We start from the raw sequence: 56801 nt of genomic DNA on the forward strand, positions 1-56801 counted from the left end.
AGGGTAAGCGCTATATTCGAGGTGGACGACATCGTGTACGCACGGTTTTGTTTGTTTCTATGATGTCGGCAATACAATGCCACCCTAAATTAAAGCCAATGTATGAGCGCCTGGTCGCTGCTGGTAAACCAAAGAAAGTAGCCCTTATCGCATGTATGAGGAAGCAACTTACCATTCTAAATACGATGGTAAAAAACAACACTTACTGGGATGAGAAAATGGCTTAAATACTTGACAAAGGACCATAGTCACTTGTTAAATGCCACGCTCTACTACCTTGTTACTGACTATGAGTTCTTGTGCCTTTTTGAGCGCCTTTACTACTTTTACGCGCTTGGTTTCCTCGCGAAGATAAAGGGGGAGACGCTCATTCCACCGCTGAACCTCCCAGTGGTCTGCGGCGCCTATTTCTTCTCTTGTGCTACCAGGGTACTTTGTTTCGTAGTATGCCAGACACTCTGAAAGCTGGGCGACATTAAGAAATTGAAAAGTGAAGCCACATGCTTCAACGAAATACACCCAATTATCTCGGATGTTGTCGTAATCCGATCTAGGTTCGAAGCCCGGTGCTTCGCAGCCATACATGGCAGTACCATGATGCCCGTTAATATATTTTTCCTTCCAGATTGCCATAGCATTTAACGCCCCAATAATCGGCAGCCGAAGTGTAGCGTAGGCTGTCCGGTGGAAGCCCGAAGGGCTGAAGCGAAGTTCATTGGCTGGTTATGAGTGCACTGACCAGCAGCAACATCACAAATATTACAATACATAAAATAGATGCCTTATATTTTTTAGCCACGCTAGAACGTAACCGCAGAATTTCATCAGAGAAATTTTCTTGGCCAAACTTCGCCTTACTGAAAATGAAGATCCAATAGTAGTACGAACCATTTAATGCTGAAAAATATTTCCCATACACTTTCGGCCGCTCTTTTTTTATCAAAGTAATAAGTGCTTTACCAGAAGCTGTTGCCCAGAAGAAAAGTGCCACGCCCAACAGAAAAAACAATAATGCAATGATTAACATCGACCCACTCAATACTCATAACGCCCGCAACAAGGGCGGTCAATGCTAGGCACATTTTTTTCGAAACTGGGAGCGCAGCGACCCGCACAAAATGTGCATAGTGTTGGACGTCCCGCGGAGGTCCGAAGGACCGGAGCGTCCTGCTTGCGTTTGTTATACATAATTAGCTAACAGCTCCGGGAAGAAACTCAACAGCACAGCCGCCTCTCTCAAGAATATAGCCATCCAAATAGTAACCGACACCAGACTCTTCAAAGTAATAGACCTTGTCTCCGAACTCTATTTTTTCCTTGAATTCTTTAAGCGATTCATTTTCTCCGCCAACTGCTAGACCTAACTTTTTCTGTCTTTTTATCATATCCTCTTCAATCTCTGAAGCTAATATAGGGCCTATAATTTTTACTCCATCTTTTGCATATAAGTCTTCTAGCGATGGTTCAATTTCATTACATGCGCATGCTAGGTTGGTAGCCATAGCAAAAAAAGTAAGCGCTATCGATCTGACAAGAATCTTCATGATGTATAACGCCGCAAACATGGGCCGAAATGTAGCAGCGAAGCTGCGGAATGTAGGTCCAGCCAGCTATGCTTGCGAACGTGCTTTGCTTTGTTAGGCACCAGGGAATGACTCGCTAGCTGCCGACAGGAGCACTGCCCAGAGCTTGCTACGCAGATCGTCTAATGGCAGTGATTGTGAATAAACCACGAAGATTTCTCGATCTGCGTGCTCAGCACCGGATACGCCATCAATTGCGGAAAACCTTTCTTCTAGTCCATCAAATGACTCAGAGCCAAGATAATATTCAAGACCTTCATAAACAGAAAGGATGTAGACACCTTCTTCTCCTGCACCCTGCAAATTAAAGTGCAAGCTTTCTATAGAGGGTGGGTGATCGATTTCAGATCGGACGTCCAGATCTGCGCCCTCGGGTATTGACTCTGCCATAACTGTACTCGACACAAAAACCAATATTAAGATTAATACTTCTTTCATGCTTTATTCTGACTAACGCCCACGGCAGGGGCGGCTTACCTTATGTGCGGTTTGCGCGAAAATGGGAGCGCAGCGACCCGCGAAAAACGTGCATAAGGTAAGCCGTCCCGCGGAGGCCCGGAGGGCCAGCTTCACTGCCCGTGATTGTTATGTACACTTGGCACCCAGCTCGATCGGATGCTCCTTCAACCACTGTGCGTCATTTGCTTTGGTTGTGAAGTTCCACTGCGTTTCATGAGTAATACTACTATCTATGAGCAATTTCAGTGAGGCTACCCTTCTGCACTTAACACGATAGTAGCTGAGCACGTGAACGACATTGTCCAGATGTTCTCTGTTTAGAAGTTCTGGAGCGGCCCTGATTCCAATGCCGTTCTCATACACCAGTGGCTGATATTGACTCATTTCATCAGCAATAGCTGTTACCGAAATTGCTAGAAGTAGTGACAGTGCTAAGAATTTCATTTCAGTACATAACGTCTTACTAAACGGCAGCCGGAACATAGTGTAGGCTGTCCGGTGGAGGGCGCGATTTGTGCGCCCGGAAGGGACTTAACCCGCTTTTGCACACACCTAGTTGTTAGCATTTGATTTTATACTCAAATTCTTGAGGTGAAACATACCCAATTGACGAGTGCGATCTCTGATTGTTGTAGTAGCGCATATATTCAGTCACTGTCGTTCTTAGTTGTTGTGCAGAATCGAATACCTGGCGCTTAATACGCTCCGTTTTAAATTGGTGAAAGAATGACTCAATGAATGCATTGTCATTCATATTCTTCACGCGATTCATACTCTGACAGATCCCATATCGACGCAATCGCTCGCGATATTGGCCCGATAAGTACTCGCTGCCACGGTCAGAGTGAAAAATCAGCTCCGGATGATGTCCACGGTTTCGTACCGCCCTATCGATACTAGCCAGTGTCAAAGAGACATCCCTTCTATCACTCAGGGACCAAGAGACAACCCTCCTGCTGAAGCGATCCATGACTACTGACAAGTACTGCCAGCTGCCATCTCGGAGCTTTATATAAGTAACATCACCCACCCACAGCTGGTTCGGGCGAGTTAGCTTGATTCCCTCTATCTTACATGTGATCCCGTAAACATGTCTGTAAGTACCCGGCCTCGCCGTGTAGAGCCTCGATTTTACAGCCCTAAGACCATGATTTCGCATGATCCTTGCCACCCGTTTTTGACCAACTTTTATACCCCTCTTTTTCAGCTCCTGGGTGATCTTGGGACTACCATAGCAGCCATCATGTCGGTTGAAAATTGATCTTATATGTGCAAACAGCTCACTATCTTCTTGTCGACGTTCACACACGCCACGGCGGCGCCAAGAATTGTATCCATCACGGGTGACGTCATAGATCCGGCACATCATTGCGATACTGTGCTTCTCCCGGTTTTGATCTATGAACTCGAAGATTTCCCTTTTTGTTGTAAAGAGAATCGGATGGCTTTTTTTAAAAGGGCGTGCTCTTCCTGAAGCAGATTATGCTCCCGCTCCAGTTTCCTGAGACGCTTCAGCTCGGACTTTACCTCAGGATCTATGTTGATGCTTTTCTTCTTTGCCATGATCTGCCCCCGTCGCATTTCCATGCGCCAACGATAAAGCATCACTTCATGGATATCGAGAGCATCAGCCACGTGTTTTGCTAGTACACCGGGGATATCGGTTAGCGAAACCGCTGTTGCTTTAAAATCGTCATCGTAACGATTGTAGTGCTTTCTTCGTGCCATAAGACACCTCCTTACCAGTTAGGTGGAGGTGTGTGCAAAAGCGGGTTAGGTTCCGAGTGTAGTTAAGCGTTTTGTTATGTGCTTTTGGCATTTTTCCTGTTCAGAACCCTGTAGAGTAATGCTGTTGAAAATATTAGAGCAAATGATAAGGCTATACCCCATGGAAACCAGAACGCTACGTATTGGAACCCGTGATTATTAGCATACAAGTCAGGTGACGGATTCTTAGTCAATACTTCCATCATTCTTGACGCGTGTACCTCGCCGAGAAAATGGATGCCAACGGCCCCAAGAATAAAATATGTTGCGATAAAAATACGCCTGGCTTTCTTGCTCATTCGGGTCTCGATTTACACATAACGCCTGCCAGCAGGGGCGACTTAGTTTGTGCGCTTTTGCGCGAAAATGGGCGCGGAGCGACCGCGCAAAAAGTGCACAAACTGAGGCGTCCCGCGAAAGGCCGGAGGCCCGGAGCTTTACTGACTGGCCTGGTTATGGCTGGCGCGCTCAGAACCACCTACTTGCACTTTGCCAACCACAGCGTGGCTGGCCACTGCCCAAAATTTACGGGGAAAGAATACCGCACTTTCCCAAACCAATCTCTATCTTACTGGCACTCCGCAAAACTGCAGCGGACTACCCTTTTCTGGCAAACCCAAGCGAACACGCTAGGAACGAAACTATTTGCCTATCAGTTGGCAATTAGCAAAAAGCTGAATGCCATTTTGGGTACTAAAGTTTTAGTTACCACAAAAATTTAATAAAGTCGATCGGCACCATAACGCCGCCAACAGCTGCGGCTTTGTAGTTGATTGGTATTGCGCTAGCGTAGTGGAAAGCGCATAAGCCAGGCAACGGAAAAGCCGTCAGATGCTTGGCTTTGTTATGAGTTTTTAATACCGCGTATTGTTTTAACTATATGATGTATTAACCCACCAGCTATGAACAACCATAACCCTATACCCACAAGCATGTTCATCCAATATCCACCAGGATTGTCTGCTAATGTATATTGCTCTCTGCCCCCCCTTCCTATACTGCCCATCTCGCCAGAAAAGTATCCATTTGCGAGCATCACTGCACCCAGCACTAAAACTATCAACATTAGTAATATTGCAGTAATTAACTGCAATATTTTCATTGTTTTTGGTTCTTCCACTCCGTACTACCCATTACTCATAACGCCGTGATAAGCGGCTAATTTTTGTTGGTTTGAATGTGTGCTATTAAAGTACACATTTGAAGCGACGAAAGTTAGTCCGGCTTGATCGCCTTGTTATGTGACATAGCACTAACGAAACCTTTTAGTTAAATACTTTGCTAGTACTATTGAACTAACGCCAAGTATTAAAAAAATAAAACCTTTGAGAATAATATTATTTCCGTGTTCAGCAGGCACAATTTTATAATAGCCATGCTCGCCATTAGATAGAAACCTTATTCCTTCTACTGGGAGAAAATCACTCCCAAATGCAAGAATAGAAAGTATTAATAAAAACGTCCCTAACAGTTTTAATGAGATTACAATCCATTTCATACTAACTTCTTTAAACCTTAGTCTTTACTCAACTGGCACATAACGCCCTTAGCACGTGAAAATTTGGAGCGCATCGGAAAATTTTTCCCGTGCCTAGGCTTGTTATGTTTTTTCACTTGCTTAAGGCCAAAGCTATTATGCAAACAAAGAACACGGCACAAAAAATACCTGGTATAAAACGCCGCAGCACTACACTGTACGATACTTCTCTTTGTACCGATAGAGCTTCATACATTCCACTGCCAACAGATAGTAAGAATGCTGCTAAATAAAACGCCATCGGCAAGCCGAAAAGCATGCCTTCCCAGCCTTGCCTGAGTGACAATAACAACCAGACAAGTAGAAACAGCCAGCTAAATACCTCACTTATATTTACTACTTTATTCATGACTCTCTGAAACATAACGCCTCGGTAATGGGCCGGAGCACGCAGTGCGGAGGTCCAGCCGCAGGCGTTCATTGACCGACTTGTTAGGCTTGCGATGCATCATAAGACATTATTGCTACAAGTTTAGAGTTGGGTTGGGTAGAAAGAGTTATAACCCATTGCTCCATTAATTTGGCTCCACGAAATATCTTGTATGAAGTGGTTTCCAATGGGCCAGATTTAGAAACGATTTCTTTTTTATAGCTGAAGCCTGACCCTTCAGGCGGTAACCATGCCTCCATGCTGGCCATAAGTTTCTCTGGGCTACCTTGATGAATAAAGACTGAACACAACTCTCTATCTTGAGCAGCAATAGCGAAATTGCCATGCTCATTTTTGGAAACCCAAGCTTTTCCTTTGTGGCCTTGTAGATATTGGTTAGCGAGCTCCCTTTTAGCTTCGGTGAACCCCATTTCTTTGGCTTGGCTTTCTACTTTGGCAGGCTGAGCACGAGTAACGACACAGGCACCCATATAAAGTTGAATTGGATATGACTTTCGAAGAGCCAATGATTCAGCACTATCTTGAGATGCTTGCGATACGAACGAGATAATAGCGATCAAAAGGGCTGCAAAATATTTCATCATCTCTCTCATGTTTTAGAGCCTAACGCCCGAAACACCGGCGCAGCGTAGCTGTGTCCAGATATTTTTATCTTGTTATGAGTATTTGTGTTCATAGCCACGAATTATGCCTCGCTCTTTAAGGTCTTGGAGAAAACCTTCGCTCAAGCCTTTATATGCAACAGTGCACTCTTTATCGAAATTATCATAACCACCAAATACTAGCTCTCCCTCTATAGCTATCTGCACATGAATGATGCCTTCTCTAACCAGATGATCCTTTTCTGCTAGTTCTTTCCACATGCCTTTGGAACTTTCTTCATCTAAGGGGAGAATCACGAAATCTAGTTTTGGGGATATAGTTTGTCGTTTAAGCACTGGCGTTTCTTCATAGGAAGCATTCGGCCATTTATAAAATGACAAATGCTCCAATGAGCCCTCAAATGAAATAAGGGAGGCTCCTGTGCATTGCTCCATAACTGCATGGAGCAGGCCCGGTTTATCCCTAGGATCAATCCACGTTACTCTTTTCATATCCCTGATACTCATAACGCTCACCGCACAGGCGAGCAACTTGTTGCGCGTCCAGCGCACGAAGTGCGCGCTTGTGCCGGTGCTTGTTATGTTTCACGCCACTACGACCTCACTTCAAGATCTGATGGCAATATATACAAGCTATTTGGAGAGGGATTGTGACAGTGCAACCCCATTTCACTTAAATTTCTTTCGAACCTCACAAGAACTCGCCCACGAGAGTTTTCTAACTCTTCGATTGTTCCGTGCGCTCCTATCAATCTCCAGTAGTTCTCAGCAGGATCACAGTCTTGCGGTGATAAAGAATCACCATTAAAGGATACAAGCTTTACTTTCGACCCAAGATTCATCGTTTATTTCTCATTCGAAACATAACGTTGCCAGCTGGGGCGGCCTACGCTGTTTATGCGCTCAGCGCATAGCGTGGGCCGTCCCGCGGAGGCGCGTAGCGCCGGAGCGTACAGCCTGGCCTTGTTAAAAATGATTACCTTCTGAGCTATTTCAAAGGCCATATTTTGACTCCAGCACACACCAATGCTGCCACAAGTACCCCTTGGAGCGCGGCTATTACGGGGACCAGGGCCAAGAGCAAAATGAGAGGTTTTCCTAGCTCTGGACCAAAAAAGTATCCAAGTAAAATAGCTATGAATGCCAGAATACTTACGCTAGTAAACCAGCCGCGCCAAACAATTTTGAAGAGATATCCTGTGTTCATAGACCGATTTTTAACATTTATATAGTGATCATCACGACCACTATTATCTTGATTACTATTTCCGTTGCAAATTCCCGCCATGGCTCTGACTTCCCCTCAAAAATCAACTAGATACAATCAAGTGGCACCATCTTCACAAATTGAAAAATGGTCATCATGACCACTATCACAGATTTCTTGCCGTATCCAACCCATTGATTTCATTAGGCTTTCATCACCAATCTACAAATACTCAGAAATAACGGTCACGACGACCGAAATCTCTGGTCTGTTTGGGTCACGAAATGGATGTAGGTTTCAAATTTGAAGTTATTGAACGCTGGAACTACTAACTGGCACTCAAGCTGGGGGCCATTTCTTAGCTCCCGGCTTTGAACTCTCAGCTTTATTTCCAGTAAAGAAAAACCCCTTGCCCAATTAACGATCTCAGAGCAAGGGGTTTTAATGTATTAGTATTTAAATTAAGCCGTTAGGCAATTCGCCCAGCACGCAGCCATTCAGATACGCAGAAAGCCAGCTCCAGCACTTGGTCGGCATTCAGTCTTGGGTCGCATTGGGTGCGATAGCAGCTGGCAAGATCCGCTTCGGAAATTTTCCAGGCGCCACCAGTGCACTCTGTAACATGTTCACCGGTCATTTCCAGGTGGATACCTCCGGGGTGGCTGCCTTCGGACCAGTGTACCGAGAAGAAGTCGCGGATCTCTCGTAAAACTTTATCAAAATCGCGGGTTTTGTAGCCATTGCCAGCTTTTACCGTATTGCCATGCATGGGGTCGGTACTCCAGACCACAGAGCGCCCCTCTGCCTGCACTGCACGTACCAGTGAGGGCAGCTTATCGGCGAGGATATCGGCTCCCATACGGGTAATTAAGGTAAGGCGGCCAGCTTCGTTCTCAGGATTGAGCTTATCGATCAAGCGCAGCAGCTCATCAGGCTGCATATTGGGGCCGACTTTTACGCCGATAGGATTGCAAACCCCGGAGAGGAATTCCACATGGGCACCATCCAGCTGGCGAGTTCGCTCACCAATCCAGAGCATATGTGCAGAACAGTCATACCATTTACCGGTGAGGCTATCGGTGCGAGTGAGCGCCTGCTCGTATTCCAGTAATAGTGCTTCGTGCGAGGTGTAAAGCACCGTCTCTCGAATTGCGGGAGTATTTTCTGAGGTAACGCCGCACACCGCCATAAATTCCAGCGCTTCTTGCAGACGCTCGGCCAAGAGTGCATATTTTTCGCGTTGGGGATTGTTTTTCAGGAAGCTCAGATTCCAGCCATGTACCTGATGCAAATCTGCCAGGCCGCCCTGGGCGAAGGCGCGCAGCAGGTTGAGAGTGGCCGCCGACTGGTTATAAGCGGTGACCATACGCTGAGGATCTGGCTGGCGAGCTTCCGCAGTAAAGTCGATACCGTTGATAATATCTCCACGGTAACTTGGCAGCTCAACACCATTAATCGTTTCAGTATCGGCAGATCGGGGCTTAGCATACTGGCCGGCCATCCGTGCCACTTTTACTACGGGTAAATTACCTGCAAATGTCAGTACTACAGCCATTTGCAGCAGCACTTTAAATGTATCGCGAATGCGGTTTGCGTTGAAATCGGCAAAAGATTCGGCACAGTCGCCGCCCTGTAACAAAAACGCCTTACCCTCCGCTACCTGGGCCAATTGACGGCGCAGCTCACGCGCTTCAGCAGCAAATACCAAAGGTGGGTGGCCAGCTAACTGTTTGGCAACCTGGGCAACATCGTCGGTGGAGGTGTATTTAGGCTGTTGGTGTGCGGTGAAGTTTCGCCAGCTCTGCGGGGTCCAGATTTGGGTGGGGGATTCAGACACTGGGACTCCTAGCTCAACTTCCATCTTTCACTCTTACATCTTTAGGTAAAACTTAAGGGTGAGCAATACGCTCACCCCCAAATGTGCCGAATTTACAGCACGCTGGCAACTGCCTTGCAGAAGTATTCCATATTGTTGGAGCTCAAACCGGCAATACTGATGCGGCTGGAGTCCACCATATAGATGGAATAGTCCTTCTGCAGCTGCTGCACCTGCTCTGGACTAATGCCCAGGAAGGAGAACATGCCTTTCTGCTGGCGGATAAAGCCGAAATCACCAGCAGCTCCGGCAGCGGCCAGGCCTTCTACCAAACCGGCGCGTAGCCCGTTGATACGTTCACGCATCTCGGTCAATTCCGCTTCCCAGTTCGCTTTAAGGCCTGCATCTGTAAGGATAGATTCCACAATCGCTGCACCGTGGGAAGGTGGCATGGAATAGTTCCCACGAATGGCACTCAGCATCTGGCTATGGCCTTTATCGGCGCTCTCACCGTTGGCATAGATCACCATCGCCAGGCCTACACGCTCACGGTAGAGGCCGAAGTTTTTAGAACAGGAGGCTGCCACTAACATCTCGGGCACAGATTCAGCCATCAGGCGTAGACCATAGGCATCGTCTTCCAAGCTTTCGCCAAAGCCCTGGTAGGCCATATCAATAAACGGGGTGAAGCCCTGTTTTTGCGCCATTTCTGCCAGTACTTTCCACTGCTCGCGAGAAAGATCCGCACCGCAGGGGTTGTGGCAGCAGGCGTGGAACAGAACCACATCACCCTCACCCACGTTCTTTAGGCTCTCCACCATTTTGTCGAACTGCAAGCTGCTGGTAGCGCGATCGTAATAAGGGTAACTCTTGATGTTGAGGCCAGCGTTACCAAGAAGGGGAACATGGTTTGCCCAGGTAGGATCGCTCACCCAAACCGTGGCCCCGGCCTTGGCGCGATTGATCAGCTCTGCCAGAGCGCGCAGGGCTCCACATCCACCGGGGGTTTGCGCTGAGCGCACTCGGCCTCCAATCATGGCCGGATGGCCAGCGCCCAGTATCAGCTCCTGCATCACGGAATTGAACCCTGGGGTACCCGCAGGGCCAATATAGGCTTTGGTTTCTTCGCTTTGCAGTAAGCGAGTCTCTGCCTCTTTTACCGCCTGTAAAACGGCAGTGTGGCCGGCCTCATCCTTGTAGACGCCTACCCCAAGGTCAATTTTGCTGGGGTTTTCATCCGCACGATAGCTGGCCAGCAGGCCGAGAATTGGGTCTGGCGGTAGGCTGCTTAAATGCTCAAACATTTGAAAACTCCTTTATTTATCCTATTTATTGGTCTATCAAGCCGCGCTCGGACCACTCCTTAGCGCGAACCATCAGTTTTTCGATAATGCCATCCAGTTGCTCCCGCTCCTCAGAGGAGAGCGAGGCGATCAAATCATTTTCATACTGCTGCGCGAGCGGCACTATGCGCGCATACACCTCACTCCCCAGCTCAGACAGGTTCAACACCTGACGACGGCGATCCGCAGGGTCTTCACTGCGAGTGATGTAATCATTCTTCAGTAGAGAGGAAACAGCGCGGCTAATGGCCACTTTATCCATGGCTGTCTGCTCCACCAGCTCAGCGGCGGAAAGATCGGGAAAGCGCCCGAGAATGGCCATCACCCGCCAGGCGGGAATGGTGAGATGGAAGCGCGCACCATACGCTTGAGAGATGGCGTTACTCACGCGGTTCGAGAGCACCGAAAGGCGATATGGCAAGAACTTCTCCAGGCGCAACTCATCCTGCTTTACCGCCGCATCCGGCGAATTGTGGTCATTGGTCATGGCTGCTCTCACACCTGCCTATCTTCGAACCCCGGTTGTACCAGATGTCCAATTTAACTAACATTGGTTTCAATTGTAACCACTGCGCGCGCGAATGTTGCGCAGCAACATCCTGGAGCACCGGACAAAATTGGTCGCACAGTATAGGGTTTTCAGCGCCATTTTTGTTACCAGTCTGCCGGTTAAACGCAAAAAACATGCGTGGCATGTCCATCGAGTTGATCAATGTTCCGCCAGCCGCCCTGCGAGCAAGATGCGAGGCCGCCCATGAACAAGTGGATTCGCTTTCCCCGCGTTGAAGGGAAGACCAGCCGACAGGCCCATGCAGATTTCCCGGCCAATACCTTTGAGAGGGAAATGGGCAAGGAGGGCTTTTTTGGCCCCTGTACGCATTTCTACCATAGCCACCCCCCCACAGGCTGGAGCCAATTCACAGGCCCACTGCGACCACACGCCTTCGACAGCACCAAACTGCAACATTCAGGCGATAGCCCCTGGGACCAGAAACCCCTTCTGCGCAATGAAAATAGCCTGGTGGGCCTGTGGATTTGCCGGGAACCCATGGACCATTTAATACGCAATGCCGATGGCGACCAACTTCTCTTCGTCCACAACGGCAGTGGGAAGCTGTTCTGTGATTTTGGCCGGCTGAGTATCCGCGATGGTGACTATATACTCCTACCGCGCGGGACCATGTGGAGACTCTCCCCCACTGAAAACGAGCCCCTGGAATTACTGCTGATCGAGGCAAGCGGTGGGCATTTCCAGCTCCCAGAGAAGGGGATTCTCGGCCCCAATGCTATCTTTGACGAGGCAATCCTGGATGTGCCGAGCATCGACGAAGCCTTTCTCGCCCAACAGGGAGACACCCAGTGGCAGGTAGTGGTGAAGGCACGCCAACAACTCTCCAAGATCACCTACCCATTTAACCCACTAGATGCCACTGGTTGGACCGGTGACAACCTCGCAGTAAGAATCAATTGGAGAGATATTCGCCCAGTAATGAGTCATCGCTACCATCTGCCCCCCTCTGCCCACACCACTTTTGTGGGCCCGGGCTTTGTCGTAGCCACTTTTGTGCCGCGCCCCATTGAGAGTGATCCCGGCGCTCTAAAAGTGCCGTTTTTTCACAGCAATGACGATTACGATGAGCTTATTTTTTACCACCGCGGCAATTTTTTCAGCCGGGATAATATTCACCCCGGTATGCTCACATTGCACCCCATGGGATTCACCCACGGGCCCCACCCAAAGGCATTTGCTACCGGCGTAAAACATGCTCGCAAGGCAACCGATGAAGTGGCGGTCATGATCGATAGCCGCACCCCATGGGATATACTGCCGGATGCAGAGGCGATAGAGTTTGAGGATTACGTGAACTCCTGGAAAACGCCACAGTAACAGGGGAAAGAATTAATAAATTAATCGGCAGCTTTCCCAGCCGCCACCATAATGACTGACAATAAAGGAAAGAGAATGGACCTTTACGGATACTTCCGCTCCTCCGCAAGCTACCGAGTGCGAATTGGGCTTAATTTAAAAGGCCTGAGCTATAACTATCTCCCAGTCAATCTAGTGAAAGGCGATCAACACAGCGAGCAGTATCGCCAGCTAAACCCCCAGGGGCTTCTGCCAACGCTCAATGACGGGGACATCAGCCTCACTCAATCTATGGCTATTTTGGAGTGGTTGGAAGAAACTCACCCAGAGCCAGCGCTCTTACCCAGAGATGCCGAGGCCCGCGCCCATGTTCGAGCCCTGGCACAAAGCATTGCCAGTGATATCCAACCCCTGCAAAACCTCCGCGTGCTCAAATATCTGATTTCTGAATTCAAAGTGACTGAAGAGCAGAAAATTCAGTGGATTCAGCACTGGATTCACTTGGGATTTGCCGCCCTGGAGAAGCAGCTAGAACCCGCGCCTTTTGCCGCTGGTGACACCCCCGGGCTTTTTGAGTGCTGCTTACTACCGCAGGTGTATAACGCCGAACGTTTTGGTATGGATATGAATCAGTACCCCAAAATACAAAAGATCACCCAGGCCTGTAACGAATTAGCGGCCTTTATTGATGCTCACCCCGAAAAACAGCCCGATAGCACTGTATAGTCTATTTAAATAAGCCAGAGCCCGGCTTCTCCGGGCTCTGGCTTACATGAATATCCAGTCATAACATTCTTAACAAAACTCGACTGTTATCCCAGCCTTTACACTTGCCCACCACAGCGCGCAGTGGTTAATATTCTGCACATAAGCAATAAAATATAACACCGCAGTATCTATCACTGAGATCAAAAAATGCAGCCTGAGCAAGCAACTTCTGCAAGAGAGAAGGAAGCCATCGAGCATGTAAGAAAGCTCAAAGGCTTTTACCAGCACCTAATTACTTATTTGATAGTGATTGCTGGACTTTTAATAGCTAATTTGATCCTCACCCCAGAGTACCTTTGGTCTCTCTGGGCAGTCCTTGGTTGGGGCATCGGAATCGCCTCCCACGCTGTGCGAACTTTTAAACCTTTTACATTGTTTGGGCCTGAGTGGGAGAAAAAGCAGGTAGAGAAAAGATTAAAAAAGAAGCCTTAAGTCAAGACACAGCCTTACCGCTTCAAGCCTGGTTACACTCTTCTCCGTGTACACCTTTGTAAAAGATCTACAAACCATTTTAATCAGTGCAGGCGCTCTTTATTTATTAACGCCTCGAAAGAGCAGGCTTGCTAAATTTAACCCACTAGTCGCTGAAGAATCCAAACGCACAGTCTGTGCTCTAGAATAATGCTTTTAAATAAAAATCGAAAATCATGGTCAACCTCATAAAAACATAACACCTTATTAGATGTCATATCATTTTCACACACCCATACTAATATTGCCGCCCTATCAATTAGGGTAGCCTTATAATAACAGTCGAAATGGATATCCTTATGCCAAATAAAGTCAGTTTTTCATTTTTATTTTCCCTACTCCTCTTTTTTTGTGCAAACCCACAAGCAAGCATCGCTTCTACACCAAAATTAATAGCGGAACCCCCTCAAGATGATCACCGTATCGACCAACTCTACTACCTCCAACCTCACAACAGTTATGAACGCCTTGCAACTGAAGAATCTCTTACGGATTGGCTGGATAAGGGCTTTCGCTCGTTGGAACTGGATATCGTTGACCACGGTCCCTGGCAGGGTAGTAATCATGGGCCCTATGTAGCCCACGGCCAGAGTGATATCGGCAATCATATGTGTCGTAGTAATGGTGACAATGATCGACTGGTTCATTGCCTTGACGACATCAAGGCATGGCTTGACAACAACGAACTCAATGCACCGCTAATGCTATATATTGATATGAAGCCAGACAGTAATTGGTTCGCTGCCTGGTATGCCGATGAGATATATGTGTTGGATCAATATATCAAGCAACAGTTGGGAGATTTGCAATTCAGCTACCAGGACTTACTAGCACATCTACAGGCAAGCTCCCCCTCCTCCGACTATCGAAACACCCTAAAGAATATAGGTTGGCCTACTTTGGGCGAGCTGCAATCGCAGAATAAGAAAGTCCTCGTCATGTTTACCGGTGGCCAGAGTGGCAACGTCAATGATCGTATGGAATCTGCACTGGATAACTACCCATTACATGCCTTCCTCTGCCCTGATGTAGATACTGCCGATCCTGAAGAGTTTTCTGGAAATATAGATTCCATGGATTCCAGCAGCTCCCAGAAGATATTTTGCGGTAATGTAAGAGCCGGTGATCACTACCAAATAACAGCCAATGAAGCGGCGAACAGTAAACAATTGATGCATTTGTGGAGCAGCTCTGGCGATTTTAGCAATACAGATTTTGGCTATTCCTTTATCGCGGTTGCACACGGCGCTAGCGCTATTGGCATGGACCCAAATACCGTCAATGACACGCCCAGCTATACCGGCCAAGCTATTCCCTTGGTCGGTGTGCGAAAAAGCCTACCTGGTTATTTTCGTATCCAGTCCATTCAAAACCCAAATCTCTGTATGAATGTTTCTCAAGGCTATGGCAATGGCTCCAACCTGACTTTGGCCAACTGCAACTCGAGCAACGAACAGCAGTTTGTCTACACCGCAGAGGGACAGTTAAGACCTAAAGGCAACAATAAATACTGTGTCGACTACAACTCAGGCTCTGCAGATAATGGTGACAAAATGCACCTGTGGGATTGCGATGGTGGCAATTCAGAAAAATGGCAGGTACAGGAAAGCGGTATTATTCAAAATCGCGACAAAGATTGGCAATACTGTATTGATACACCAGGGGTAAGTGCCGACAATGGAGAACAACTTCAAATTTATAGGTGCAACAGTAGTGACACTGGTCAGAAATTTTTCCTGAATGCTGTGAATGAATGGAAACAAACAAGCTTTTAAGTATTACTTTTTATTCAGACTCTCAGGAATCAAGTATAAAGAAGAGTATTGTTGCAGTTAGTAAAGGCGTCGGTCTTAAGATTGATCAAAGATCGACACCCTTACCGTATAAATGCCTATTAACCTGGGCATGTAGAAATCTCTTAACATGCCCAGTTAAATCAGTAATTAATTCAGTTCGCCAGCTTCACACTGCCCCCAGTCACCGAAGGTGCCGTCAACTGCGACTAGGTTTCATAGATAAAGGTAGTTATATAATGAAGTAATGTAGGGCACAAAAGTTAAATACTAATATACAAAGGACATGATGTCTCAGCACTATTAGTTATCAAGCTCTTACTACATAATCCAACTTACTTTCTTGATTAACATCAATTTCCACCTCATTTTCCACATAAAACAATCCCACTAACGATACCTCAACAATATTCATTATTGTCCACCCAAGAAATTAGTGGGCACCCATTGCATTTATAGATATAGTGCTTAAAAGGACCAAAAAAGGGATAAAGATGTACGAGGCAGTACTTTTTTTGCATTTGCTAGGTGCAACTATTTGGACTGGGGGGCACCTGGTGCTGGCATGTACAATCCTCCCTTCCGCCCTAAGAAGTCAGGATATAGAATTCATCTCAAGGTTCGAAAGCAGCTATGAAAAAATTGGTATCCCTGCCCTTCTTGTACAGATTATTTCTGGCATCTATCTAGCTTTCAATCTCTTGCCCGATATATCCCAGTGGTTTAACTTCTCGAATCCGGTTTCGAGACTTATTTCATATAAGCTAATCATATTGGGCTGTACATTCCTTCTTGCTATTGACGCAAGACTCAGGATTATTCCGCATCTTTCCTCCAGAAACCTAAAACCTCTCGCTTATCATATAATTCCAGTAACACTTCTCTCCGTTCTATTCGTATACGTAGGGATTTCCTTCAGAACAGGCTGGCTATATTAAACTATCATTTATTGGCTCAGCAACTGACCAACTACCCGGCGTAAGTACAGTTAATCACTTACTTATTAGAACTCCACAGAAAAAAGCTTAACTAGTTAATGAGGGCTGCTTAACAGCAGCCCTCACACTCAATCAATTAGACATGCAAATATTGAATTTTAGATTAATTAAAATCAAGGTAACGAATTAAAAAACTTCTTCCAAATGCTTTAAAAAGGGTACCACGGTTTGATCTCTCACAGCTGGGTACATATCTCGATCAATAGTAATATGATCCAAATTGACCCAACTTTGAGCATACCAACCTAGATTGATATCTTCTGCTGCATAGACAAAAGAGTGCACCCCTGTAAATTCGATAACTTCGTCACCGCCTGCCAGTTGACGGATATATAAATTGTCTTTATAGGGGAACTGAGCATTGAGATCAGTATAGTAGCTCAAATAAGTTGAGTTTTCGGGGTTGCGGAAAAAAGAAGAAGTTACTCCCATTTCATTCTGATCCCATTTACAGACTCCATCAAAACTATGAACAATAGTTCGAATGCTACGAAAGTCCGGATCATTACGCAGAGCCTTTGCCAAGCGCATTGCTAAACAGCCCCCTCTGGATGATCCCGCCAAGTAGATGGTTTCTAGGTTTGATACATAAGCTTTTGACTTTAACCAATTAAGGTAGGCACTTTCTATACGCGATTTCTCACTACTATTCACCATATAGTTAAATTGTGCATCAAAAGCTACGGCAAAGAAGGTGTCATCTGCTGGAAAATACTCTGAATCTAAAACCTGCCGGGCAAGCGAGCGGCCATCTATGCTTCTGGAACAGGATTCTTCTGAGATACCACAGTTTCTTTTAAAGTTATCCCCTTGGCCTGTTACCGCACTTTCAGAACCGTATCCCGGAGGCTGTTGCCCAGCTGCAATAAACACCAAATTTCGAACATCTTCTCGTTCTGGCTGCCGCACTCTTGCAATCTGAGTGTATAATTGATAAGTATTACTGACACCTTCTTGCTCCCAAGCTAGATACTCAGATTGAGTAGCTTGCTGGGTACACCAAAAGTTTTGACAGTAGCGGACACGCTCCAAGCTCACCGATAAATCTGATTTAGGCTCAAATGCCTTAGCCTGAATAGAGCCCAAAAGGAACACCCAGCAAGCTAAAAGCCTTATTATTTGATTTTTCATTTTTCACCATTTTCAATATGATCATTCTTATATTTAGAAGGTAAAACCCTCCATCCAATCAAATAAACTAACCCCTTATCTGACCGCAGATGATTTTAACAGACGAAATGTCGCCAAACAGAGAAACCAATAAAAAAACAAATCTTAAATTTTCAAATAAGAAAAGATCAAATCCAAGACAAAAAAATACAACAACAGGAAAGGCCTAAACAACAAATTGATAAGCAGCCAACAGTAATTTCCAACACTTAAAGCGCCCTTAAATTAGCCGAAACATCCATAAAATCATCTACTCCTTTAGGAAACCATGAATTCCTAGGAAAACATGATCGCCGACCAACCCTTCAGAACACCTGAACATCATGTAAATAATTATATTTTTTACCCAATCTCAAGAAGAAAGCAGAAGCAGTGGACCGCGCCCGACAGATAACGCCACACGACCTTTCATGCCTTAATTTCGATCGTAACATACAGCACGAACATCTTAATTGATAGCAAGGTAGTGTAATGGGCGTTAACTCGTACATCATTACTGAAAACTGAATCTAGTTGCACTATGCCCAAGTAACCCCAGCTGGCAACTCATAGCAACTATATTCCAAGTGTATCACTCTGCGACGCCTAGGAAATAAAGCTCTATCTGAAGCATGAAGCATATGAGGATACATAATTAGTGCAGAACCGGATTTTGCCTCACAGGCAACTGGATCATGCTCTTTAACATATTGATATATTTCATCTTTCTTCAAAATTCCATGTTGATGGCTGCCAGGAATAAGCTTTAAGCAACCATTATTAGCATCAGTATCATCCAGATGAATACGGATCGTAATCATTTGCTTAAGAACATGTAGTGGAGGCTGCACATGGTGAACGCCATCCTTAACACTCCAGGGGCCCCATCCAGACTTAGTAAATTTTGAAGAGACCGCTACAGTCTTATCCTGATGCCAAGTAACAAACCAGTTACATTTTTCATTTTTATCAAATAGGATACTCCTTACCAATCGAGGGCGCTGAATTAAGTACTTCTGCGCTAAATTTACAATCAAGTCCGATATAGCCAAGACTGCTATAGAGCTATACTTTTTCTCTACATTGCGCATGCCTCCCGTCCCCCTAGCGAGCTTTAAATCTGCAAACTCATTTTGAAGAACCTCAAGCTGGCCTTCCGGAAAGATGTCATTAATTAAGGAATAACCTTTTTCCAAATCGATCATTATTTAATAACCACAAAAAAGAGTCCGGATTTTATGTACAGCGCACCCAACGAGCGAAATATTACCGGCCAGAAAGTGCTTTCTAGCTGGAATTTTTATTTCCGGAAACTTTCGTTTAGGCTTTCCCCATTTACGCATAGACACTATCCTTATTTTGTGGTTTAGACTCTAAAGTTCATCTTTGCCAGCTCATAATACATGAGGAATTGTTCCACGTTTCATATTACCTACCCAGCAACACACTCCTTAATAGCATATGGCACTGACACTGCTGCACTTGGAACACCAAAGCAACTGCGAGCCAAGTCAGGGCTGGAAAAAAGTGCTCCATGTCACACTTTTAACGTGGAATCCGTGCTAAATTCAGCCCATTCAAGTCGAGGTCAGCTTGATTGATTGCCGAGCCGTTTTACGGTGGCTTTCGCGCTGTAAGGTAGTAACAACTCAATCTATATTGATGTATGCCCAGTAGAACTCAATACCCATCAGCAGATAATAAGCAGTATGCCCTCCACAACAAAAAGTAAATATTTACTTACAAATTACACCTTAATGTAAAAGTAAGAATGTGACGTTATGTCGAGCAATCCCAGCAATTCATCGTCACTAGAATTAGGTAGTAGGACTATTTTTGTACAGTTAAAGGTTGCGGGTTCAGTTTTGTAAATTGCTTGGTGTGCTCACTGTTGTCATGCTCCCATACTGGCCTAAATTAATTTTCTAGCCTGGCACAAACCGCCTGTGAAAAAGTTGAAGCTACTAAGAGGCGGTATGAAAAATCTACCAGAGATTTATGTACAGGTGAAACCATAAGTACGTAAATTTTCTTGCTGAATAAAATGTGTATTCAGCCAAATTCTCCAATGCCGAGAGCATGGATAAGAGATAAAGATGGTTTAATAGTAGAAAATATTTGCGTAATGATATCCATGTTTCTGTGAAAAAATGAACATATATCTTTTGCCATCGAGAGATTACGGTTCACGCATTGAGCTTTTGTGATTTTTCGACTCAATGTATTACCTAGCTTACGGATAAGACTTCAGCCGAGGGCCTGGCTACAAGAGTTTTAACGCTGACTTTTTCCACAACGAAGAGATTTATTTAGATGAGCACTGACAAAAGTAATGACTCCACACCTTTTCTAGCAGGCATGAGCGCTGGTGAACAGCAATCATCTCTCTCGAATTCAGGCGCCAAATCAGTGCTTGGTGAGGGTATCAATTTTCGCGGTGAGCTGATTGGCACCGAAGATCTTCATGTAGAAGGCACCGTAGACGGTACTGTAATTATGGTTGGTCACAACCTTTCTGTTGGTACCGGCGGTGCAGTAACTGCAAACATCCATGCAAAAAATATTGTTGTTGAAGGCACACTGGACGGCGACGCACTTGCCGATGAGTTAATTGAGATCAGAAATACTGCCCAGGTAAACGGCAACCTGATTGCCCCTCGAATCAAACTCGACGACGGTGGTAAGTTCCGTGGCTCTATGGATATGGTAGATACCGACTCCGAAATGAAAGAACGCCACAAGGAATTCTCAGACCGATTGGTGCACCCAGATCTGCCGGCAACGGAAGACAAGCCAGCAAACCGCTCCCAGAACAACGCCTCCTACACTTCTAGCAGCTCAACTGCGAGTGATTCATCCCGTCTATCCGATACCAGCGACTATCTGTTCGGTACCAAGGAGACTGAAGAGGAAACAGTGGAGAGCTGAGTTAACTTCCTCAGTTAATCCTCCATACGAGCCCCGGCTATTGCCGGGGCTCTAGCTTTTGGTGTGAAAGTATGTTGCAGCATCATTCGTTTGGTATTGCCGCCTTGGTGGACGAGGTGGTTCAACCAGGTGGTAAAGTATTGGATTTGGGGTGCCTCTCATTTGGCACTACACAAACCTTTTTGGAACTGTCCTGCCAGACATTTATTGAGGATTTACGTAGCCTGCTACTTGAAATCCACTCATTTGACCTGCAGACACGAACTATAAAGTTAACTGAACACCTGACCAGAAAGCCGCAACGGGTAAAACTTGATGTCGTGCTCTGCTGGGACCTGTTCAACTTTATGGAACCCGAGCTTATTGCCCAATTAATTGAGGAAATCCGACCTCACTTAAAAGCTGGAACTGTCTTCCACACAATGCTGTACACCGGCACAATGCCTAAAGCCCCCGCTGACTTCAAGCGTTTGTCCGGCTTCACTTTTAACTCATCCCCCCTAGCACTGCCGGAGCCATTACCTACATACCGATACTCTTCGCTCAATCTGATGAAAACCATGGGTAACTTTTCTCTGCGCTCCTCTCTCCTGCATAGAAAAGGCATGCGTAAAGACCTTATTGAGCTGATGTTTGAATACGGTAATGTAAAGTCACAAAACGCTATACGTGCGGGGGGAACCTCAGCTGCAATTTCCGCTTTTAGACAAACAAGCCTTACCGAAATCCCTTTGACAGCACTTGATAAAGCATTAATGCACGCCAAGCGCTCTCCCGTCAGTAAAGCTCTGGATGTAGGGAAAAAAGCTGGAAGGAATATGCAGCACCTCCAGCGAGAAGTGGGTGAACTATTTATTTCCGATCTCTATTCTGCAATTCTCTGGCAATGTAGCCGCAAAGTACCCTTTGATAGCGCGGTACAGGCAGCATTACGACAGGCCACCCTGCCTGAAAACCTGGATTGTATTTTACTCTGGGATCTTCTGAATTTTTTTTCCACTGAACAAATTCAGTTAATCACGCATGCGCTATATCAGTATCTCAGCAATGGCGCTGTGATGCATTTTCTGTTGTTCAAGCAAGAGCGACTTCCGGTTAATTGTGGTGTTTTCGAGATTCAGCCATCAGGCCTTGTTGGAACCTATATCCAAGCAGCTGGAAATAAGCAGGCAAAGTTCCGCACTATTACCGATGTAGTGAAAGCACTACCACAAATGAAAGTTCTAAGTCAGGGCACTGGAAGAATACCCAACGGGCCCTTTTATCACGAAATAACAATGCAGAAAGTTGTAAAGGATCAATAATGACCCAGTTTTTCTACCACTGGTTGACTAAGTTATCTCCTGAGCAGGTAACAGACACCTTTCTTATAGTTATGCTTGCCCTTGGCACTATAGCCTTGACCCTTTACCCATTTGGCAAGTTTCCACGCTTCGTAAAAGAAACGCCTTCTCTACTGACCGCTCTTGGAATTCTGGGTACCTTTATCGGTATTATTCTTGGTATCTATGGTTTTGACCTTGCTGATATCGACACCTCAATTTCAGAACTTATGCAAGGTCTGGAAACCGCCTTTATGACTAGCATCTTAGGCCTTTTCCTCTCATTGGTCTTGCGCACTATCTTCCAAATATTCAGCAAAGATCAGCCAGCCAAAGCCACTGCAGATGATATTTTGCAAGCGATCAATCACCAGCGCCAGGATTTGGAAAAGTTTCAACACAGTATTAGTGAAGAGGTTCTGCAGTCACTAACTTCAGTTGTGGAGAAGTTTAATCAAGGGCTGAACGCACAAATGGGTGATAACTTACAGCAGTTTATTCAGCAGCTGGAGGCCGTATCCCCTGCCTTGCAAGCATTAATCGATCAGCATGAGCAACACGCCGAGCTTGCTGCAATCTACCGTGAGCAAACTACATCTCTACTGATTGAAATTAACGGTGCGCAGGAGAATCTTCTGCAGTTACATCAACGTATTACTGAATTACCGAAAATCTTTAACGTTATTCCTTCGCTGGTTGAACAGCAGCGCACTCACTCCGAACAAATCTCTGTCATGCTTAATGAACAGCAGGCATCCATTGAAATACTACAAAAATCTATTCCGGATATCGCGCCCAAGTTTGAGTCGATTACCCAGGGAATCGAAAAAGCGAATCAGCAGTTAGGCACTCAAGTTCAACATCTAATCTCCCTGAGTGAAACCCAGGCGAAAGTCTTTGAACAGAGGACGAATAAGGTCGTTGCTCTTGCCGATGTCCTGAATAATATCGACCCCAACCACTTTTCCAACATTATACAAGAGACTGCAAACAGCCATCGTGAATCAATGGTTGAGCTTGCGCAGCTTATTGCCAAGACCCATCAACAGATGATTACTGAGTTATCCCAAGTGATCACTCGTGATTTGACCAATGCAGACGTAAGCATCAAGCGCCAGTATGAGTTACTGGATCAACGCTTACATAGCGAAGTCGAGAGTGTAATGGCTGCGATGGGTGATGCCCTAGGTACCTTGAGCGGTGAGTTTTCACGGGATTTTCGCCAGTTAATCCAGCAAATGAAAAGAATTGACAATCAAGTGAAGCAGGCCGCTGGAGAGGAGCATGTTTGAGAGCGCTCACTCCAACAGTGAATCCAGTGAAAGCCAATGGATCAGCCTATCTGATATGATGGCCGGCCTAATGATGGTCTTTCTCTGTATTGCCGTCTTCGTGATGCGTTCCCTAATAGATGAACGAGCCAAAATTCGAGAACTTGCCGAGTCCTATCGCGATACACAGCTGGCAATTTATCAAACTTTACAACAGGAATTCTCCCGCGACCTTACTCGCTGGGGAGCCTCTCTGGATAAACAGACCCTAGCTATCTCTTTTAACAATAGCGATGCGCTGTTCAAGACTGGTGATTTTACTTTGAGTGACAATGCGCGTGAAATTATGTCCTCATTTGTGCCCCGCTATATTGCTGCACTCACCCCCTATATGGATTCCATTGCTGCAATACAAATTGAAGGTCACACAAGTTCTGAGTGGGGTGAGCAGTCGGCGCCAGAGGAGGGGTATTTTCATAACTTACGTCTTTCTCAGCAGAGGTCACGGGCGGTAATGCAATATGCCCACTCGCTACTACCCCCAAATCAAACCGTTTTAGTACGCGCAAAAGTTGCAGCCGTAGGTTATTCATCCGCCCGCCCGGTCCTCAACAACAATGGTATTGAGGATCCAGATCGCTCTCGTCGCGTTGCATTCCGAGTAGTGCGAGACTCTGAAAGCCACATTTTGCAGATTCTTGAGGAGGCCCTGTGAAACTAACCGACTTGCGGCCTATTCATAAGCGTCAAAGGCAAAGCTCTCAAAATCTTCTCAATCCCGAACAGAAGCCTTTAACTATTTGCAAGCCGAGTCGAAATAGCTTGGCGAGCGCCATTCGTTTAGGTATTCAGCTGGACTATTCAGACCTCGATATACTTTCTTGCGGTTGGCGCTACCGGGGCATCCCAGTATTTGTATTTGGTCTTGAGTATTCACCCTCAACACAGGAAGATTCTTTTGGGCAGGTCCATATTTCTCCCAAATGCCCTTCGGTAAGTCATTACCAAGGGCCCCTCTGGGCGAGCAGCGACTTCGCCGCCGTACAAAAATCCTTTCCTCGAGACAACCTAAAGCCTTGTCCGCACTGCTTGCGCCACCTTTATAGTTTGGATATTCCAGATTTACTGCACAAAGACCGCTTTGGTAATGTTACCGCTATCGATTGGTTAATTTACGCACGATACTTTGCCGGTGCAATTTTTGAAAAATACCCACTCTTCTGGCGCAACGGTGAACGCCCACAAAAAGTGACTGCACTATTCACCACTGAACCCCCGAGGTATTCCTGCTCAATTTGTCAGTGCCATATTAATGCCAACGGCTGGGCGATTAACCCTAAGCTGGCTGAACTCAGTAGTCTCCCCAGAGAAATTTGCCTTCTTTGCGCCGAGCGGAGAGCTCGTACTGTATTAGTGGCACCCCCTCAAGCAGCGCTGCGTGCAGCAACCCTGCGCTACGAATCCCTTACCAAACAGTTGGGTAGTGAACCCCAAGCATCCTGGGCAATCGCCGAGCAAGTAGTTCCCGCCTCTTGGCTTCCGCTGATCCAGAAACTGAAAACTCTGATGGGGCCGCCCAAGGTCTTTCAGGTGATCGCTCCGAAAATTTTAGCCGTTTTATCCTGGCCCAGTATGAAACGTGCCATCATTGCTGATAACACCAAAGAAGCAAAACTCCCTTCTCACTATTCCGTTTGGCGCAAAGCCCAAATTGAGCAAGAACTGGGCTTAGGCTGAGCAATTATTTCATAGTGCTGCCTTCGGGCAGCTGGCTTTTACAAACATCCGGCTTCCTCACTCTCAAAATCTATCAAGAAGAAAAACTCTAGAAGATTCTTAAAGTTGTACGCAGGTATTTCCTACTGCGGCTTATTTGATTTAGATATAGCAGACCATCACAACTTACCATTTCTAATAATCTTATAAACGCATGAATTAAATAAATTATTTGATTTTATTTTTAATAGACACTCTATTAAATGCTTTTTATCCTATTTATACTCTCAACTTCTTTTATAAGCTTTGCACAAGCAGCTTCTTGGTATTAGAAGGTTATTAACATCATCATTTCTGTATAAATTACCCCAAAAATTTTCTGCATAGGATTTCCCCCTCACAATTACATGCTTTTTAGGAACTTAAACAAAACGATCTAGTCAGAAATCGAAGTAGTACGCCAATAACCTCGAAATTTCGTACCACTTTTAGCGGTAACTAAGATCTGACTCAGTTTTCAAGTTACTTTTAATACAGGCTTATCATGATGCATAGTCGGCACACAAAAATTCTGTCAAAGATTTTTCTTACAATCGCACTCTTAGCAGTAACCGTTGCTGTACGTGCGGACGAAGCACTGCAGACATTTCTCGAACAGACACTTACCACAGCACGTGACAAAAACGATCTTCCTGCCGTCGCCGCGCTGATTCAAATCGATGGCAAGACCGCTGCTATAGCTGCAGACGGTTTTCGTGCGCATGGCCATATGGAACCAGCCACTATCGATGATCGTTGGCATATTGGATCGAATACCAAGGCGCTAACTGCAACAATGATCGCACGCTTAGTTGAGCAAGGTATCATGCGATTTGAGGATACACTCGCTGATTCTTTTCCGGCTTTCGCAAAAAATATGGACCCCGCTTACCGCAACATTACGATCACGCAATTGCTCAGTCATACCGCAGGCTTACCATCTCTGACCGACGATAATGAACTTCCTCAATTTGAAGACTTAATCGAGTCAGTACCCAGCATTCGGGCGCAACGTATTGCGATTGCACGCAGTTACCTTGCAATGCCACCTACATCCGCAACTGGTTCATTTAAATACTCCAATCTCGGTTACATTATCGCGGGAGCCATCGCCGAGGCACGAACAGGCAAGACTTGGGAGGATCTCATCAAGGAACAGATCTTTACTCCGCTCGGCATAAAGAATGCAGGATTTGCAGCGCCCGGATCCTCTGGCAAGTTGGACCAACCGCGTGGTCATAAAAAAACCTGGTGGGGCAAGCTCGTACCACTCGATCCCGCTGACATACAAAGTGATAATCCTCAAGCGCTCGGCCCTGCCGGCACAATCAATATTTCTCTTAAAGATTGGATTCTCTTCGCAGAGGACCAACTCAATGGCGTACATCGCCGCGGTAAATTATTGAAGTCCGAAACTTATCGCAAACTACACTCACCCGTAAATGGTCATTACGCACTGGGCTGGGGGGCATTGTACGATCCGGAGTTATTGCTGCTTACACACACCGGTAGTAACGGCTATTGGCTCACCGACGCACGTATCATGCCAAAGCACAACATAATTTTTCTAATCGCGATGAACTCTGCTGGTGATACTGCAGAAAAATCAATGAAAGATATCCGCAAGCTTCTTATGGAGCGCCTAAAACCATTTGAGTGAATCTAAAAGCGGACTTGTCTTGACAAGTCCGCAATCCAGCGGCTACTGGAATATATACTTGATAATTAATTAAAGTCAGCAGCGCTAATCGGATAACTATCAGAGCCCGCCTCCAAGATCCAAGCCCATGGCTCTGCAAATAAAGCGAGTCAATTATATTCCTGACAGAATAATCTCACGGAAAACGCATACCGTCACCCGCCACAAGAATCCTATTTATCATACATAGTACTGAGCAATTTATTTAAATATAAAGACTCAGAAATACACTGAAACTTGATGAAGCTATAGCCTTCAATAGAGAGAATCCTTAAAGATGTAATCTAGCATTTCCATTCAGAGAAAAATCATAGCTTTCTCTTGCCGCCTTTTAAGAGCCACAAGTTCCAACCTAATTCATCCATGCCAGCCAACATAAAATTTAAGAAAAATGGCCAGTAAAGCCTATGGAGAGCTTTGATGAATGGCAGCCACCTTTTAAGGCTCCATCACTGTTTGAATTAGAAGAATTGAATATTACCGCAGAGCGTTAAACAGGCTTTGCCCACTGCCATATTAAGTGTGGTGGCACTCTTCTCGATGGCAAGGAAGTTCGTGATACTGTTCGAGCGATTTTCTGCTTTATCAAATTGGAAGAATCGTGACATGTGGCGCACCGCCATATCTCCACACCAGCCAACCAAGGTGCATAGAAAATATAGCGCTCAAGTCAACTCAATGCTGAATGCATTAGCGCTGCTCAGTAAATCGGGGCCTTAAGTTATAAAAGACATCGGGCTTTTGAAGAGAGGAATCTCCAAGCCCATAGAAGCCTGGGGGTATAAGGTATAATAGTCCGCCTCTAATTCATCATTAGAGGCGGCACAGATTTTGTGTGGTGTGCTTCCCCGCTACAAGATGATCAGCGACGAGCGGCAAAGATACCGCCGGCCATCACTACCAGCGAGGAGAGCATTCCCACACCAACCAAACTATAAAGACTGATAGACTGGCGCGCGGCTTCGTTAAGCACTTCGCCAAAAGGAAATTGCCAAGCAACAATACCCGAAGCTGCCAGCACAGCGATGTATTGAACGCGACTGGCGCGACGTTCGTTCTTCTTGGAGGGCATTGGCAATTTTGCCATGACGCTCTCGCAGAAACCGTCATCGTCCAGGTAGGGCTCATCGAACTGCAGCTGCTCTGCCAGCCAAGCATCAAATTGTGGGTCTTTGCCCTCTATAGTTAAATCGCCCAAGGCGCCACCCTTTGTGTTGCGCTGTTCAAAGTTAACCATTGACCACCTCCTCGCGCCACGGCTGCAACAAGCTCTGTAGCTTTGCTCGCGCGCGGTTGACATGGGATTTTACCGTACCTAGCGGCAACTTCATAATACTTGCCGCTTCCTCATGGGAGAAGCCCCGCTGCATGCACAAGTGTATCGCCTGGCGTTGGGCATCGCTTAAAGAGTCCATTGCGGAGTTCAGGTCCCGGGCCATCCCCAGGCGCTGAGACTCTTCAACCGACTCTTCCGCCTGGGCCCGATCGACCGCCTCCTGATCCACTTCTGGGGCGTTCTTGCGTTTGTGGCTCATGACGAGATTGTAGGCGATCCGGTACAACCAGGTGCTAAAGCGGGCATCTCCCCGAAATGCCGGCAGCGCCTTATAGGCCTTAATAAAGGCCTCTTGCGCCATATCATCGGCCAGGCCCTGATCGCCATCACACAGCTTGCGGAGCGAGAATCGCAGCTGGGATTGATAGCGACGCACCAGCTGGGCATATGCCCGCTGGTCCCTGTCTTTGACGGTGCGCCTGATCAAATCCTCATCATTGAGGTCCATATTTCGGTCCCTACGCCTGCTTAGTATCGAGCTTCCAGTTGATAAAGCGGGCCAGGCCGATAAACAGTGGGATCAAGCCCAGACTACCTACCCCAAATCCTGCAAGGGAAGTGAGCCAGATAAACACTGCAGCACCCACTGCGATTAGAGTAATCCCTCTGTCCCCAGTATTCTTAGGGCTGCTATCTTCCAGCATATCCAACATCTCAGGCGGCACATCCCGACCATCGGCCACCATGTTATTGATATTTTCCATCACCAGCTGTTTCTTCCTGTAGCTATTGCGAGTGACCAGCCACACGATCAACACCGGCATACCGAACACACAAAGTAAGGCCAGAATTGGTAAAGTCACCACTTGGTGGAAACCAGAATCTGATTGAGACTCTTCCCAACCCTCATGTGAAGAGCCATATTTTTTTGACAGGCCAATCTGCACATTGTCTGGCACACTATCTAGCGCCTCTTCAGCCACCTGTCCCCGCTCATCGAGAATCCCCTTGCGCTCCAGTTTCTCGATAATGCGCTGGCTCAGAGGGCCTCCGAACTCAGCTCCCAAGTCCACCTGGACCTCACTGCGCTCGCCGTCCTCTCCCTGGGTTTTGATGGTGAGCACCCCCTCCTCATCACGCATGATGCGTACACGCGTATCTGGCTTAGATGCCTCACTTTCCATTGCCGGCGGCTTTGGCGGGTTGGGTATTGTGCTGCTGTCATCCTGTGCCCAGCTGCCCATCGCGGCAAAAGTAGCTGCCAGCGCCGCCAACCAGTAGGTAGCTACCCGCAGGGGTTGTGAATCTCTCGCTCTCATTAGTTACTCTCTAATCGTTGTCTTTCTTGTACTGTTTAACCGTCGGCCCGGGGAAGCCCTGCACACTACATCACTGTCATGCGGCCTCGGCTGTAAGGTCCGGGGGTGGCGCCTTGGGGAGCTCTCTCCTCGGCAATCCGCACCGGGTAGGGAAGCCCGCTGCCTTCAACCTCACTGCCTGACTTACATTCATTGAGCTTTTGCATAAAGTGCTGGTCTGTTTTCTCAGTAAGCTGACGATGAATATCATCCACCGAGAATCCCAGCTCCGCCGCTCCGGCCTGCATGCCGCCAAGCGCCAAAATCAGTACGGCGCAAAATTGTACCTTCTTAAATGATCCCGCAGTAAACATTGTGACCTCCAGATCGCTTTTCCTTGTACACCTCTATGACGGAGCCAGAACCGATTTTGGATGCAGGCGCAAAAATATTTTTTTAAACATTTTGTAGAAGGACTACTTCCTATGGCTACTGGACCAATAAGTACAAAAGTCGCAATAATCGGCCTGTAACCATTGGGGAGCTCGTAGATGACCGGTATTAAGGAAATACTGATCTTTTGGTTTGGTGATCCCGCTTTAAATTACCGCCCTACACCTGAGCGGCAGAAGCGGTGGTTTTCGGCAGACCCAAAGCTGGACAAGCAAATGGCTGAAGACTTTACCGAAATCACCAATATGGCCCTTGAGGGAGAGCTGGATCACTGGCGCCAAAGTCTGGAGGGCGAACTGGCCCTGTTGCTGTTATGCGATCAATTCGCCCGCAATATCCACCGCGGTAACCCTCTGGCCTTTGAGGGGGACCCACTGGCTCTCGATATCACCGAGTCGATTCTACAGAGGGCAGATGAGCAAAAACTTGGGCTGTTTCAGCAGATTTTTGTCGGCATGCCACTTGAGCACAGTGAAAACTCCGCTATCCAACAGCGCTCCGTGGCATACTTCGCCCAGTTGCAGAAGCAGTACGGGGATGATGAGTCCATCGCCCCTTATCTCGCCACCCACTATCGATACGCCCTGGCCCACCAGGCGATTATCGAGCAGTTTGGCCGCTATCCGCATCGCAATGCGGCCTTAGGCCGCAATTCCACTGAAGAAGAAAAGCACTGGCTGGCACAAGGGGGCGGCTTTAAATAATGGATTTACTCGGATGGTTATCACTTGCAGGTATCTGTGCCCTAGGCGCAATGTCACCAGGCCCTAGCCTGCTTATCGTAATGCGCTGTTCCGCCTCCGGTCTTCGGCAGGGCCTCGCCAGCGCCATTGCGCACGGCGCCGGCGTTGCCGTTTACGCTGCGCTGACAGCCTTTGGCCTCGCAGTACTGATTACCAGCTCTCCACTACTATTCAGTATTCTGCAATGGGCCGGTGCAGCCATGTTGGTATACCTGGGCTGGAAGGCCTTCCGAGCCCCGGCTCCCGGCTCAGGAACGACCCAGTTGGAAGCCCCCCACATGAGTGTTCGCCGCTCGATCGTACAAGGTTTCGGGGTGGCCTTCTTTAATCCCAAGATCGCGGTATTCTTTACTGCCCTATTCAGCCAGTTCGTATCTGAGCAGCAGGCTCTCACAACCAAGCTCGGAATGGCTGCCATGGTTTCAGGAGTCGATACACTATGGTATTGCATCGTTGCCCTGGCAGTTCATGCCAGCCGCAAACGTCAACTGGTTAGCAAGCACCTCGGCCACCGCATCCAGCAGCTGTTTGGTCTGCTCCTGATTGGCTTGGCCGCACGTTTGGTATTCACTATTTAGTGGGTAGGACCTAAGCACCATCTCCGTACAGACGTGCCAAAATCGAAACTTTCCCCCGTAAGAATGATAATTAGGCACTCCAAAAAAACAGGCCCGCAAACGGGCCTGCACAGTGCGGAGGTTGCAGCCTGGATGCCTGGGGGGAGTACATCCGGCTGCAGTGGCGCATTATGACAGTTACGACAGCTTCCTAAAGACGAATTATCGCAATAGCAACTCTCTTGAGCACAACGAAACAGCCGCCATTTCAGTTCCAACCACCATTGACACTGAATATTTATACAGTTACCGTATAGCCATACAAGCAAACTGGAATGTCTTAAAGGCAATTGGGAGGCATATCATGGCCGTAGTAGCTGTTTGGAAATGCGATCGAGACGGAGCAATGTTCGACAACAAAAAAGATGCTGAAGAACACGATAAGATGCTGGAGCTTGCAGCCAACATTACCACGCTCATTGAGCGCAGTATTGAAGGTATTGATGAGCAGGTGAGCGAAGAGATCGGCCTGTTGCTGGCCAAGCGTCGCGATGCCCTGGCCAAAGCCTGCAAAGGCAAACCAGAAGTTCTGTTGGAAGAAGATGAGAGCGGTGAAGAGTCCTCCGACGAGACCGTTACTCCCTTTGCTGCAAACCAGTAAAACTACCAGAAGAAATTTTCTTGTAGTAATTTAAAGTTTCATCCCTGTACTCTGCCCGGTTCAACCGGGCTTTTTTGCTGGGCTTCAGTATTTAGCTGAAGCCTCTCACCGCATAAAGATCGTTAATCGTTCCAGATCGCCTAAAAAATTCTTTACTGCTACAAACGCTTTTACAGAGACCTTATCGATATCACAATATTGATCACTGCGAGTATTAGTATCACCAGCCAACTGATTAATGTGCCCCAAAAGCGTCCGGCATGGGTACCTCCCTTACCCGCTGTCAGGCCATAAGCGTGGAAAATGCGGGATAGAAAAAAGGCGACTCCAAAGACATGCAACCACAGTGCAGATAAGCCCCCTAGCTCCGCAAGCAACAAGAGCAGTAATGCGATGGGGGTATATTCAACCGCATTCGCGTGCACGCGCACACGAATCTCATTATGACGATCCTCGCCAGTGCCAATGCCTACTCGCTTAGTGCGACGAAACTGAACGACCCGGCCTGCCAAGTAGATAATGAGGATTGCACAGAGGCTGGCATATAGCGCTGTAATATTTACCATGGCATTTTCCTTTTTCTTATTAATACGAGATGTAAATATATCCCTATCACCACACAGCCCACCACACCAATGCTAAACAAGTGGCTGGACCTTTTTGTTCATTTTTCGTCACACAAAAAAAGAGCGGGCTTTGCCCGCTCTTCATCTGCTCACAAACTAAGCACTAGTTAATTGCGATAGCCAAAGTCGTGCCCCTTGCTCGGCTTAAGATGACGATCGCGCAGGCGGGTTGAACGAGTAACCAAAGATTGGGGCTCTCCCTCAATCAGTACCTGTTCAGGGTAGCTGGTTACTTCCAGTGGATCACCGCTCCAAACTACAATATCAGCATCGGCACCTTTCTCCAGGGTACCGCCACTAAGGCTAAAGATATCTGCCACATTTGTACTGATAGACTTCAGAGCCTCCTCGTAGGACAACCCGTGGGCAACAGCATTACCAGCAGACTGACGTGAGAGGTATACATTGTGAGTAGAAGCGTAGTCGGGACCACTAATGGCAACTTTCACACCAGCTTTGGTTAACAAAGCAGCATTATCCAGGCGGGCGCCAAGGCTGGAGAAAGAAATGGGCAGGTTGTTAATCGCATCAATCACGACAGGCACCTGAGCTTGGGCCAGCTGCTCCGCCACTATCCAACCTTCAGCCGCCCCCAGCAGCACCAGCTTTACATTGTAAGTCTTAGCCAACTCAATAGCCGCAAGGATATCGCTGGCACGATTAGCTGTAATTAATAGCGGTTCCGTTCCATTAATCACCGGCTGTAAGGCCTCGAGATCCGCAAGACTATAATTCAGCTCTCGCCACTCTCCCAGACGAATCGCTGCACGATTGTCCCGGTACTCCTTAGCCTCATTCAAGGCATTCTCAATTTTTGCATAGGCGTTTGCACGGCTACCACCGGCCAGTTGAGCACCGGCCTCACCCAAATAAGCCTTCTGGGCAACATCTTCCGCCTCGACACTATCGAACTCACCATTGAGTTTGATAGCAAAGCCGCGTCCGGCAAACACTCTCTGGGCCTCTACCGCAGCGCTATCCCAAGTACTGATAGCTGGAAACACCACGGCGCTGGTAACACCACCAGCCCGGTTAAAAGGGATCAATGTAGATTTGGGGTTGTATGCGGGTACAGGATTGAAGGCGCTGCCGATACTCTCACCAGTTACCGCATGGTCGTTGGTGCCACTGGCTGCGCTGATCTCCACCAGCCCCAATTCAGAAATGGGTGCAATAACTCCAGGAGTCACCACCTTGCCTTTCGCATCAATTACCCGATCGGCAGACATATTCAGCGAGGGAGCCACCTGCTCCACTTTACCGTCCACTACCAGCACATCGGCAGATTCCAGTGTGCCCATATCAGCTAGGGTGTGTACCTTGCCGCCCTTTATCAGGATACTTTGCGCCTGAGCCCCTGCTGTCAAAACCCCCAGGGCCAGCGCATAGAATACAGCTATTTTTTTCACAGTCGCTCTCCCTCTGCATTGAGAATACCAAGCTCAAAATCACTGCGCGGTTGGCGCTTTTTATCGGAGCGATCGTACATCAACTCCCCATCGATAAAGACCTGATCAACATGGGTATAAACACTGAACGGGTTGCCAGACCAAATAACAACATCGGCCATCTTACCCTTCTCGAGGCTGCCGGTTTGCTTATCGATACCCAGTGCCTTAGCGGGGTTCATGGTCATCCAGGTCACAGCATCCTTTGGCTGAATATCGAAACCAGCGCGCTGACCTGCAGTCATCGCTTTAGCAACTTCTTCATTCAGGTGCTGAACGCCCACACCGGAATCCGAGTGAATCATCGCACAGGCCTTGGCCTGATCGACGATAGCAATATTTGCCTCTGTCATATCGAAGGCTTCGTGCTTAAAGCCCCACCAGTCAGCCCACATCGCAGCACATACATTGTTCTCCGCCAGCAGGTCGGCGACTTTGTATGCTTCTACTGCGTGGTGGAACGTAGAGATCTGGAAATCGAACTCCTTGGCAACATCCATCATCACCGCCATTTCCTCTCCGCGATAGCAGTGATTGTGTACCAGGATATCGCCGTTCAGAACGCCTGCCAGGGTCTCTAGGCCCAGGTCTCGCTCTGGTTCATCTCCACCCTTCTCTACATATTCTTCCCACTTCTTCTTATAATTGCTGGCCTCAATCCAGGCGTTGCGGTAGCCAGCTACATTACCCATACGGGTTGAGGGGGAAGTACCTTTACCACCATAAACACGCTTCGGATTCTCGCCACAGGCCATCTTCAGACCATAGGGCGCACCGGGAAATTTCATGTCCTGTACGCTGCGACCCGGTACATTTTTGAGGGTTACACTGCGGCCACCGAACAAGTTGGCAGAGCCCGGTAGGATCTGCAATGTGGTCACACCGCCAGCCAGGGCTAAGGGGAACTGGGGATCCTGTGTCCATACAGAGTGTTCCGCCCATACCTGCGCGGTGTTGGGGGATGTCATCTCATTGCCATCCTGAGAGGACTCAATAGAGGGGGCGGGATAATCTCCCAGGTGAGAGTGCACATCGATAATTCCGGGGGTCACCCACTTACCTTTGCCATCGACCACCAGTGCGTCCTTGGGAGCCTCAAGATCTTGACCGATCTTTGCAATCTTTCCGCCTTTCAATAATAGGTCTGTGTTCTCTAATTGCTCCCCAGTCCCAGTAAGCAAAGTGGCATCCTGAATCAGCACCGGCCGGGACTGAGTAACAGAATAAGTTGAAGGGAAAGCATCCAGGCGAGCAAAATCCAGAGATCTCTGCTCACTCCCGGCTTTCTTCTCTCCGCAGGCAGACACCAACAGCGAGGCACAAAGCAAAGCCGCGATGCCGCGCCCGAAAACTCGAGAATGCAGCTGCATAGTTATTCATCCAATGGTTTTGAAGATGGCGGTGAATGCTATCAGTTTGTCTGACCTTAGCCACTACTTAGAGAAGAAAAGTTCGCTTCTGAGAAGAAAAGCCCCAAAGAATTAACGAGAAACTCGTCTGCTCTGCAAGTGGATACCCATCACATTTGAATAAACACACAATTACAAAAGGGTTTATAAATGTCGGCATGTCAGCAAAGACTGCAAACCAGCTCTTAAAAGGCCCCGCGTTCCCTATATACTTTTTTGTTTCTACATGATGCAGTTTCTGGTGAAAAAATACTCAATAATTATTCCGGAGGAGAATAGGTGATCAAGGAAAACAGCTTGCCGGTATTCCCCACATCCACTTATGTCACCAGTAGCCAAAGCCGGGATTCCCAGCAAGTCTATGAGGCTTTACGTAAAAGTGAAGAGCGCTATCGCGAACTGGTTGAGCATGCGAATTCCATCATTATGCGCTGCGACAGGCACGGGCGAATCACCTCTTTTAATGAGTATGCTCAACAACTTTTTGGCTACTCTGAAGCAGAAATTATTGGGCGGCACCTGATCGGCACCATAGTGCCCGCCTGCGAGTCCAGCGGCCGGGATCTACGTCAACTCATTCAACATGTTTGCGATAATCCACAAGAACATCGCTACAACATTAACGAGAACATCACCAAGTCTGGCAAGAGGGTTTGGATTGCCTGGACTAATAAAATCCTTTCAGATGAAAGTGGCTGCCCAACGGGCATACTCAGTATTGGAACCGATATCACCAAACAGCGCCTGCTGGAGGAGGAGTTACGCCAAGCGCAAAAAATGCAGGCTATTGGCGAGCTAGCCGGCGGCATCGCACATGACTTCAACAATATGATTCATGGAATCAGTGGTTATGCCGAGGTTATCCAGCAGATAGCGGAAGATCCCCGTATCAGCGAATACACTAATCATATACTCACTACTGCCCGCCATGCCGCCGAGCTGACTAAGCAGCTGCTTACCTTTGCTCGCAAAGGTAACTATCAACTAAAAGATTGCAATACCCATGAAATCACCCGCGATGTCTGTGCCATGCTTGAGCGCACCATTGATCGGCGTATTCGTGTTGAACAGCAACTAGAAGCTGGCCGGCCTCATGTAGTCGGCGATCCCGCCCAGTTGAAAAGTGCATTATTAAATATCGGCATCAACGCCAAGGATGCCATGCCGAGTGGAGGCACTCTGCGTTTTAGTAGTAGTAATATTACCTTTGAAAAAATTACTACTATCGCAGATTTTGAAGTGCAACCTGGTCATTACCTGTTAATCACCATTCGCGATAATGGTACAGGTATGCCCCCTGAAGTGCGCCGCAGAATTTTTGAGCCTTTCTTCACCACTAAGGAATGCGGCCGGGGTGCCGGACTGGGTCTCGCCGCAGTGCATGGCACCATCCATTTGCATAAGGGGGCCATACAATGCCATAGCATTGAGGGAGAGGGCAGCACCTTTAATTTGTACCTGCCGATTGCCGAAGCAAAAGTAAGTAGACTGCAAAAACAAACTGTACCGCAATCTGCCAAACGCCAACTTCGTATTATGGTGGTGGACGATGAAGCCATTGTCCGCAGCTATTCGAAAACACTCTTTGAAATGAATGGCCACAGCGTAACCACTTTCGCTTCGGCGGAACAGGCGATCACCTATTACCGACAGCATTACGATCAGGTAGACCTGGTGATTCTCGATATGATTATGCCCGGAATGGATGGCCAGGAACTATTCGCCTTTCTGCAGCGCATCAACCCGGAGGTGAAAGCATTGCTTTCAACCGGGTTTAGTGTCGATAGCAAAGTCCAGGAAGTTATCAAAGATGGGGTTCTCGACTGTATCCAAAAACCTTTTACTTACGATAGGCTCAGCAACAAAATTGAGGAATTGATTTTAAGCGGGCAACTGATAACAACAGCGCTTTGAATATCTAAAATGACTTGTGTCTTAAAGCAAAAAAGCCATTTACTCTATGAAAATGGCACACTTACACGAATACTTGCCAGAGAAATTACTCTGGCAAGTATTTTAAAGGATAATATGCGGAAGGTAGCGACTCATATCCTGAGTTATAAGATTACTATCCTCGCGAATTGAAATACCCGCAGCCATATCATCCACTAGCCAGCTACCCACCAGGGTAAAACTCTGACCAAACTTCGGCAGTGGATGCATAGCCTGATAGATAAAGCCCTCTTCTCCATAGGGCCCATCCGAAAGCGATTGCACATCTTCTCCGCGTACTACTGAAATATTGGCTCCCTCACGGGAGAAAATGGGCTTCTTAACCAGCTCCGAATAGCCCTCAGCTTTATCCAGCTCATCTTCGAAAAATGAAGGTAGTAAGTTGGGGTGCCCAGGAAACAACTTCCACAACATGGGCAGGAGTGCTTTATTGGATAATATCGCCTTCCAGGGTGGTTCCAACCAACGTACGTTATTGCCCCCCAACAGAGAGCCAAATTCCTCGCGGAACATAAACTCCCAAGGGTACAGTTTGAACATCCAGGTAATTACCTGATCGTCTAAATCGGTAAAATCTCCCTGCGCATCACAACCAATATCTTCGATAAATACAAAATGATTAGTGATGCCGGCTTCACTGGCACAATCTTGCAAATATTGAACCGTACCGCGGTCTTCTACCGTATCTTTGCAACAGGCAAAATGTAGTTCTCGACCAGGGGTCAGGAACTGTACATCGCGAAAGCGATTAACCAGCTTTTCCTGCAGGCTGTTAAATTGATCAGACTGTAGGGGAAGTGCCCGCCTATCTACATTATCCTGCAACCAAAGCCACTGCCAAAATCCCGTTTCATATAGGCTGGTAGGCGTGTCGGCGTTATTCTCATAAAGTTTGGCCGGACCCTGCCCCGAATAGGCAAAATCCAAGCGAGAATAAAGGCTGGGGTCACCATTTTTCCAGGAATCGCGGACAAAATCCCAGTGCTGCTCCGGTATGCGGAAGCGCCTTAACAACGCCTCATCCTCAAGCACCTTAGCGACAACATCCAGGCACATTGCGTGGATTTCTTCGGTGGGGTCCTCAATATCCTGCTCTATCTGTTCCAAAGTGAACTGATAGTAAGCAGTTTCATCCCAGTATGGCTCCCCATACATGGTGTGAAAATGGAAACCAAACTCCTGCGCCCGCTCTTTCCAGCGCGGGCGTTCACCGATCGGCAACCTCAGCACCAATCAGCCCCCCCAGCTTCGGGAGCGACTGCTACTAGAGCGTCCGCCACCCCAGTTGGATTTGGCTGAAGCGACTGCACCAAAGCCCCCGCGTGAAACCGTCTTGGTAACCTTGGGCTTGGGATCCATCGCAGTCTTATCTACGGTATAGGAGTTTTTACCGTAGCGACCGATAACCTGACCATCAGCGGTCATCAGGCGATCATAATAGCGGGAGCCGGAGGCAGAATAACGGTATACCGGGTTGTAATGACCGTAGGAGTGATAGCGCCGGTCATTATCATTCAATAAGGACGCGACCATAAAACCAGTCATCAGTGGCATCCAAAAACCGCTGCTACTCTCGCGACAACTACCGAACTCCGTCTCACACTGGGACAAATTGGCATATTTGGGCCCAGTCCGCTCAGCTTCCGCGAGGGCCTTCTGGTAAGCCGCCTCACATTGGGCTTCATCGAGCTGTGTATTATTCACACAGTCCTCGACAGAGGACACCACCTTAACCTCTTCATCGGAGGAGCAGCCCACCAGAGCCACGGTGATACCCATAGCCAGGGGGCGTAAAACAAAACTTGCCCCCCTGCCCTTGCGCATCCGCGCAAGATTAATATTTTTACTACGCTTCATCCTCACCTCCGCTTAATAGCTCATGCAAGCCGCGTTGAGGACACCAACAGAAATAGTGGTAGCTGCCAGCATAATACCCGCGCTAACTTCACCGTCTTCAATACGCTCAACAATACGTGGCATAAAGCCAAAACGAATAATCGCAAAGGCAATAAGCTGAGCGATTAGAGCAACCACTGCCCAAGTGGCAAAGTCAATAATGGAAACAGAGTTGCTGGCAGCGCCGCCAACAGCAATGGCAAAACCCAGCACCGCACCACCAAATCCAATGGCAGCGGCTGCGTTTTTGTCTTCACGGATCAACTTCCATTCGTCATGGGGTGTCACTAGTGCATAAAGAAATTTAAACGCGATTAAAAATACCAGTGACAGGCCAAAATAGGCCGCAAAATGAAGGATACCAGTCATCAAATCGTAGGGCTGGTCCATTAATACATCTCCTTATTATCCGTGAATAGTCAGCTGTGATGGTGTCAAAGTTATACCGGTACTAATCACCAGACTGCGACTCAGGTAACCTGCGTCCTCCTCTTTCTCTTCCGCTGAAAGGAACAGGGATTCGGTACGCTGATCGGACAAATCGCGTTCAAAAAGCATGGTGAATTGGTCGGTGAGGGAATAGTCCCCATCGGCGTCATAGGTCTTCTCGGCCATATGCACCGGGTTGTGATAATCACCAGTAGCAGTCCAGACTCTCTGATAGTTACGGTCCTGCAATTGGTAATTAGCTGCACCGATTTCCTGCTTTAGAAGCCTGTCCCAAACCTGCTGATTGGCGACATCGAGGGTATCGTAAAAGTGAAACAGCTTTACGTCTACTACATGCTCATCACTTTGACCGCCTTCTGCCACAACCTGTAGCCAGGCATCGTCATCGGTATAAAACCGATAAACCCAAGCTCCATCGAGCTCTACAATTCCGGCGGCTTTGATAATCTGCGTTGGAGAACAGGATTCAATCGTGAGTTCATCCAGTATCAGGCGAATAGCCAATGGATCCAGTTCAAAACTTGCGCCGAGTCGCAATCCCATAATTTCCGGGGTTTTCACCTTTGGAATATCTTTACCTTTGAGTTTGTCAATCAGCTTGGTAAACACGTACCTGTCCCCTCTCCTTCATTCATTTTTATATCGAAGCAGCGCTTTTCTGTAAGCCGCTTAGCAGAAATGTAATAGAGCATATCCCCCCTGTTCACCTCATCGGTCAACGCGGGGTTTACATTAATTTTAACTATTCCCTGACGACGCACGGCAATCAAGGTTGCGGACAAATTCTTTTTGAAATGATCAAAGAGAGCAGAAAATAACAAAGGCCGTTCACCCTGATACTCAATACTGTACTGAGTCATTCCATAAGTGCTATCCAGTAGCTGCCGGTGTAATCTGGCAGAACCGGGGTCCAGGGAGGATTTAGCCAGTAATTCCACCGCTACTGAGGGGATGCATTCAATATTCGGGCAGTGTGAGCGCAATAGCTCACCGACATTTTCATCCTGGAAATAGGCTGTTTTATGACTATTGGGACTGAGTTTGTCACAGAACAAAGCTGTGGTGAGCGTGACATCATCCAGGGGATTATCGATAATGATTCGCGCGGCATCGACAAGTGCGGCGCGCTGCATGCTCTCAATATGGGAAAAGGATTCAACCCGGACAAAATCAATTTTACCCGGCATGGGATTCTCGATATCGGCTTCGACACAAAGCACGATATCTGTTGCTGTACCATTGGTTTTCGATAACAGCAGCTCTATCAAACGAAGGGTTCGCGTTCCATTCCAGCCAATTATAACCGTGTGATTTACATGGTTTGTCATGCGCAACCCTCTCTTTCCTCTATGCACAAACTCTGAAATTACAAAGCCCACCTTGGTAAGCACCAAAGCGAATAGACTCAATCCAAAGGGGATCACCCAGGTTGCCACAACCACTTTACCTGCGGGCGTTACCGGCGAGAAATCGCCATAGCCTACTGTGGAAGCAGTCACTATCAGCCAATATATAAAGTTGGCGGGGTCAACTATCTCATGCTCCCCTGCAACACTGAGTAATAGGTAACTCCCCATTACATAACCCAGCACGCCGACAAGAATGGTTAGTATATTGGCCTTAACAAAAAGCGACGCCAGAAGGCGCCGCACTCGATAAAGTAGCACTGGATCAGGCCTTTTGGCGGCTCGCCAGTAGCTGGGCCAGCTTGTCGCTGCCGCTGACCTGGCCTCCGGGCTTAATGCCCGCCGCCTTCAGCTTGGCGTCCAGACCAGAGCCGCTTTCCTCTGTTGCCAGCTCTTCAGCAGCTTCCAGCTCCGCAGCACGCTCCTGTTGCTTGGTCTTGATACGATCAAGGCTGTCCAGGGCCGTTTTGATTTTGCTGTTAGCCCCCATATGGCGGGAGGAAACGGCTACTTGGGCCTTTTGTACAGATTCGGTGGCCTTGATCTGGTCAATCTGCTGCTCCATACGGCGGACATTAATTTTCGCCTTGGAGATATTCCCTTTCAGGGTACGCTCAGAGTTGATGAAGCCATCTAAGAGGCTCTGTTCCGTTTCGAGTTGAGCTTCCAGCTCAGTAACACGCTCGGCACACTCCAAAGCCAGGCTATCATCACCTTTCTCGCTGGCACTGATTGCGTGGTTGCTGTAAGTCTCAATATCGGCTTTTAGAGACTCTACCTTACTTTCTGCCAGCTTGCGCTTGGCCATGATTTTAGTCAGGTTCTCATCACAAGCTTTCAATTCGGCCTTTGCCTCCCGCAGTTCTTGATCGAGGATACGGATAGACTGGCTGTCCGCAACGGCTTCAGTTCCTTCATTGACCGCGCCTTTCAAGGCAGTCCAAATTTTTCTCAGGCTCATGCTACACCCTCCATTTCAAAATGATCAGCATATAAATCCAGGAAGTCACCCACATTGGAGAACAGGGTTTCAACTTCTTCAATTACCACTTCGTCCTTACTGGACACAGACAAAGCGCCAAAAGCGACATAGTAACGCTCACCGCCAATCATGGTGATGGCGATCGACGTCAAGGGAACCAGTTGATGAGTCTGGAGAATCAACTCATTAAGGGCGACCACGTCGGCTACCTGGCTGACCGGGAACAAGATGCTCTCGACAACGATCTGCTTCTCACCGACATAAACGAATGCATCGACTCCTTCGTCATTGGAAATACTGAGGCACTCTCCCTCAGATTCCACCACCCATCCGGTGTGGCTTTCCGCCAAATGGCGTAGATTCTCATGGTTCCAGGTCATCTCGACTCCCTCGCTGTGGAATATTAGTCACAAATATAGCATCAAAAAAAAGGCGGTCAATAACTTATTTCAAACTTATGTTGCAAATAATACACACAAAGATAATATTTACCACATAAGTGACATCAACTGTAACGGAGTCGAGCCCATGGACCACAAGCAAAGCCTCAGCAACCAGCAAGCACTGGCTCCGTACAAACAGGCTATCGCCCGCTATGTGCGCGCATCTATGGCTTTGCGGGGTATGCGTTACGGGGATCTCGCCCAGGCCCTGGCCGAAAGAGGGATTTCAATGACCACGGAAAACCTGCGTAGCAAGGTGAGCAAATGCATGTTTTCTGCAGATCTACTGGCAGCCATCATTGATGCCTTATCGGTGGAAGACAGCGCCATGCCTGAAATCCTTAAGCAAGCGCGAGAACTGCAAGATCAAGGACTCAATACCGAACAATAGAGAAGCTAACATGCTCTATCACGCAGTACCAATAGGAAGTAAATCGCTAAACTCGAAGACAGAGCATGCTATAAAATCTAGCAACCAGGCCCGCTGAATAGCTAGTAGTGATGGAGCTTATAAACCGGCTCACCGTTACCACATTTACCGACAACCTCTGGTTCAGAGAGTTTGGCTCCTGCCGGTATTATTTTATTGGTTGGCCACCATACAAAACAGGCATAGCGAAAATTGACTGCCCAGTTACAGTAAAGGCGGCCGTCATCCTCCTCATAGAATCGCGCCTGACAAAAGCTTAAGGTCGGGCTTCGCACCCCCTGTTGCTGCTGGGCATCCACAAATATCACATCCACAGCTGCTACGGCAGTCACCCAAAAGCAGGGTATTAATAACCACAATTTCATAGGCGTACTCGGCTAAACTGCAAGCTGAACTCCTATAAAGCCTAGCAGCCCCGGCGCAACTTTCATTTTGTGTATCCACTTCTAAGAGTGAGCCCCCACTACCCTAAAGGTGATCCCTCTTCAAAACCGCAAGAATACGTCTAAGGCAGCTCTCTGGGTCACGCTTCCAGCTGGCATAGGGTAATGGCAAAACAGTAACCCCCGCCCTGTGCAACACTTTATAAGTCTGGGTAGTAAAGTGATACCGATACTCCCCAGGAAAACCGATCAAATCCACCCCCAGGACTCGGCCATGGTATTCGCAGACCACATCAATACGCTGGCCGGCGATAGGGAATGCAACCCAATGTCTGACCTCCGCCATCCGTAGGCTCGCACTCACCTCTTCAGCAAACTCGCAGGGAAAGACTTTTTGTGGAGTACTTAGGCCCGCCTCATGTTCAAAATCAACATAGCGCCGCAGCAAGTGCTCAGGTGACAGAGATTCTGGGCTGATGGAATAAGCCACCAACTGCCTCTCTTTAGCCCGGGTCACAGCAACATTAAACATGTCGGCACGATTAAGATAAGTCGCTGCACGCAGAGACTGATTGTCTACAGAAAAAGACAAGAGCATCAGGTCCCGCTCCTCTCCCTGAAATCCGTAAGGGGTTGCAACCAAGACGGAGAAACTGCGCAGCACATCTGTCGGGAAGGCCTTATCCACTTCGGATGCCAGATAATCCGCCTGCTCCCTGAAAGGAGAAAGAATTCCAACCGTTGGCTTGAGTGGTGAGTCGGCATAGCGATGAGTATGTTCACGCAGCTGTTCAAGTATCCAATCCTTTTCCAGCCGATTTCTGCCATTTTTTGCTCGCTTTCCCTCCAAGTAATGCAGAGTTAAAGTCCTTTCACTGGAGGCTACCGGTCTAGCCTGCATTACCTTGAGTCGATCTGTATAAAAAGCGTTATTGCTAAAAGCAATTAACTCCGGCTGACTGCGATAGTGTTCATCCAGTAAGGTAACGGCCTGTTGACTACCCAGGGAGTCAGAGACAATATCCAACAAGGACTGGTCCCGGTAACTCAACTTCATAGGCAATTCTTCAGGGCTGCCTAGGTCTTCCCACAATTGTTGTTGTTGCGCCACAGATAAAAAGGAGACGTGACGCAGCTGCTTGCCATCCCCGACGACAACCGCACGTTTTGCTCGGTGTAATGCTGGTAGGGCGCTGGCGATATCACACTGGGTGGACTCATCAAAGATAACGAGATCAAAGAGCTCGCGGGAGAGAGGCAATACTTCATTTAGCTCATCCAGGCTCACAAGCCAAATTGGGTACGCCTGTAAAACAACCTGCATATTCGTTTGAGCAAAACGCTCTGCTTGCGTTTTGGAGGTTCTAGCCCTGAGAGCCTGATTGAAAGCCGATAAATGCCTTCTTTCATGCTTTAAAAGATTAAGAAGGGCCTCTTTTCGATAAGCATTAATAAATTGAGACGCATGCCGCTCAAAATTTTTACGCAAGGTCCCGATTACCTCCTGGAATTCCCATAGTGATTCCGTATCCAGTTGCCGACCTAAAATGCGCAATCTCAATGCCAGCAACCAAGCACCAAAACCTTCGGAACCGAGTTTCTGAGCGGCACTTAACGCCCCATTAAAACGGCGCTCAGCTTTACGCATTGATTTGAGTATTACTTTAAGACCACGCTTTTGGTTGGCAGCGCTCACCTCAGGAGCTGCAACCCCCTCTTTGAGCAAAGAATCCAAATGAAATTTCAGGCTGGGTATAAAACCCTTTTCACCCGCATGTACATACCCTTCCTGTAAGTCATAGGCCTCACGCAACTTCTGTCGTACAACATCTATGGCCTGGGGAGTTTTAGAAACTACCAAAACAGTATTGCCATGCAGCATTTGGTCAATCGCCATTGCGGCAATGGTAAAACTCTTACCGGTGCCTGGCGGGCCGGAAACCAGACTCAAGGGCATCTTCGCAGCATTTTGCAATGCCCTTTCCTGAGCCTCACTCAAAAGTCCCGGCAACATCTCCGGCTCACTGTCACTTTGCCGGAAATCAACAACCTCCTCCCCGAGGGCCAAATTTAATGGAACAGAAAAGTTTCGTTCTCGGCCTAGAAGTTTCAGCTCATGAAGGACACCGCGCGATCCCCGCGACCTATCAGCCAGAATGAGGGCGCAAGCACTACTTATTGCCAGAGCTGGAGCCCTACCCAACTCATCACAATCAACCGCCTGTAGATTCGGCCAGCGACTAATCTCTTCAATACCGGTTAACCGACTGTTTTGTTCCAGCCAGCGCCCCATAGCTGCCACCTGGGGACTATCCAGCGGAAAGCTCGGTATAGGGAAGCTATCTGTTACTCTCGAGTCTATATCCGGCTTAAGGATCAAGCGCAGCAGTGGAAGGTTGATATGGAGATCAGCCGAGTTGACCTCCACAAAATACTCTTCGTCAGAACAAAGACGGGCAGGAAAATACAGTAGCGGGGCACACAATTGACGCTTGGAACTAAGCCCTAGCTGGCTCGGGAGTTCACCAGAGATCAAGAACACCGAATAGATTAAACTGCGCTCTTTTCGGTAAGCATCCGTTAGCTCTACGAGCTTAGTAGCCGAGGTTCCCACCAATGGCACTCTGGGTAACTCTCCACTGGCTAAAAAGTCCCGCTCTCTGAAAAATACCCGGCGATTACCCGCAAGCCGGGCAATATTACTCAGTGATAAATCATGACTATCCGCCTGATAGCAGCGTCTGAAATATTCGACCAACAATTTGGAGGAGTCCCGCATAACCATCCATATTTCCAATTAAAGGCAAAGCCCTGCCCGAAATTGTACCACCGGGATGATACTCCCCACTCAATGTGCCAGTAGGCATTTAGACTGGCTAGCCCTCACTCGCTATTGTGCGTAGTTTGCGAGATTCATCTCGACTCAGGCTCAATCCATATTTCTCTACGATAGAAATAAATCGCTGAACATATATTTTACCGACGGGCGCATAGGGTGGCATCCACTCATCAGGCCCTTTGTGCCCTTTACTTTGATTGCGGCCATCATCCACCAACCAGAGATTATCGATATCCTCAGCAAAGCGCCTTTTCTTTGCACGGCTCCACCCAGCTCCTCCGTGATCATGGGCCCACTTAAGGGGCACAATATGCTCCACATCCAGATCAGAAGCTTTGCTGTAAAAATTGCCGGTATAAGGATCTAGCCACAACCCAGTATCCACCTTACAGCCGTTGGCGCGAGTATAAGTAACTGGCGAAAGGGAGTACCGTATCAACAGCTCATGTCGGGTATCTTGGCAATCCCTATCTGTATCAGACCACTTGGGTAACCACTCTGATCTCTCATAACTAATCGCCAGAGCAGAAAAGCTGAAAGAAAATAAAAAGAAGCACACACAAAATCTTGAAATTGACCGAACACTCATACATCAACTACCAATCAAATCAGATCTTTAGATTACTAGAAAACTGATCGGGATTGTATGTACCGGTTCAAACTGAGGTAAAAACGAAACCATTAATTACCTACAAACAGCGAAAGGAAAAGATAAGTGTATGAACCGGCGCAACGGAGGCAGTTAGAAACCACTAGTATCTGGGAAAGGAAGGATGATCCCACGCAATACTCAAAAAGGCATTGCGCAGGATCTCGAATTACCCACGATCAACGCAGGCTCATCGCACTATACAGAGACAACCTCTTTAGCAGGGGCTGGCTGCGACTTTAAATTCATCTCATCTAGATTACCTTCCACCTCATTAGGTTTAACCTTGTGGAAGACCGCGTAGAAAACAGGGATAGCAATCAGCGTAAGCACAGTGGCAAAACCTAGCCCCCCCATAATGGTTACGGCCATATCCGCAAAGAAAGCATCAAATAGCAGTGGCGACATTCCTAAAATAGTGGTCACAGCTGCAAGGAAGACCGGACGCAAGCGACTTACGCTAGCACGCTGAATAGCAGTGAGTCTTGGCAAGCCCGCATGTGTTTGTACTTCGATCTCATCGACCAAAACCACAGCGTTTTTAATCAGCATTCCGGATAAACTCAATACACCAAGAAGTGACATAAATCCAAAAGGCAGCCCCGTCGCCAACAAGCCTACAACTACGCCCACCAAACACATGGGAACTACCAACCAGATGATCACGGGTTCACGTACAGTACCGAACAACAAGATCGATACCAGGATCATGATTAGGAAGCCAAGCGGCAAGCCTTTACCCAGTGACTTCTGTGCATCGGTAGAGCTTTCATACTCACCACCAAATTCCACTTTAAAGCCTGGTGGCAACTGCATACTTTCTACCCAGGGACGAATTCTCCCAAACGCGGCCATAGCAGTAACACCTTCCGGAGCATCGGCACTGATAGTGATGGTCGGAACCCTATCGCGCCTTTGGATCAGGCCCTCGTCCGCAGTAACCTCAAAATCCGTGATCAACTGTCCCGCCGGAATATACCCTTGCTCGTTAGGGCTCCAGACCAAACGATCCTCCAGGGAACCCACTTGATTCCTATCCCCTTCCGGCATTCGCGCAATAATAGGGATAATACGATCGCCGCTCTCAAAATCACCCACGGTATAACCGGCAGAGGCAAATTGAATCATCCGGCTAATATCGGTATTCGTGACACCAGCTACGCGAGCCCGCTCATCATCAAGGTGGGCATGGATAGTCGGCTCTCTACTGCGCCAATCATGGCGAATATCTTCCAGGCCCTTCTCGCGAAACTGTTGCTCAACATCTACGGCAAGCGCACGCAAGGTCTGAAAATCCTGACCAGAAATTCGCACTTCCACATCGGCACCACCACCAGGGCCAAACACCAGGCGCTTAAAGGTAATCAATGCTTCAGGCTGCTCTTCACGTAACTGCGCCTTTGCCCTCTCTATCAGTTGAGCGATCTGCTCGCGATTCTCAGTGCGAACAATTAGCTGACCATAGGAAGCGTTGGGCGGTTCAGGAGCATAAGTGAGCATAAAGCGATCGGCTCCCCGACCAGCTACAGCCGTTACCGAAACCACCTCATCCTGCTCTTTAAAATACTTTGTTGCCTGTTGAAGAGCCTTATCAGTACGGTTGATATCACTGCCCTGTGGCAAGAAGTAATTCACATAGAACAGCGGTGCATTGGAGTTGGGGAAGAATCCCTGCTTTACAAACCCAAAAGCAAAATAGCTTACTAATGTAACGGCAACAAGTAAGCCGATGGTAAGGCCACGATGCCTTAATGCTCCTGCTAAGGCACCGGAATACATGTTGTAAAAACGACCATTATAGGGGTCTTCAGAATCTGAATTCTTACCGGGTTTGAACAGGTGATACCCCAAATAGGGCGTTACAGTTACAGCGAGAATCCAGCTGAGCAGCAATGAAATCCCAATCACAGCAAACAGCGAGAAGAGGAATTCACCGGTGGCATCATCAGACAGTCCAATACCAGAGAAAGCCATAATACCAATTACAGTGGCCCCCAAAAGCGGCCAGAATGTTTGGCGCACTACCCGGCTGGCAGCGCTCTTGGGCTCCTCATTTCGTTGAACCCCCATCAACATGCCTTCTGCAACTACGATAGCATTATCAACCAACATACCCATGGCAATAATGAGGGCACCAAGAGAAATCCTCTGCAGGTTCAAACCAAACAGGTTCATGATTAATACGGTACCCAGAACCGTAAGACCAAGCACGGTACCCACCACCACGCCAGAGCGCCAGCCCATAAATACACAGAGTACGAGGGTAACGATCACAACTGAAGAGACGAGATTAAACAGAAAGCCATCGACACTCTCTTCTACCACTTGGTGCTGGGCATAAACCGGGTGAATTTCCACCCCCAGCGGCAGTGCCTGTTTTATCTCCTCAAGCTTGGCCTCTACAGCCTTACCAACATTAACAATATTGGTATTTTCAGCTCCCGCTATACCAAGCAATACCGCCTGATTTCCATCATAACGGGCGATAAAGCTAGGGCTTTCATCATAACCCAGGGAGATATCTGCGATATCTCTGATGGCCAACATTGCCGTTGAACCAGGTACACCCACAAGAATATTACGGATTGCTTCCAAGTCACTTGCAGGATTATCCACTACGATGCGGGTGCGCAAATCCTGACCACCGATTTCTCCAACTTTCTGTGTGGAGCTTTCCGATTGCAGAACCTGGGCTAGATCATCGAGAGAGAAACCAAACTGAGCGAGTCGGGACTCATCAATATCCAAATAGGCGACTTCATCAATGATTCCAGAACGGGAAACTTTCGCCACCCCCTCAACACCGAGCAATTCACGACGAATCACTTTGGTGATTTCACGCATTTCGGTCAGGGAAAAACCCTCACCGGTAATCGCATAATAAATACCGTAGACTTCACCGAAGTCATCATTAACCACCGAGGGATATGCCCCACTTGGAAGGTCACTTTGGGCATCATTAACTTTGCGACGCAGCTCATCCCATACCTGAGCCAGTTCTGCGGAGGCGTATTGATCCTTAATTTCTACACGGATTTCTGACATTCCCGGACTAGAGGTAGAGGAAACCTTATCCAGCTGTCCCATTTGCTGGATAGCGACCTCAAGCTTTTCAGTAACCTCCTCTTCCACCCTTTGTGCACTGGCGCCGGGATAGAAGGTATACACTCGCGCTTCTTTAATGGTAAAGGCAGGGTCTTCAAGGCGGCCAATATCCGAAAGCCCCCAGAGTCCGCCGATCAGGCAAATCAACATCAGTAGCCAGCTATAAACCGGCTTTTCGATAAATGTGTCAGAAATCTTCACAACATTTCCCCCCTGTTTACAGGGCCAGAGCTCTCAAGCAAAAAATTAGTGCTGTACATAATTGCGAACTTTTGCACCGTCATAGAGATGCTGACCGCCCGCGGCTACCAACTTCATCGCTGCTGACAAGCCCTTAGTGATCTGTACGGCTTCACCATTGGTACGGCCAAGAGCCACCTGAACCTTGGAAACCGATTGATCTTCATTAATTTGCCAGACATAGGGTTTCCCCTCACTATTGCTCTGCACCGCCGCCAGAGGAATCCAAAAATCTCCGCTGCTCTCTTTCATTTTGACCGTCACTCGGGCAGTCATACCAGGAAGGATCTGAACATTCTGCGGTCGCGGCATCCCCAGTTCCACCGCGTAGGTCTGGGTAACACTGTCGGCTTCCGCTTGGTGTTCACGGTATTGCAAAGCAAACTGCTCACCCGGAAGAAATTCAAACTCCGCTAACACTGAGCTTATTTGCTCTTCGTTGACAGTAGCCAACATTTTTTCCGGCACAGAAATTTGTATACGCACCTCAGAAATATTCTGTAGGCGCACAATGGGTTGGCCGGGCTGAACGTTAGTGTAATTCTCGACAAGCTGCCGTGTTGCCAACGCATCAAAGGGGACCGTCAGCTTGGTATAAGCTAAATCCTGTTCCGCTCTTTCCAGAGTTACTTTGGCAAGGTCAAAGTTACTCTCAGTTTCATCAAGCTGCTGCTGGGAAATCACTTTCGAACTTGCCAGTGAGCGCTGTCGATTCAATGTTTTCTCCAGAAGCTCTACATTTACCCGGGCTTCCTTTACCCGGCGTCGGTAATCGCGATCGTCAAGCTCGGCAATCAAAGTGCCTTTAGGAATGATTTCGCCCTCTCGAAGATTTAGCTTATCGAGCTTACCGCCAACCTGAAAAGAAAGGTCCACGCTCTGCACAGCTTTTACCCTGCCTGCAAATTGTCGATCTGCTACTTTATTGGTGCTCTGAACGGTGGCCACTTTCACCGGCCACAACCGCTCAGCACGTTGCTCTTCTTTCTCTGAGCCGGAGCAACCCGCAAGAATGACCACCGCTGCCATAAGCAGGGCTAGTGGGGCACGAGAACTTACCGACAATTTCATATTCGTCATCCAAAAAGCGTGTTTAAGAAAAAAATCAGGTGAGATCTGCAGAAAGCATCAACAAACGTTCGCGTAAACGGGTGAGCATCGGATCTTCTGGCTCCACCACACCCAACACACGCCCAAAGAACATACCTTGGGCTGCGAGAATCAACAGCTGTGCAAACTCGGGGTCTTTGTAGGTTTGGGAGATTTCACTGCGCAATTCAGCCTCCTTAACCTTAACTGGTTCCAGGAGCGCCGGATCTTCGGCTACTGCTGCAATCAATGAACGGGGCAAGCCTTCATCATCTTCCATTAGTTCAAAAATGGAACTCAGCCGAGAGGTCAACAAGTCACCGCCAGCTTTGATGCAAGCTTCAGCACTGGCATCTTCCCTGGCAATCGCTGCCTCCAACATCGCTTTGAGAAGAGACTGTTTGGTTCTGAAGTGATGAATTAAACCACCCTTACTTAACCCGCACTGGGTAGCCACTGCATCGAGAGTGAGCTTGCGTGCCCCCTTCTCTCGCACCACCTCTTCGGCAGCACGGACAATGGCAGATTTATCGACTCTGGACACATAACCTCCCGGGATTACCCAACAAACCAACCGGCTGGTCGGTATCTTAACGCTCCTCAGCAAAAGATCAAGCTATGCTACCCTCTGTCACCGTCAAGCAAGGTTAAAAAGTGTTTACGAAACGCGCTGACCGAACCAGTGAAAGTGAGCGCCCCCGATTACGGAGTTACTTATGACGGATCACGCCTGCCCCTGCGGCTCAGGTAAGAAATTTCAGAGCTGTTGCAACCTCTTCCTCTCTGGGCAAGCCTATCCCAATACTGCAGAGAACCTGATGCGCAGCCGTTATTGCGCTTATGCGATGGGAAACCTGGCCTATCTGCGCAAAACTTGGCATCCAGACACCTGTCCAGATCTTTGCCAGGAGGACCTGGAGACCCAGTGGACGAGACTGGAGGTTATTAAAAGCAAAGCTGGCCTGAAGAGATCGGTGGTAGAGTTTAAGGCGTGGTATTCAGAAAATGAGCAGGAACATGTAATTCATGAAGTATCCCTGTTCAAACTCTACAAAAAAAAGTGGGTGTACCTGGAAGCGCTCCCCGGATGGCCTGAAGAAGGCAGAACCTAAAAACCGGCAAGAGTCAGTGGCAAAATAAAACGAATCGCAACTACAAGAGAGTAAGTATCGCGGGAGCCCCTCCACTCCCGCACCTCCTTCCTTATTTTTTGTTTATTTAAAAAACGTTTTCCTGACTTTGCTTTAACGTGCGCACCACCCTTCCCCATAAGTGGATTACGCGCGATATAATTGCGAATTCTCCCACTCCCCTTAGGTGGATTTTTTTTCATATACATTCTCCTTTATCGAAAATTTTGGCAGCCAAGTGCCAACAGTCAAGGTATTTTCCTGCTAGTCTCAGCCAAGTAACCGGCTTATGCCACATCAAATAACTCCTTTTCAAAACTGCTACAAACTAGAAGTCTACCCCTTAATACATATTACCTGACGCAGGGTATGCTCCACTTCGACAAGGTCTGACTGATTATCCATAACTTGATCTATATCTTTATAGGCCGCCGGAATTTCATCAATCACTCCCTTATCTTTACGGCATTGAACACCCCTAGTCTGCTCTTCAAGATCCTGCCTGGTAAACCTCTGGCGCGCTGCGCTACGACTCATTTTGCGGCCAGCTCCATGAGCGCATGAGTGGAATGATTCGGCAATACCACGTCCACGCACAATATAGGACTTGGCTCCCATTGAGCCTGGAATAATTCCCAGCTGATCTTTTTTCGCACTGATCGCCCCTTTACGGGTAATAAAAACATCCTGCTCAAAATGGCGTTCGCGCACTACATAATTGTGATGACAATTGATTGCCTCACTGGTGAGCGTAAATTTTGGCAGATGATTTTTGAGACAATTCAAAACCAACTTCATCATTTCCTCCCGATTAACTCTAGCGTACTCCTGGGCCCAGCTTACCGCCTCGATGTAATCATCAAGATGGTGGTTACCTTCGGAAAAGTAAGCCAAATCTTTATCTGGCAGATTACGTATATGTCCTGCCATATCCTTTCGAGCCAACTGGATAAAGTGCTGTCCAATAGCATTGCCAACACCTCGACTGCCTGAGTGCAGCATCACCCAAACCGCATTATTTTCATCCAGACAAATTTCAATAAAATGATTGCCGCCACCCAGGGTCCCCATCTGGGTAACCCAAGTTTTCTGTGGCTGATGCAGCCTTTTTAGTAGCCCAGGATGTTTTTCAAACAACCTATCCACACCGGGAGCTAAAAGTTTGCAGGCAGATTCCCTGGCACTGATCATCTTGTGACGACCCTGTCCAATGGGTACTTTCACCTCAATGGCCTCCCGCAATGCCTTCAGGTTGTCAGGCAACTGATGGGCATGTAACGAAGTTCGCACTGCATTCATTCCGCAGCCAATATCCACCCCTACCGCTGATGGAATAACCGCATCTACTGTTGGGATCACAGAACCAACGGTTGCCCCTTTTCCTAAATGTACATCCGGCATTGCCGCAATATGGGAGTGTACGATTGGTAACTGAGCAATATTTTTTAGCTGCTGCAAGGCCTGCGGCTCGATTTCATCGGTATATATTTTTACCGGCACACTACCTTGCTGTGCATTTTTATTTAGCACAATTTTTACAGGCATATAGAGTCCTTGGATTGATCCAATAAATCATTAAAAGCTCTCCAAAGCCCCAAACAAAAAGCCCCGGCAAATGCCAGGGCTCTAGAGAATTCTGGCTTGAAAAGCTCAATCACTTTTCAAGCAGATGCACATGAAAAGCGATCAAAAAAACAGGTTGTTAATATCCACATTTCGCATTTCATGGCTCCTTCGTGGCTGCGTTCCACGTCAATCAAGAAATAACTAATAAAAAATGCCAGCTTTAAGCAACTCATGCCGGCAACAAACTATGTGACAAATTTTATTGCCTAGCCGTAATAAGTCAACCTAAATTTAAACTACTTTTTAGTATTTTTTCTCAACAAGTTACTATCAGGTATTAATAACCAATTAACTGAGGCATTTTTTATATGCAATCACTACGTTTCGGCAATACACTAAGCAGCCGACATATGAGCCTGTATCAGATCAAACCATGAGTTGTGAACCAGAGATTATCTATGAGGACGAACACCTGCTTGCCGCTTATAAGCCTGAAGGCTGGCTCGTTCACCGTTCCGAGATAGACCGTCACGAGACACGTATCCTCCTACAGCACCTCCGCAATCTAAGTGGTTATCATTTATACCCAGTTCACAGACTAGATAAGCCTACATCTGGAGTTATTATTTTTGGCAAAAGCAGTGCGGTCGCCGCTCAGCTCCAACATCAACTGGAAGGTAAGGGCTCCCTAAAGAAATATCTTGCTGTTTGCCGCGGATACTGCCCCGAACAGGAGACCATTGATTACCCACTCCCACCGGTAGCAGACTTTAAACACCAGAGGAAACGCCCCAAGTCAGAGCTTCCCCGCCAGGAGGCCATCACCCTCTTTCAGCGGCTCGCCACCATAGAACTACCTTATGAGGTGGATCGCTATCCCACCAGCCGATATTCACTGGTAGAAATTCAGCTGAAAACTGGTCGCCGACATCAAATCCGCAGACACTTCAAGCATATTCACCACCCCTTAATTGGTTGCCCCAAATATGGAAAATCTTCCCACAACCATTTTTTTTCTCAGCAGTTTAATTGTGGGAGACTGTTACTACATGCCGTAAAATTAGAATTACAGCACCCAGCTAGTCAAAAATTATTAGTATTACAGGCCGAACCACGAGGAAAGTTCATGAAGCTTCTGCAGACATTTGGCTGGTCTGATGCACTCAACCACTGAAGCAAAGGGAATAAAATTAGAAAACCAAGAAACACTGTGTTCGAGCGAGATATCCTAAATAGAAATCACACTTAATTCAAATCGTTAGCAGGTAATCCAAATTACGACGAAACATCTCCCTGCCCAAGCTGATCCTCGATACTCTTTTTACGTGAACCAAAGAGGCCTCTTCGCTCCACCTCAAGTTTGGGCTGAGGCCTCAAGAAATAGCGCAATTTATCTTTCTCCCACATTGCATCCTGGTAGCCAAGCTCAATCAACTCCTCAATATAGGGCCGCTCAAAAAGCAAGTAACTTGCCGCGGAGACTCCGCCTCCAGACCGCGTCGCACCTGTGGAGCGAAATAACCAACGCAACGCCGGCGGTAGATACTTTAATTTTCTCCCTCCCAATCTGGCGAGACTCTGCGATGGTTCAATAACCACGGATTCTACTGGCCGAAGAGGAGAGAGATCGGCAAATTTATCTTCTTCCACAGAATCCAGTAAGGTATTAACCCTATCCAAATGTTCCAAATCCCCTTCCAAGCTATCAATAAAAGCAGCATTGAACCACTGAGCAGTAATCTGGGCCATTGAGGGAGAATGAACCTGATTATTGCTACGCCGACTACCCCAGTGAACTGGAGAGCGGTTATCGGAAACACCTACGATAAAGACACGCTTAGCTCCAAGGTGTAAGGCCGGGCTGATGGGAGCCATTTGACGAATTGCACCATCGCAGTAGTAAATATCGTCGATTTTTACTGCAGGAAAAATTGCGGGGATTGCAGATGAGGCGAGCAGGTGATCCACCGTCAAGCGGGTGGAAACTCCAAACCGGCGAAAGCGCTGCCAACCTCTCACACCATCCGCAGCTTGATAAAAGCTCACCGACTCGCCCTCACTATATGAAAGCGCATTAATGCAAGTTGCGTGTAGATGGCCTGCGTCGATATTTTTTTGGATATTATCGAAATTAATTACATCCAGTAAAAGCTGACGCAAGGGGGAATTATCGAGAAGTGCAAGAGGTTTTTCTCTCCCAACACCCTGATTAAACAGCGAACGGCTAATAGACAATAAATTACTAATTAAGCTAAACCAGCTAGTGCGGTACACCCGCTCCACACTCAGGTTCATCCACACCGAGCACATACTCTCGATCGCTTCTTTAAATGTACCTGGGTGAGCGGCCAGCATCATGGCATTCATAGCGCCAGCAGATGTGCCGCAAATAATTTTAAAAGGGCGCGCGTTATCTTCGGGCACAACTTCTGCTAGGGCTTTGAGAACCCCGGCCTGATAAGCAGCACGGGCGCCACCACCCGAGAGTACTAACGCGCTGTTCTGCACCGGAATCAGGGACTTTTCGTTACCTTGAGACACTGTCATCTTCCAACAGAAACAGGCTATAAATCACGCTACTGGCTATAAGGCTATTGAAAAGCACAGGCACAGACAAACACCATTACTTATATAAAGAGGCAGATGACTGTCATTCGCCTGTTCAGCTGTAATTTTTTCTCCAAATAAACTCTGAAATACTCAAGAGATCTAAAGTGCCATATTAACGACATAGCGGCCGATGCCATGGCCTCGGTGTAACCGTGCCAGAAATTCCGGTGCCTGTTCAAGTGATATATCTTCCGCAATAAGTTTTAGCTTATCGCCGATATACCATGGGCCAGCTAGCTTTTGCCAAACCGCGGCTTTCTTTTCTACTGGCAGCTCTACACTATCAACGCCCAGCAGACTGATACCTCGCAAAATAAAAGGGAATACATTTGCATGAAACTGTGCGCCCGAAGCCATACCACATGCCGCTACACCACCACCGTATGCTAGGGATTTAACCACATTAAAAAGGGTTTCCCCGCCTACTGTATCT

The 56801-nt window shown here is 47.6% G+C and carries 60 protein-coding genes (2 of these 60 only partly in view); 19 read left to right on the plus strand and 41 right to left on the minus strand.

The features are described 5' to 3' along the window. Positions 1 to 227: the end of an IS110 family RNA-guided transposase gene (locus tag ACJJI0_RS07480; RefSeq protein WP_444885362.1), read on the plus strand. Its footprint begins 715 nt before the window's first position; the window shows 227 of its 942 coding nt (coding positions 716-942); its start codon lies off the left edge, out of view; the stop codon is at positions 225 to 227. Positions 228 to 255: 28 nt separating this feature from the next. Here the strand turns inward: ACJJI0_RS07480 and ACJJI0_RS07485 are convergent, their stop codons facing one another. From ACJJI0_RS07485 to ACJJI0_RS07515, 7 genes are all read right to left on the minus strand, one after another. Next, positions 256 to 633: a hypothetical protein gene (locus tag ACJJI0_RS07485; protein ID WP_444885363.1), complete on the minus strand. Its 378-nt coding sequence runs from the start codon at positions 631 to 633 to the stop codon at positions 256 to 258. Between the two features lie 79 nt (positions 634 to 712). Continuing rightward, positions 713 to 1027: a hypothetical protein gene (locus tag ACJJI0_RS07490; RefSeq protein WP_444885364.1), complete on the minus strand. Its 315-nt coding sequence runs from the start codon at positions 1025 to 1027 to the stop codon at positions 713 to 715. Between the two features lie 163 nt (positions 1028 to 1190). Beyond that, positions 1191 to 1544: a hypothetical protein gene (locus ACJJI0_RS07495; protein WP_444885365.1), complete on the minus strand. Its 354-nt coding sequence runs from the start codon at positions 1542 to 1544 to the stop codon at positions 1191 to 1193. Positions 1545 to 1637: 93 nt separating this feature from the next. Further along, on the minus strand, positions 1638 to 1973 hold the full coding sequence (locus ACJJI0_RS07500; protein ID WP_444885366.1) for a hypothetical protein: 336 nt from the start codon (positions 1971 to 1973) through the stop codon (positions 1638 to 1640). Positions 1974 to 2168: 195 nt separating this feature from the next. After that, the gene (locus ACJJI0_RS07505; RefSeq protein ID WP_444885367.1) at positions 2169 to 2486 is read right to left on the minus strand and encodes a hypothetical protein; all 318 of its coding nucleotides are present in this window, start codon (positions 2484 to 2486) and stop codon (positions 2169 to 2171) included. Between the two features lie 115 nt (positions 2487 to 2601). Then, a complete protein-coding gene (locus ACJJI0_RS07510) occupies positions 2602 to 3480 on the minus strand; it encodes an IS3 family transposase (RefSeq protein ID WP_444885917.1) in 879 nt (292 codons plus the stop codon). After that, a complete protein-coding gene (locus tag ACJJI0_RS07515) occupies positions 3441 to 3770 on the minus strand; it encodes a transposase (RefSeq protein WP_444884643.1) in 330 nt (109 codons plus the stop codon). The genes ACJJI0_RS07510 and ACJJI0_RS07515 overlap by 40 nt, the downstream gene beginning before the upstream one ends. A gap of 272 nt (positions 3771 to 4042) precedes the next feature. Between ACJJI0_RS07515 and ACJJI0_RS07520 the strand changes: the two genes are divergently transcribed. Next, positions 4043 to 4531: a hypothetical protein gene (locus ACJJI0_RS07520; RefSeq protein ID WP_444885368.1), complete on the plus strand. Its 489-nt coding sequence runs from the start codon at positions 4043 to 4045 to the stop codon at positions 4529 to 4531. Positions 4532 to 4653: 122 nt separating this feature from the next. Here ACJJI0_RS07520 and ACJJI0_RS07525 read toward each other — a convergent pair whose 3' ends face one another. The 8 genes from ACJJI0_RS07525 to ACJJI0_RS07560 all read right to left on the minus strand — a co-directional run bounded on the left by ACJJI0_RS07525 (position 4654) and on the right by ACJJI0_RS07560 (position 11192). Further along, a complete protein-coding gene (locus ACJJI0_RS07525; protein WP_444885369.1) occupies positions 4654 to 4929 on the minus strand; it encodes a hypothetical protein in 276 nt (91 codons plus the stop codon). Between the two features lie 132 nt (positions 4930 to 5061). Further along, positions 5062 to 5307 carry a hypothetical protein gene (locus ACJJI0_RS07530; RefSeq protein ID WP_444885370.1) on the minus strand — a complete coding sequence of 82 codons (246 nt, stop codon included), beginning with the start codon at positions 5305 to 5307 and terminating at the stop codon, positions 5062 to 5064. Positions 5308 to 5419: 112 nt separating this feature from the next. Further along, positions 5420 to 5695, minus strand: coding sequence for a hypothetical protein (locus ACJJI0_RS07535; protein WP_444885371.1), 276 nt, complete (start codon positions 5693 to 5695; stop codon positions 5420 to 5422). An 83-nt stretch (positions 5696 to 5778) separates the two neighbouring features. Beyond that, positions 5779 to 6318, minus strand: coding sequence for an NMCC_0638 family (lipo)protein (locus ACJJI0_RS07540; protein ID WP_444885372.1), 540 nt, complete (start codon positions 6316 to 6318; stop codon positions 5779 to 5781). 75 nt (positions 6319 to 6393) lie between these two features. Then, positions 6394 to 6831 carry a hypothetical protein gene (locus ACJJI0_RS07545; RefSeq protein WP_444885373.1) on the minus strand — a complete coding sequence of 146 codons (438 nt, stop codon included), beginning with the start codon at positions 6829 to 6831 and terminating at the stop codon, positions 6394 to 6396. A gap of 1184 nt (positions 6832 to 8015) precedes the next feature. Beyond that, entirely contained in the window at positions 8016 to 9407 is a 1392-nt protein-coding gene (locus ACJJI0_RS07550; RefSeq protein ID WP_444885374.1) for a class II 3-deoxy-7-phosphoheptulonate synthase, read from the minus strand. Positions 9408 to 9475: 68 nt separating this feature from the next. Next, a complete protein-coding gene (locus tag ACJJI0_RS07555; RefSeq protein ID WP_444885375.1) occupies positions 9476 to 10666 on the minus strand; it encodes an amino acid aminotransferase in 1191 nt (396 codons plus the stop codon). 25 nt (positions 10667 to 10691) lie between these two features. Further along, on the minus strand, positions 10692 to 11192 hold the full coding sequence (locus ACJJI0_RS07560) for a MarR family winged helix-turn-helix transcriptional regulator (RefSeq protein WP_252085438.1): 501 nt from the start codon (positions 11190 to 11192) through the stop codon (positions 10692 to 10694). Positions 11193 to 11459: 267 nt separating this feature from the next. Here ACJJI0_RS07560 and ACJJI0_RS07565 point away from each other — a divergent pair, with 267 nt between their 5' ends. The 4 genes from ACJJI0_RS07565 (at position 11460) to ACJJI0_RS07580 (ending at position 15586) form a co-directional block, all read left to right on the plus strand. Then, on the plus strand, positions 11460 to 12593 hold the full coding sequence (locus tag ACJJI0_RS07565; RefSeq protein WP_252085437.1) for a homogentisate 1,2-dioxygenase: 1134 nt from the start codon (positions 11460 to 11462) through the stop codon (positions 12591 to 12593). A 75-nt stretch (positions 12594 to 12668) separates the two neighbouring features. Continuing rightward, complete coding sequence (maiA, locus tag ACJJI0_RS07570; RefSeq protein ID WP_444885376.1) at positions 12669 to 13298, plus strand: maleylacetoacetate isomerase; 630 nt, start codon at positions 12669 to 12671, stop codon at positions 13296 to 13298. A gap of 189 nt (positions 13299 to 13487) precedes the next feature. Beyond that, on the plus strand, positions 13488 to 13772 hold the full coding sequence (locus ACJJI0_RS07575) for a 2TM domain-containing protein (RefSeq protein ID WP_444885377.1): 285 nt from the start codon (positions 13488 to 13490) through the stop codon (positions 13770 to 13772). Positions 13773 to 14110: 338 nt separating this feature from the next. After that, positions 14111 to 15586 carry a ricin-type beta-trefoil lectin domain protein gene (locus tag ACJJI0_RS07580; protein ID WP_444885378.1) on the plus strand — a complete coding sequence of 492 codons (1476 nt, stop codon included), beginning with the start codon at positions 14111 to 14113 and terminating at the stop codon, positions 15584 to 15586. Positions 15587 to 16728: 1142 nt separating this feature from the next. Here the strand turns inward: ACJJI0_RS07580 and ACJJI0_RS07585 are convergent. Together ACJJI0_RS07585 and ACJJI0_RS07590 are read right to left on the minus strand one after the other, a co-directional pair. Further along, positions 16729 to 17733, minus strand: a complete 1005-nt coding sequence (locus tag ACJJI0_RS07585) for a hypothetical protein (RefSeq protein WP_444885379.1) — start codon at positions 17731 to 17733, stop codon at positions 16729 to 16731. A gap of 557 nt (positions 17734 to 18290) precedes the next feature. Continuing rightward, positions 18291 to 18956, minus strand: a complete 666-nt coding sequence (locus ACJJI0_RS07590) for a phytanoyl-CoA dioxygenase family protein (protein ID WP_444885380.1) — start codon at positions 18954 to 18956, stop codon at positions 18291 to 18293. Between the two features lie 1108 nt (positions 18957 to 20064). Between ACJJI0_RS07590 and ACJJI0_RS07595 the strand changes: the two genes are divergently transcribed. The 6 genes from ACJJI0_RS07595 to ACJJI0_RS07620 all read left to right on the plus strand — a co-directional run bounded on the left by ACJJI0_RS07595 (position 20065) and on the right by ACJJI0_RS07620 (position 26687). After that, the gene (locus ACJJI0_RS07595; protein ID WP_444885381.1) at positions 20065 to 20679 is read left to right on the plus strand and encodes a bactofilin family protein; all 615 of its coding nucleotides are present in this window, start codon (positions 20065 to 20067) and stop codon (positions 20677 to 20679) included. Positions 20680 to 20750: 71 nt separating this feature from the next. Then, positions 20751 to 21983, plus strand: coding sequence for a class I SAM-dependent methyltransferase (locus ACJJI0_RS07600; RefSeq protein WP_444885382.1), 1233 nt, complete (start codon positions 20751 to 20753; stop codon positions 21981 to 21983). After that, the gene (locus ACJJI0_RS07605) at positions 21983 to 23293 is read left to right on the plus strand and encodes a MotA/TolQ/ExbB proton channel family protein (protein WP_444885383.1); all 1311 of its coding nucleotides are present in this window, start codon (positions 21983 to 21985) and stop codon (positions 23291 to 23293) included. Before ACJJI0_RS07600 ends, ACJJI0_RS07605 begins: the two co-directional genes overlap by 1 nt. Continuing rightward, positions 23286 to 23987: an OmpA/MotB family protein gene (locus tag ACJJI0_RS07610; RefSeq protein WP_444885384.1), complete on the plus strand. Its 702-nt coding sequence runs from the start codon at positions 23286 to 23288 to the stop codon at positions 23985 to 23987. The genes ACJJI0_RS07605 and ACJJI0_RS07610 overlap by 8 nt, the downstream gene beginning before the upstream one ends. Then, the gene (locus ACJJI0_RS07615) at positions 23984 to 25009 is read left to right on the plus strand and encodes a hypothetical protein (RefSeq protein WP_444885385.1); all 1026 of its coding nucleotides are present in this window, start codon (positions 23984 to 23986) and stop codon (positions 25007 to 25009) included. Before ACJJI0_RS07610 ends, ACJJI0_RS07615 begins: the two co-directional genes overlap by 4 nt. Positions 25010 to 25535: 526 nt before the next feature. Next, a complete protein-coding gene (locus tag ACJJI0_RS07620) occupies positions 25536 to 26687 on the plus strand; it encodes a serine hydrolase domain-containing protein (RefSeq protein ID WP_444885386.1) in 1152 nt (383 codons plus the stop codon). Between the two features lie 901 nt (positions 26688 to 27588). Here the strand turns inward: ACJJI0_RS07620 and ACJJI0_RS07625 are convergent. The 4 genes from ACJJI0_RS07625 to ACJJI0_RS07640 all read right to left on the minus strand — a co-directional run bounded on the left by ACJJI0_RS07625 (position 27589) and on the right by ACJJI0_RS07640 (position 29674). Then, positions 27589 to 27963, minus strand: a complete 375-nt coding sequence (locus tag ACJJI0_RS07625) for a hypothetical protein (protein ID WP_252085423.1) — start codon at positions 27961 to 27963, stop codon at positions 27589 to 27591. Further along, positions 27956 to 28510 (minus strand): sigma-70 family RNA polymerase sigma factor, encoded by a 555-nt coding sequence (locus ACJJI0_RS07630; RefSeq protein WP_444885387.1) that lies wholly within the window; start codon positions 28508 to 28510, stop codon positions 27956 to 27958. The genes ACJJI0_RS07625 and ACJJI0_RS07630 overlap by 8 nt, the downstream gene beginning before the upstream one ends. Before the next feature lie 10 nt (positions 28511 to 28520). After that, the gene (locus ACJJI0_RS07635) at positions 28521 to 29321 is read right to left on the minus strand and encodes a DUF6249 domain-containing protein (protein WP_444885388.1); all 801 of its coding nucleotides are present in this window, start codon (positions 29319 to 29321) and stop codon (positions 28521 to 28523) included. 65 nt (positions 29322 to 29386) lie between these two features. Then, positions 29387 to 29674 carry a hypothetical protein gene (locus tag ACJJI0_RS07640; protein ID WP_252085420.1) on the minus strand — a complete coding sequence of 96 codons (288 nt, stop codon included), beginning with the start codon at positions 29672 to 29674 and terminating at the stop codon, positions 29387 to 29389. Positions 29675 to 29851: 177 nt separating this feature from the next. On the opposite strand from ACJJI0_RS07640, the gene ACJJI0_RS07645 reads away from it, so the two are divergent. The 3 genes from ACJJI0_RS07645 (at position 29852) to ACJJI0_RS07655 (ending at position 31714) form a co-directional block, all read left to right on the plus strand. Further along, positions 29852 to 30457: a DUF924 family protein gene (locus ACJJI0_RS07645; protein WP_444885389.1), complete on the plus strand. Its 606-nt coding sequence runs from the start codon at positions 29852 to 29854 to the stop codon at positions 30455 to 30457. Continuing rightward, complete coding sequence (locus ACJJI0_RS07650; RefSeq protein ID WP_444885390.1) at positions 30457 to 31074, plus strand: LysE family translocator; 618 nt, start codon at positions 30457 to 30459, stop codon at positions 31072 to 31074. Before ACJJI0_RS07645 ends, ACJJI0_RS07650 begins: the two co-directional genes overlap by 1 nt. A 343-nt stretch (positions 31075 to 31417) precedes the next feature. Continuing rightward, entirely contained in the window at positions 31418 to 31714 is a 297-nt protein-coding gene (locus ACJJI0_RS07655; protein ID WP_252085417.1) for a YebG family protein, read from the plus strand. 170 nt (positions 31715 to 31884) lie between these two features. On the opposite strand, the gene ACJJI0_RS07660 is transcribed toward ACJJI0_RS07655, so the two are convergent. The 3 genes from ACJJI0_RS07660 to ACJJI0_RS07670 form a co-directional block, all read right to left on the minus strand. After that, a complete protein-coding gene (locus ACJJI0_RS07660) occupies positions 31885 to 32280 on the minus strand; it encodes an MAPEG family protein (RefSeq protein WP_444885391.1) in 396 nt (131 codons plus the stop codon). A gap of 167 nt (positions 32281 to 32447) precedes the next feature. Beyond that, a complete protein-coding gene (locus ACJJI0_RS07665) occupies positions 32448 to 33749 on the minus strand; it encodes an amidohydrolase family protein (protein ID WP_444885392.1) in 1302 nt (433 codons plus the stop codon). Continuing rightward, the gene (locus ACJJI0_RS07670; protein ID WP_444885393.1) at positions 33746 to 35158 is read right to left on the minus strand and encodes an amidohydrolase; all 1413 of its coding nucleotides are present in this window, start codon (positions 35156 to 35158) and stop codon (positions 33746 to 33748) included. Before ACJJI0_RS07670 ends, ACJJI0_RS07665 begins: the two co-directional genes overlap by 4 nt. Before the next feature lie 318 nt (positions 35159 to 35476). Here ACJJI0_RS07670 and ACJJI0_RS07675 point away from each other — a divergent pair, with 318 nt between their 5' ends. Next, positions 35477 to 37111: a two-component system sensor histidine kinase NtrB gene (locus tag ACJJI0_RS07675; RefSeq protein WP_444885394.1), complete on the plus strand. Its 1635-nt coding sequence runs from the start codon at positions 35477 to 35479 to the stop codon at positions 37109 to 37111. 102 nt (positions 37112 to 37213) lie between these two features. Here the strand turns inward: ACJJI0_RS07675 and ACJJI0_RS07680 are convergent, their stop codons facing one another. Genes ACJJI0_RS07680 through ACJJI0_RS07710 form a run of 7 tightly spaced genes read right to left on the minus strand, consistent with a single transcriptional unit; the run spans position 37214 to position 42264 of the window. Further along, positions 37214 to 38380 (minus strand): glutathionylspermidine synthase family protein, encoded by a 1167-nt coding sequence (locus ACJJI0_RS07680; RefSeq protein WP_252085412.1) that lies wholly within the window; start codon positions 38378 to 38380, stop codon positions 37214 to 37216. A 3-nt stretch (positions 38381 to 38383) separates the two neighbouring features. Next, complete coding sequence (locus ACJJI0_RS07685) at positions 38384 to 39007, minus strand: DUF1190 domain-containing protein (protein WP_444885395.1); 624 nt, start codon at positions 39005 to 39007, stop codon at positions 38384 to 38386. Between the two features lie 12 nt (positions 39008 to 39019). Next, entirely contained in the window at positions 39020 to 39436 is a 417-nt protein-coding gene (locus ACJJI0_RS07690) for a DUF350 domain-containing protein (RefSeq protein WP_252085410.1), read from the minus strand. A gap of 15 nt (positions 39437 to 39451) precedes the next feature. After that, complete coding sequence (locus tag ACJJI0_RS07695) at positions 39452 to 40105, minus strand: YjfK family protein (protein ID WP_252085409.1); 654 nt, start codon at positions 40103 to 40105, stop codon at positions 39452 to 39454. Next, positions 40090 to 41163: a potassium channel family protein gene (locus tag ACJJI0_RS07700; RefSeq protein WP_444885396.1), complete on the minus strand. Its 1074-nt coding sequence runs from the start codon at positions 41161 to 41163 to the stop codon at positions 40090 to 40092. Before ACJJI0_RS07700 ends, ACJJI0_RS07695 begins: the two co-directional genes overlap by 16 nt. A 4-nt stretch (positions 41164 to 41167) precedes the next feature. After that, positions 41168 to 41863, minus strand: coding sequence for a PspA/IM30 family protein (locus ACJJI0_RS07705; RefSeq protein ID WP_252085407.1), 696 nt, complete (start codon positions 41861 to 41863; stop codon positions 41168 to 41170). Continuing rightward, a complete protein-coding gene (locus tag ACJJI0_RS07710) occupies positions 41860 to 42264 on the minus strand; it encodes a DUF2170 family protein (protein WP_444885397.1) in 405 nt (134 codons plus the stop codon). The genes ACJJI0_RS07705 and ACJJI0_RS07710 overlap by 4 nt, the downstream gene beginning before the upstream one ends. A 148-nt stretch (positions 42265 to 42412) precedes the next feature. Here ACJJI0_RS07710 and ACJJI0_RS07715 point away from each other — a divergent pair, with 148 nt between their 5' ends. After that, positions 42413 to 42718, plus strand: coding sequence for a DUF6471 domain-containing protein (locus tag ACJJI0_RS07715; protein WP_252085405.1), 306 nt, complete (start codon positions 42413 to 42415; stop codon positions 42716 to 42718). Between the two features lie 101 nt (positions 42719 to 42819). Here the strand turns inward: ACJJI0_RS07715 and ACJJI0_RS07720 are convergent, their stop codons facing one another. The 6 genes from ACJJI0_RS07720 to ACJJI0_RS07745 form a co-directional block, all read right to left on the minus strand. After that, the gene (locus ACJJI0_RS07720) at positions 42820 to 43122 is read right to left on the minus strand and encodes a hypothetical protein (RefSeq protein WP_252085404.1); all 303 of its coding nucleotides are present in this window, start codon (positions 43120 to 43122) and stop codon (positions 42820 to 42822) included. A 103-nt stretch (positions 43123 to 43225) separates the two neighbouring features. Beyond that, on the minus strand, positions 43226 to 45919 hold the full coding sequence (locus ACJJI0_RS07725; protein WP_444885398.1) for a DEAD/DEAH box helicase: 2694 nt from the start codon (positions 45917 to 45919) through the stop codon (positions 43226 to 43228). Between the two features lie 97 nt (positions 45920 to 46016). Beyond that, a complete protein-coding gene (locus tag ACJJI0_RS07730) occupies positions 46017 to 46568 on the minus strand; it encodes an HNH endonuclease family protein (protein ID WP_444885399.1) in 552 nt (183 codons plus the stop codon). Positions 46569 to 46826: 258 nt separating this feature from the next. Continuing rightward, a complete protein-coding gene (locus ACJJI0_RS07735) occupies positions 46827 to 49934 on the minus strand; it encodes an efflux RND transporter permease subunit (protein ID WP_444885400.1) in 3108 nt (1035 codons plus the stop codon). A gap of 45 nt (positions 49935 to 49979) precedes the next feature. Further along, a complete protein-coding gene (locus ACJJI0_RS07740) occupies positions 49980 to 51044 on the minus strand; it encodes an efflux RND transporter periplasmic adaptor subunit (RefSeq protein WP_444885401.1) in 1065 nt (354 codons plus the stop codon). 34 nt (positions 51045 to 51078) lie between these two features. Then, a complete protein-coding gene (locus ACJJI0_RS07745) occupies positions 51079 to 51606 on the minus strand; it encodes a TetR/AcrR family transcriptional regulator (RefSeq protein WP_444885402.1) in 528 nt (175 codons plus the stop codon). Positions 51607 to 51778: 172 nt separating this feature from the next. Here ACJJI0_RS07745 and ACJJI0_RS07750 point away from each other — a divergent pair, with 172 nt between their 5' ends. Next, a complete protein-coding gene (locus ACJJI0_RS07750; RefSeq protein WP_444885403.1) occupies positions 51779 to 52174 on the plus strand; it encodes a YchJ family protein in 396 nt (131 codons plus the stop codon). Here ACJJI0_RS07750 and ACJJI0_RS07755 read toward each other — a convergent pair. Both ACJJI0_RS07755 and ACJJI0_RS07760 read right to left on the minus strand, forming a co-directional pair. Further along, entirely contained in the window at positions 52171 to 52395 is a 225-nt protein-coding gene (locus tag ACJJI0_RS07755) for a hypothetical protein (protein WP_444885404.1), read from the minus strand. The genes ACJJI0_RS07750 and ACJJI0_RS07755 overlap by 4 nt on opposite strands. 133 nt (positions 52396 to 52528) lie before the next feature. Next, positions 52529 to 53737 carry an RtcB family protein gene (locus ACJJI0_RS07760; protein WP_444885405.1) on the minus strand — a complete coding sequence of 403 codons (1209 nt, stop codon included), beginning with the start codon at positions 53735 to 53737 and terminating at the stop codon, positions 52529 to 52531. Positions 53738 to 54191: 454 nt separating this feature from the next. Here ACJJI0_RS07760 and ACJJI0_RS07765 point away from each other — a divergent pair, with 454 nt between their 5' ends. Next, positions 54192 to 54932 (plus strand): pseudouridine synthase, encoded by a 741-nt coding sequence (locus tag ACJJI0_RS07765; RefSeq protein ID WP_252085395.1) that lies wholly within the window; start codon positions 54192 to 54194, stop codon positions 54930 to 54932. Positions 54933 to 55033: 101 nt separating this feature from the next. On the opposite strand, the gene ACJJI0_RS07770 is transcribed toward ACJJI0_RS07765, so the two are convergent. Continuing rightward, positions 55034 to 56299, minus strand: a complete 1266-nt coding sequence (locus ACJJI0_RS07770) for a patatin-like phospholipase family protein (protein WP_444885406.1) — start codon at positions 56297 to 56299, stop codon at positions 55034 to 55036. A gap of 168 nt (positions 56300 to 56467) precedes the next feature. Beyond that, positions 56468 to 56801: the 3' end of a YhdH/YhfP family quinone oxidoreductase gene (locus ACJJI0_RS07775; protein ID WP_252085393.1), read on the minus strand. It continues 680 nt past the right edge of the window; 334 of the gene's 1014 nt are visible here — the last part of the coding sequence; its start codon lies off the right edge, out of view; the stop codon is at positions 56468 to 56470.

Source organism: Microbulbifer mixtoriginis (SeqCode), assembly GCF_052466695.1.

Excerpts from the sequence above, each read along its gene's own strand:
- ACJJI0_RS07495 (WP_444885365.1), bottom strand. The coding sequence starts at position 1,544 with ATGAAGATTCTTGTCAGATCGATAGCGCTTACTTTTTTTGCTATGGCT.
- ACJJI0_RS07650 (WP_444885390.1), top strand. The coding sequence starts at position 30,457 with ATGGATTTACTCGGATGGTTATCACTTGCAGGTATCTGTGCCCTAGGC.
- ACJJI0_RS07560 (WP_252085438.1), bottom strand. The coding sequence starts at position 11,192 with ATGACCAATGACCACAATTCGCCGGATGCGGCGGTAAAGCAGGATGAG.
- ACJJI0_RS07740 (WP_444885401.1), bottom strand. The coding sequence starts at position 51,044 with ATGAAATTGTCGGTAAGTTCTCGTGCCCCACTAGCCCTGCTTATGGCA.
- ACJJI0_RS07690 (WP_252085410.1), bottom strand. The coding sequence starts at position 39,436 with ATGGACCAGCCCTACGATTTGATGACTGGTATCCTTCATTTTGCGGCC.
- ACJJI0_RS07625 (WP_252085423.1), bottom strand. The coding sequence starts at position 27,963 with ATGGTTAACTTTGAACAGCGCAACACAAAGGGTGGCGCCTTGGGCGAT.
- ACJJI0_RS07660 (WP_444885391.1), bottom strand. The coding sequence starts at position 32,280 with ATGGTAAATATTACAGCGCTATATGCCAGCCTCTGTGCAATCCTCATT.
- ACJJI0_RS07725 (WP_444885398.1), bottom strand. The coding sequence starts at position 45,919 with ATGCGGGACTCCTCCAAATTGTTGGTCGAATATTTCAGACGCTGCTAT.
- ACJJI0_RS07760 (WP_444885405.1), bottom strand. The coding sequence starts at position 53,737 with ATGCCTGTAAAAATTGTGCTAAATAAAAATGCACAGCAAGGTAGTGTG.
- ACJJI0_RS07555 (WP_444885375.1), bottom strand. The coding sequence starts at position 10,666 with ATGTTTGAGCATTTAAGCAGCCTACCGCCAGACCCAATTCTCGGCCTG.
- ACJJI0_RS07565 (WP_252085437.1), top strand. The coding sequence starts at position 11,460 with ATGAACAAGTGGATTCGCTTTCCCCGCGTTGAAGGGAAGACCAGCCGA.
- ACJJI0_RS07715 (WP_252085405.1), top strand. The coding sequence starts at position 42,413 with ATGGACCACAAGCAAAGCCTCAGCAACCAGCAAGCACTGGCTCCGTAC.
- ACJJI0_RS07710 (WP_444885397.1), bottom strand. The coding sequence starts at position 42,264 with ATGACCTGGAACCATGAGAATCTACGCCATTTGGCGGAAAGCCACACC.
- ACJJI0_RS07610 (WP_444885384.1), top strand. The coding sequence starts at position 23,286 with ATGTTTGAGAGCGCTCACTCCAACAGTGAATCCAGTGAAAGCCAATGG.
- ACJJI0_RS07670 (WP_444885393.1), bottom strand. The coding sequence starts at position 35,158 with ATGCAGCTGCATTCTCGAGTTTTCGGGCGCGGCATCGCGGCTTTGCTT.
- ACJJI0_RS07575 (WP_444885377.1), top strand. The coding sequence starts at position 13,488 with ATGCAGCCTGAGCAAGCAACTTCTGCAAGAGAGAAGGAAGCCATCGAG.
- ACJJI0_RS07605 (WP_444885383.1), top strand. The coding sequence starts at position 21,983 with ATGACCCAGTTTTTCTACCACTGGTTGACTAAGTTATCTCCTGAGCAG.
- ACJJI0_RS07765 (WP_252085395.1), top strand. The coding sequence starts at position 54,192 with ATGAGTTGTGAACCAGAGATTATCTATGAGGACGAACACCTGCTTGCC.
- ACJJI0_RS07580 (WP_444885378.1), top strand. The coding sequence starts at position 14,111 with ATGCCAAATAAAGTCAGTTTTTCATTTTTATTTTCCCTACTCCTCTTT.
- ACJJI0_RS07685 (WP_444885395.1), bottom strand. The coding sequence starts at position 39,007 with ATGAAGCGTAGTAAAAATATTAATCTTGCGCGGATGCGCAAGGGCAGG.
- ACJJI0_RS07705 (WP_252085407.1), bottom strand. The coding sequence starts at position 41,863 with ATGAGCCTGAGAAAAATTTGGACTGCCTTGAAAGGCGCGGTCAATGAA.
- ACJJI0_RS07595 (WP_444885381.1), top strand. The coding sequence starts at position 20,065 with ATGAGCACTGACAAAAGTAATGACTCCACACCTTTTCTAGCAGGCATG.
- ACJJI0_RS07490 (WP_444885364.1), bottom strand. The coding sequence starts at position 1,027 with ATGTTAATCATTGCATTATTGTTTTTTCTGTTGGGCGTGGCACTTTTC.
- ACJJI0_RS07585 (WP_444885379.1), bottom strand. The coding sequence starts at position 17,733 with ATGAAAAATCAAATAATAAGGCTTTTAGCTTGCTGGGTGTTCCTTTTG.
- ACJJI0_RS07755 (WP_444885404.1), bottom strand. The coding sequence starts at position 52,395 with ATGAAAAAAAATCCACCTAAGGGGAGTGGGAGAATTCGCAATTATATC.
- ACJJI0_RS07590 (WP_444885380.1), bottom strand. The coding sequence starts at position 18,956 with ATGATCGATTTGGAAAAAGGTTATTCCTTAATTAATGACATCTTTCCG.
- ACJJI0_RS07720 (WP_252085404.1), bottom strand. The coding sequence starts at position 43,122 with ATGAAATTGTGGTTATTAATACCCTGCTTTTGGGTGACTGCCGTAGCA.
- ACJJI0_RS07530 (WP_444885370.1), bottom strand. The coding sequence starts at position 5,307 with ATGAAATGGATTGTAATCTCATTAAAACTGTTAGGGACGTTTTTATTA.
- ACJJI0_RS07750 (WP_444885403.1), top strand. The coding sequence starts at position 51,779 with ATGACGGATCACGCCTGCCCCTGCGGCTCAGGTAAGAAATTTCAGAGC.
- ACJJI0_RS07540 (WP_444885372.1), bottom strand. The coding sequence starts at position 6,318 with ATGAAATATTTTGCAGCCCTTTTGATCGCTATTATCTCGTTCGTATCG.
- ACJJI0_RS07500 (WP_444885366.1), bottom strand. The coding sequence starts at position 1,973 with ATGGCAGAGTCAATACCCGAGGGCGCAGATCTGGACGTCCGATCTGAA.
- ACJJI0_RS07515 (WP_444884643.1), bottom strand. The coding sequence starts at position 3,770 with ATGGCACGAAGAAAGCACTACAATCGTTACGATGACGATTTTAAAGCA.
- ACJJI0_RS07520 (WP_444885368.1), top strand. The coding sequence starts at position 4,043 with ATGGATGCCAACGGCCCCAAGAATAAAATATGTTGCGATAAAAATACG.
- ACJJI0_RS07730 (WP_444885399.1), bottom strand. The coding sequence starts at position 46,568 with ATGAGTGTTCGGTCAATTTCAAGATTTTGTGTGTGCTTCTTTTTATTT.
- maiA (WP_444885376.1), top strand. The coding sequence starts at position 12,669 with ATGGACCTTTACGGATACTTCCGCTCCTCCGCAAGCTACCGAGTGCGA.
- ACJJI0_RS07505 (WP_444885367.1), bottom strand. The coding sequence starts at position 2,486 with ATGAAATTCTTAGCACTGTCACTACTTCTAGCAATTTCGGTAACAGCT.
- ACJJI0_RS07630 (WP_444885387.1), bottom strand. The coding sequence starts at position 28,510 with ATGGACCTCAATGATGAGGATTTGATCAGGCGCACCGTCAAAGACAGG.
- ACJJI0_RS07640 (WP_252085420.1), bottom strand. The coding sequence starts at position 29,674 with ATGTTTACTGCGGGATCATTTAAGAAGGTACAATTTTGCGCCGTACTG.
- ACJJI0_RS07645 (WP_444885389.1), top strand. The coding sequence starts at position 29,852 with ATGACCGGTATTAAGGAAATACTGATCTTTTGGTTTGGTGATCCCGCT.
- ACJJI0_RS07485 (WP_444885363.1), bottom strand. The coding sequence starts at position 633 with ATGGCAATCTGGAAGGAAAAATATATTAACGGGCATCATGGTACTGCC.
- ACJJI0_RS07635 (WP_444885388.1), bottom strand. The coding sequence starts at position 29,321 with ATGAGAGCGAGAGATTCACAACCCCTGCGGGTAGCTACCTACTGGTTG.
- ACJJI0_RS07550 (WP_444885374.1), bottom strand. The coding sequence starts at position 9,407 with ATGGAAGTTGAGCTAGGAGTCCCAGTGTCTGAATCCCCCACCCAAATC.
- ACJJI0_RS07535 (WP_444885371.1), bottom strand. The coding sequence starts at position 5,695 with ATGAATAAAGTAGTAAATATAAGTGAGGTATTTAGCTGGCTGTTTCTA.
- ACJJI0_RS07655 (WP_252085417.1), top strand. The coding sequence starts at position 31,418 with ATGGCCGTAGTAGCTGTTTGGAAATGCGATCGAGACGGAGCAATGTTC.
- ACJJI0_RS07545 (WP_444885373.1), bottom strand. The coding sequence starts at position 6,831 with ATGAAAAGAGTAACGTGGATTGATCCTAGGGATAAACCGGGCCTGCTC.
- ACJJI0_RS07600 (WP_444885382.1), top strand. The coding sequence starts at position 20,751 with ATGTTGCAGCATCATTCGTTTGGTATTGCCGCCTTGGTGGACGAGGTG.
- ACJJI0_RS07620 (WP_444885386.1), top strand. The coding sequence starts at position 25,536 with ATGCATAGTCGGCACACAAAAATTCTGTCAAAGATTTTTCTTACAATC.